Raw genomic sequence first — 57,671 nt, forward strand, 5'->3', positions numbered from 1 at the left:
TAAAATCATATAATATTTTATCTTTAGATTGCTATCCTATTAGAAAGTGTTTATGTCCGATCTTATCAGAAAAGCTACGCCCATTTCATTTAGCTACATGAAATACCTAATAACAATAATCCTTCTTGTAAATATCCACCTGCTATATGGTCAGCAGCCATTTGTTTTAAAAGCGACTGTCCCCACAGCATTTGAAGGAGATAGTGTCTTTTTAAGGGTTTGGGATTGTTATTCACTAAATCAGTTCAGAACACTAAAGTCAGATATTATTAAGAATAAAGCATTCTCATTTTCAGGAATCGTTAAAAAACCTTGTGAACAAGCGATCTTAACTATAAAAAAGGGCGAAATAGAAAAATTTTGGTTGCAGTTTGTAGTCGACTCGGGGGTAAATAATATAGAAATTAATAAGGTAGATACCGATTCCTACGTAAATAAACTAAAAAACGTAGTATTTCATTCCGTATCAAATAACATTGATCAAAAGCTTGATAGTGTAAACGAAGTCTATTCACATAAGAAACCGCTTTCCTTACAAATGCAAAAGGATGAAATTAAAGCCCAGATTGGTGTATTACAGCAATATCCTTCGGAATATTATAGTTTGATTTTTTTACGGATATTATCAGGCAGGGCTGTAAGAGATCAGAACCTTCTTTTAAAAACACTCTATGGTTTTGATGTAAAGCTAAGATCTACAGCATTAGGCATTGAAACTGATTCGATATTATCTAATGAATTAAAATCAAAAATTAGTGCCAAAGCCGGCAATCAAGTCCCTGAATTTGCGGTAAAAACAGACAAGGGAATTATTTTTAATAATCGGTCTCTTTTAGGCAAACCATATATCATAGCTTTTTCCGCTACATGGTGCGGGCCATGTCAGTTATATCAAAAAAAGTTATTGTCGTTATACCACAAATACAGGAGTAAAAATTTAAAGGTGATTTATTTTAACCTCGACGACGATATGGCTAAATGGAAAAAACTGATTATTGATAAAAAGCTTGATTGGATCAATGTTTCGGAACGCACAAAATTTGCCGATAGCAAAATTGCCAAGCAGTTTTATGCATATGCTATTCCCTTATACATCGTAGTTAATAAGGGAGGGAAGGTAGTTTATAATGGTTACGAACTTCATGATGATGATCATAGCAAACTTGAAAAATATTTAGAGAATGTAACCAAGGGGTATTGAAATAAACCAAAAGAGTAAAAGAAGTATTGGTCACCTGCGTTTTATAAAAAACAGCACATAAAAACAAGAAAACCTGCTTGTGGTAAAAGCAGGTTTTTCTTTATGGTATTAGTTTAGTTTTGTTCTCTTTTATATCTCGAATGAGAAATCATCGTCGGCACCGGCGGGTTTAGCCACTTCAGTACCTTCGCTGTATTCGTAGCGTTTTTCAACTACTTCCTGGTTTGCTTTGATATACTCAACGGTTTCTTTTAAACCTTCAGCAAATTTTTCGAAGTCTTCTTTGTACAAAAATATTTTGTGTTTAATAAAAACACCGTCCTCCAAACGTTTTTTGCTTTCAGTTATTGTAACATAATAATCGTTTGAACGGGTTGCTTTCACATCAAAAAAATAAGTCCTCTTCCCGGCTCTCACCTTCTTTGAAAAAACCTCTTCTCGCTCTCTATTGTCAAAATCTCCCATAATGAATATACCTGTAATTAGTTTTGGTTGGCATAAATATAAATCAAAATTTGAAAGTGCAAGTATTTTATTCAATTTTATTGAACATTTTGAAACATTTTCGTCATTTTATTGTGTTTGCACAAAAAAATCAGGCGTCTTGCTCTTCTTCCAGCAATTGTTTTTCGTATAGCTCAAAGTAGGTGCCTTTAAGTTGCATCAGGTAATCGTGATTGCCGTGTTCAATAATTTCGCCATTATCCATAACCAAAATTTTGTCGGCATTTTTTATGGTTGATATACGGTGAGCTATAATGATGCTGGTTTTGTTTTGCATTACCCGCCCCAGGTTGTTTAATATCTCTTCCTCGGTACGGGTATCAACTGCCGACAGGCAATCGTCAAAGATCAATATTTGCGGGTGTTTAAAAATTGCCCGGGCTATGGATACACGCTGCTTTTGTCCGCCGGATAAAGTTACACCGCGCTCTCCTATCAGGGTTTCAAAGCCTTGCTCAAGTTCTACTATATTATTGTATACCGCGGCATCTTTGGCAGCCTGTTCTACAAGGGGCATATTCAGCACATCGGCGCTAAAAGCGATGTTATTGGCAATAGTATCCGAAAACAAGAAAACCTCCTGTGGTACAAAGCCCACCTGCGAGCGATAGCCCTCCAGGTTCAATTGTTTTACCGAAGTACCGTCAATAGCTATCTCGCCGGCCGTGGTATCATACATGCGCATCACCAAATTGGCAATGGTTGATTTCCCGGCCCCGGTACGACCGATAATAGCCACCATTTGCCCCGGCTCCACCGTGAACGATACATCTTTCAAGGCCTCGATGCCCGTATCGGGATAGGTAAATGATACATTGCTAAACGCGATGCCTCCTTCAACCGTACACACCGGCACATCGGGAGATATGATCTCCGGTTTTTCATGTAAAAACTCATTGATGCGTTTTTGCGATGCCGCAGCCCGCTGGATCAGCGAAGTTACCCAGCCCAATGATATCACCGGCATAGAAAGCATGTTCAGATATACAATAAACTCCGCGATATTACCCGATGTGATATTACCCTTCATCACCTCAACCCCACCCACATAAATGGTGATTACGGTACTTAAACCCACCAGCAGCAGCATAGTTGGATAAAACATGGCCTGTACCTTCACCAGGTCCATCGAGTGGGTCTTGTAGTTTTCGCTCTCTGCGGCAAAGTTCTTGCGTACAAAGCCCTCCCGTACGTATGATTTAATAACTCGGATACCCGAAAAATTCTCCTGCACAAAACTCGACAGGGCCGACAGCCGTTCCTGGATCTGCTCGCTACGCTGATTGATCACATTGTTTACATAATATATAACACCCGCCAGTATGGGCAAAGGCAGTACAGAAAGAATAGCCAGCCTTACATTTACGGTAAGCATGGCATATATCACCAGTACAAACAGCACCACCGTATTAATGGTGTACATAATGCCCGGCCCAAGGTACATACGCACCCGGCTCACATCCTCGGTAACGCGGTTCATCAAATCGCCGGTATTGTGGCGACGGTAAAAAGCGAGGGATAGTTTTTGGTAGTGATGATAGATCTCATTCTTGAGGTCATACTCAATATGCCGCGACATCAGAATAATGGTTTGTCGCATAAAAAACAGGAACAAACCACGCAAAAGCGCCAGCACCAGTACCAGCACACCAAAAAGCATCAGACTGCTGCCAAAAATATCATAGATCATGTTTTGCCTGTTAAAGCCGGCAAAAAGCTGGTAAGCGCCAATATTTTCGGTCACCAGGTCAAACGCTACCCGGATCACCTGTGCCGGCAGCACCCCAAAAATATTCGAGATGATCACAAACAGCACACCGGGTATCAGCCGCCAGCGATACTTGTAAAAGAATTTATTAAGGTAAGCAAGGTCTTTCATATTTATGTTGTCCGGATAGCCGGGGAGCCGGGAGATCCGAAAGATATCGTTGCCAGATATCCTTTAATCAAAAGTATTAAAAAGTTGGCAGAGTGCCTGAATTGAAAAGTCGTAATGATGTAACAAAATAGCCGGTCATCAGATCTGGTTAAATTCCCCTGCCTCTCCTGCCTGCACTTTATATTTAGTAGTCTCCCTTAGGAGGAAATAGCCTATGAGTAGACATTTCTAAAAAAGGGTGTCATGCTAGCATGGTGGGCAGGCCTCTGCGCTCCACCCTTCGACGGAGCTCAGGGTGACACCCCCCTTTTTGGATATTATTTGTTTGTTCTGTCTAATCATGGGCTATTACTCTCAAAAACATCCCATTTCCCAATAATAAACCCGCTAATAAACCTGCCATACGATTAACACTTCATATTATTTATAAAATACTGTTAATCAACAAATAAACGCCACCTTATTTATTAGTTATTATTTTATATTTGATAAGTCGATAACCATTTTTAAAGCAAAAATCATGAAAAATTTCCAAAACATCGGTTCAAGGATATTGAGCCGCGCCGAGCTCAAAAACATTCAAGGAGGAGGTAGCGGCGAGTCTGCCGTCTGTGATAATGCGGGGAGGTCCTGTAGTTCTCATTGCTCTGCCGGCTTTTCAAACGGGTATAGTGCATTTGTGTCATGTGTCAGCGCTTATAATCCATGGCCATGCTCGCCATTATCCGAATGGGCATTTGTTTGCGGTAATTATAATTGAGCAAAACCGGGTAACGCTTATTTAGCTTTAAGTGCTCGGTAAGCGTTACTTGCAGTTAATGTAAACATCTCCAATCCCGGCTGTTTGTACCCACCTTATTACATATACTTGTCATAATCATAGGTCTAAAAACCAGCCACTCCACACTTCCCGCTAATAAACTTTGTCAGAATAAAAAAAACCTCTACTTTTGTCGACGCCTTAAAACATTTACTATCGTATACTAATGCCCGTTCAACAACAACCGGAATCCATATTCAATCAGCTCGACGCCTTTGGGCACAAAAAAGTTGTATTCTGCAGCGATCCGGATACGGGTTTAAAAGCCATCATAGCTATTCATGATACTACGCTGGGTCCTGCTTTTGGCAGCACACGCATGTGGAGCTATAAAACCGAGGCTGATGCTTTAAACGATGTACTGCGTCTTTCAAAAAGTATGACCTATAAATGCGCTATCGCCGGCCTTAACATGGGCGGTGGTTACTCCGTAATTATAGGCGATTCGCGTAAGGATAAAACCGAAGCGCTGATGCGTAAGTTTGGCCGCTTTATTAAAAACCTTAACGGCGAGTTTATCACCTCCGAAGATGTTGGCACCAATCCACGCGATATGGAATACATCCGCATGGAAACCCAGCATGTTACCGGCATACCCGAAAGCCTGGGTGGCAGCGGCGATCCATCGCCTGTAGCCGCGCAGGGTGTTTTTCAGGGCATAAAGGCCTGTGTAAAAGAACAATTCGGCAGCGATAGCCTTACCGGCAAATCAGTTATTGTACAGGGCGTTGGCCATGTTGGTGAACACCTGGTACGTTTGCTTCGCGATGAAAATGTAAAAGTTTACGTGAGCGATATCCAGGAAGAGCGTATTGGCCAGATAGCCAAAAGATATGGCGCCGAAGCCGTATCCAACAACAGTATATTTGATATTGATGCCGATATTTACGCGCCATGTGCTTTAGGCGGCACTATTAATACACAAACCATCAATAAACTAAAATGCAGCATCATTGCAGGCTCGGCCAACAACCAATTGCTTGATGAAGCCGAACATGGCGCCCTGCTTTTAGAAAAAGGGATATTGTTTGCGCCCGATTATGTGATCAACGCGGGCGGTATCATTAATTGTTATTCGGAGCTGATGAGTTTTAGTAAAAAACGCACCATGCAGCTTACCGAAAACATTTACGAGGTAACACGCACTATTTTAAAACTTTCTAAATCAGAAAACATTTCAACCGTTAAAGCCGCCAATAAAATAGCAGAGAAACGGATAGCGGACATTAAAAAAGTAAAATCGTCTTATTAAAATTATATTTAACCATCTGCCAGCTGGCAGATCAAATCGTTCTTACACATGTTAAACAGAAGGCACCTCAGGGTAAAGGTATTACAGGCACTATACGCGTATCATCAGTCAGATACTAAAGACGTAAGGCAACACGAAAAAAATATGCTAAATGGCATCGATCAGGTATTTGAAATGTATATCTGGATGCTATCATTAATTTCAGAAGTGGCCAATTACGCGGCTAATGACGCGGAAGAACGCGCCAACAAACATTTACCAACTGCCGAAGACCTGAATGCCAATCGTAAAATATTGAGCAACAGGTTTATCGTTACCCTTAACGACAACCGCGATTACCTGATCGCGTTAAAAAAATATAAAGTAGAATGGCATTTTGAGCCCGAACTGGCCAAAACATTGTTCACCACGCTTAAAAATTCGCCCGAATATGCCGAATACCTGGCCAAAACGGATGACACTATTCAAACAGATAAAGACATTATTAAATTCATCTTCAAAAAAGTGATCCTGAAATCGTCATTAGCCGAACAGGTTTTTGAGGACAAGTTTATTTTTTGGCCGGTTGACCGCGATGTATTGCAGGCCCTGATCGCTAAAACATTCAAGAACTTTGCTTCGGAAAATGCCAAAGAGAATCACCTGGCCGAAATTACAGGCAACTGGATCGAAGACCGTGAATTTGTGGTAAATCTTTTTGATCAAAGCATCCGGTTTGATAAACCTTACCAGGAACTGATAGCTGCCAAAACCCAAAACTGGGAACCCGAGCGTATTGCCATGATGGATACCCTGTTAATGAAAATGGCTATTACCGAATTTATTAACTTCACCTCTATCCCGGTTAAAGTAACTATTAACGAGTACCTGGAGATCTCTAAAGAGTTTAGCACTCCTAAAAGTAATTCATTTATAAACGGTATCTTAGACAAGATTTTAATTGATCTGAAAACAGAGCAAAAAATCAAAAAAATAGGAAGAGGACTAATAGAATAATATTTTAACCGATGAAACGATTATTTTTAAGCTTATTAACCGCAGGCGTATTATTATCAGCCTGTAACCAAACACCCGCCAATGGCGCGGCATCAACCACAGCCGACAGTACAGCAACTAAAACTGCTGCCACAACTACAGCAAATGCTGCTACCGCCCCGGTCATGAAGTTTGAAAAAGAAAGTCATGATTTTGGCAAGATCAAACAAGGCGACAAGGTTAGTTATGATTTTAAATTTACTAATGATGGTAAATCGCCGTTGATTATTACCGACGCGGTTGCCAGCTGCGGCTGTACTACTCCCGAGTGGCCTAAAACCCCGGTTAAACCAGGCGAAAGCGCTTTGATCAAGGTAGTATTTAACAGCGCGGGTAAAACAGGTTTGCAAGACAAACAAATAACCATTACTGCCAACACCGTACCGGCACAAACCATGGTACACCTCATTGGCGAGGTATTAACAAAATAACAATTAATTAAAAAAATGATAGCTACTATTTTATTACAAGCACCAGCAGGTGGTTCCGGAGGTTTTGGTATGTTAATACCAATGGTATTGATCATCGTGGTGTTTTACTTTTTCATGATCCGCCCGCAGGTTAAAAAGCAAAAAGATCAAAAGAAATATGTTGAGGAATTAAAAAAAGGCGACAAGGTGGTAACTACTGCCGGTATACACGGTCGTATCATTGACCTGAACGATACCACTTTTTTAGTTGAAGTTGAGAACGGCAAGATCCGTTTTGACAAATCGGCTGTTTCTTTAGATGCTTCAAAAGCACTAAATACTCCTCCGGTAGCTGTAAAGAGCTAATTAAGGAAGCTGAAAGCGAAAGGCTTAAGGCCTAAAGCTAAAAAAACTTAGCAAAATGACTAAAGGCTGAAAGCTATAAATGATTAATCTCGTTTCTTGCTTTCAGCTTTTGGCTTTCTGCTTTAAGCTCAATAAATATGGCAATAGTAAAATTATCGGCTACAGAACGAAGGCGCTTATCGGCATTTTTCACCTGCCTGGTGCTGGCTGTTTTAGCCTGGTTGTTTACTACGCTCTCTACCCCGCAGCCCTATACCATTCAGGAGGTACTTACCTATAAAAACGCACCCCAAAAACGCGCTTTTCATTCCCTGCAACCCGATACGGTGAATGCTACCGTACAGGGCACCGGCTGGCAAATGCTTTTTTCGAGCATGAATAAAGAAAGCAAGCCCATCACCATTGATCTTTCGACGCTGGAGAACCGCAATTACGTGGTGCTTAACTCACAGCTCAAACAGATCAACCTGAATAAGGATATTACACAGCAGATCATATCTATCGACCCGGATACCCTGTATTTTGATTTCTCGAACCGTTTGGTAAAAAAGGTTCCGGTACAACTGATGCTCGGTATCAGATACCGCAAACAATTTGCCGTGTCGGGTAATATGATCATCAAACCGGCATATATCACCGTGAGTGGCCCTACCGAACGTTTAAAGCAAATAACCTTGTGGAAAACAGATTCGCTGCTGATGAATGACGTGGGCGAAACCGTGAATACCCGGGTAAACCTGCAAGCGGTTAAAGAAGGTAATTTAAATATGTACCCCAAAACCGTACAGGTGATCATCCCGGTTGATGAGTTTACCGAAAAAACGTTGGACCTGCCGGTTAAGCTCATCAACAATCATAATTATGATAATGTAAAGGTGTTTCCGCAACGGGTTAAGGTTACGTTTACCACCTCCCTGAGCAGATACCCGGATATGACCGAGGACCTGTTTGAGGCCACCGCCGATCTTGACCTCTGGCGCGATCATGGTTATACCACACTACCCGTAAAATTGACCCGGGTGCCTCCGTTCTGTAAAATTGTAAAAGTGAGTCCGACTAATATTGATTTTATTATTAAGAAATAAAAGACTATGGGATTTGAAGACTTTTGGATTTGGAGAGCATGGATAATCGATTTAGACGACCCTATTTCAAAAAATCTTATAATCCAAAAATCCTATAATCTCATAATCTCCCAAAAATGCTTAAAATAGGTTTAACAGGTAATATAGGTAGTGGCAAAACTACGGTAGCCAAAGTTTTCGAGCTTTTGGGTATATCCGTTTTTTATGCCGACGACGAGGCAAAAAAAGTGATGGTGACCGATGCCATCTTGATTGATGCCTTAAAACAAACGTTCGGTGCGGCATCCTATTTTGATGATGGCAGCCTGAACCGTAAACACATTGCCGGTATTGTTTTTAATAACGAAGCCGAACTTAAAAAGCTAAACGCGCTGGTACATCCGGCAACTTTCAGGGCTTTTGATACCTGGCTGCAAAATATCCATGAGGCGCCCTATGTGATCAAAGAGGCCGCCCTGTTGTTTGAAAGCGACTCTTATAAAATGTGCGACCGCAGTTTGCTCGTATCCGCCCCTTTAGAAAACCGTATAGCCCGCGTAATACAACGCGACCATATTTCACGTGCTGAAGTGGAAAGCCGCGAAGCCCGCCAGTTTACCGAAGAAAAAAAGAAACAGCTGGCCGATGATGTCATCGTTAACGATGACCATCAGCTGGTCATTCCGCAGGTATTGACCTTACACCAGCAATATTTAACCCTCGCCACGGGTCAAGAATCAGGAATCAAGAGTCAAGAATCAAGAAAATAGCCAAATATTCGAAAACGCAAGGAGTACCTAACCATATCAATAAAAATCAGTGCAATAGCTTTTAGCTTTATGCATTTAGCTTTTAGCTTCAAAAAAATGATACTTGACGATTTTGTACAGATAGATGAAAAGGGCCTGTATTGCAAATACGGTGATTTTTATCTGGACCCTAAACTACCCGCCAAAACAGCGGTGATAACCCATGGCCATGCCGATCATGCCGTAAGCGGTAATCAGGATGTTTATTGTACCCGGGCAACAGCCAGCGTTATGCAGTTGCGCTATGACCGTACGGCGGCTAAGGTTTTTAATATAGTGGGCTTTAATGAACCTTTTACTATTGGCGGGGTAACCATAACGCTGATACCGGCTGGCCATATGCTGGGTTCGGCACAGGTGCTGATGGAATACGAAGGTACCCGCTACCTGTACACCGGCGACTATAAACTACAGCCCGATGATACCTGCGAGCCTATTGAATGGGTAACTACCGATGTACTGATCACCGAAAGCACCTTTGCCGATCCGGAAGTGATACATCCCGACCCCATTGCCGAGATCCAAAAGATCAATTCCATCAAAACCAATATCCTGCTGGGCGCTTATGGTTTGGGTAAAAGTCAGCGGCTCATCAACCTCATCAGCACTTACGCGCCACAGAAAAAGATACTGGTTCATCACCGTATTATGCCCATCAATGCTATCTATCAAAAACTGGGCATTGTATTGGGGCCGCATCGAATTTATGGCCGCAAACTGATGAAGGTGCAGGATGAGTTTGTTTACATCGTTCCGCCTTTTACGTTTGATAGCTATATCAGGGCTACGGGCGTAACCCGGCTTTTTGCCTCGGGCTGGAAAAACCTGCAGGTTAACCAGCGCGATACCCTGTTTATATCAGACCATGTGGATTGGAACGATATCCTGGAAACCATAGCCCGCACCCAACCCAAACAAATATGGACACTTCATGGTGATGGCCGGCATTTAAAAGCGCATTTTAACAACGATATTTTTGTAAAACTGCTTTAAGCAAAGCGTTTATAATTACCAATTTTTTTAGTAAATTTGTATAAACAATAGCCCTAACGCTCTTTTTCAGAGGCGGCTGATTGTTGAGCTAAGCATAAATATGATCAAAAAGAGGGGTAATATTTATATCAAACTATTAACTATCAACCAATTAGCAACTTTTTAAACCATTCAAAACACATCAAAATTGTGTTGAAATTTGTTAAAAATTGTTAAAATTGGTGCTTTTTGAGTGTTTTTGAACTGTTTTCACCTCGTTTTTGAACCGAAAAGTGTTAAAATTTAAGGTTTAAAAAGTTTTATCGCGGTAGCAAATGTTAAAAATGGCATGGCTTGTTAACGGGCTATGCTAAACAGCTTAAATAAATGTTACAGGAAGGGATAGATTATTACATTAATGAGGATGGTAATTTTGTTTTTACAAAAGAGTATCATTTAAAACGGGGCTACTGCTGCAAAAATAAATGCCTGCACTGCCCCTGGGATTATGGTAAAACAGATATTACGGATACTCAAAATGAAATAAATAAAAACGAGCTGTAATGAATAGTCCCCGGCTTACGTATAGACTTAGCTCAAATTAAAAATAATTAAACATATTTACATTCTTATTGATTGTTACCAATTATGCGCATTGACGACGAAATACAAAGTTCAAACTTTGAAGATAACTATCATAAAGCGGTAATTAACATTGCGTATACAGCAGGCTGGTTAACCAACGCTTTCAAATGCAGCTTTGATAAATATAATATCACCCAACAACAATTTAATATTCTGCGGATATTAAGAGGACAGTACCCTAAACCGGCTACCATAAACCTGTTGAAGGAACGTATGGTTGATAAAATGTCGGATGCATCACGCATAGTTGACCGATTGATCCAAAAGGAGCTGGTTTCGCGCTGTACCAACAATAAAGACAGGCGCGCGGTAGATATCCGCATCAGCGAACTGGGTTTACAAACTCTGGAAAAAATGGATAAAGAGTTTAAAACCAAAGATATGCTGAAAGATCATATGACCGAAGAGGAGGCCGCCATACTCAGCGATCTGCTGGATAAGCTGAGAGGGTAAAAAATCATGTGGGATGCTGAACTTGTTTCAGCATCCCACATGCCAGGTTTATGCTTTACCAGGGCTAACCAAACAGGTGGGATCCCGAAATAAATTCGGGATGACTTCAAAAAAATTAAAAATGCCCTCTTATTTTATCAACTATCTCAGCATCATATAGCGATCTTAATTTCTGATGAACCTCTGCTGATAAATGAGGTAATTTAACCGCCTCCACATTGCTGTTAACCTGCGTTACTTTAGATGCCCCGGGTATTACGGTAGTAACCTCCGGATGATCCAAGATCCAGCGAATGGCCCATTGCGGCATTCGGTCGTCAGGCAGCAGGCTTTTTATTTTATCTGATAATTTAACACCTTCGCTAAACTCGATACCAGAGAATGTTTCACCAGTATTAAATGCTTCGCCGTTGGCATTGTAATGACGATGGTCGTTTTGAGCAAATTGGGTTTGTGTGGTAAATTTACCCGATAGTAAACCACTGGCCAATGGTACGCGCGCAATGATAGCTATGCCTTTATCCGCGGCCTTGGCAAACACCTCATCGGCCACATGTTGCCTGAACAGGTTAAAGATGATCTGTAACGAAGCCAAACCTTCTTGCTCCAGGCAGATCAGTGCTTCTTCGGATGTTTCCACACTGGCGCCAAAATGGGTAATGAGGCCCTGCTCCTGCAACTGGCGCAAATGATCAAATACTTTGCCTGAGCGCAGTTCTTCCGTGGGGATGCAATGCAACTGTTCCAGGAATAAGCGGGGAATATCCAGGTGGCGGAGCGAATCTTCTACCTGGCGTTTCATGGCATCATAGGTAAAATTCTGAGGCCAGCCATTCGGAGCATCACCGCGGCGACCCAGCTTGGTTGCCACGTATACTCTATGATCAACAATTTTCAAAAACTTACCGATCACGGTTTCGCTAACGCCCAAGCCATATACATCGGCAGTATCCAAAAAGTTGCCGCCGGCATCGGTATAGGCTTTTAATATATTGATAGCTTCATATTCATTCACATTGCCCCAGTCGGCGCTGCCCAGTTGCCAGGTGCCTAATCCAACTTCGGCAATGGCTGTGCCTTTAAAATCCCTGTAGTTCATAGTGTAGTTTTGCTATGTTGTAAAAGTACAAAGCCGTCCTGATAAACAAAACGGCTTTATAAATAGTATGATCGAAATATTCTTTGACCTATGCTTTAAATGCCGCGCTCTCCTGTTTCAAAATATCCAATACCGATGGTGTAACCCTCCCAAAGAAGGATACTCCTGATGCCCCATTTTTCAAGGCATATTGAATACCGGAGCGTACCTCTTCATCATTATTAAAATCAGAAAGATAAAGACCTGCATACAGCGGAAATTTGCCATCAAGCACGTGGATCCCTTCGGCAACAGCATCACCTATCCAGCTTACGCTTTCTTTATAAAAACCGTGATATATCATAGGGCAAACGCCATCCAGCTTAAAGTTTGTCCAGTCCTGGCGTACATTACGGCGCGCTACTTCGGGCGTTGGGAAAACAGCTGCTGTGATCGGTTTTTTATGCTGATGGGCCACAGCCGATATCGCGTTTACCACCCTGATGATATTACCATACCTGAACAAGCGCCAGGAAAGACTGGCATCTGGGTATTGAATAGCTTTGATATCCTTACCATATTGTTCTTTAAACTTAGCCTGGCAAACTTCGCAATAGCAAAAATCATATTCGGGCAGTTCCTTAGTTTGTTCAATTTTATATTTATCCCACAGGTTTACGGGGAGTATTACATCACAGTAACGCACATAATCCAGGTGGATGCCATCTACATAATCCTTAGTCAATATATCATTAACGGTACTGGTTAAATACTCCTGAACCTCTGGACGCGATGGACAAAGCCAGCGGTAATATTGTACATAAGGTGGTTTATCTGCACAGGAATCACCGTTACGGCTTTTGCTGTACCATTCCGGATGATCGGCTACTTTTTCGGCACGGTTAAAAGTCCAGATCCAGCGATGCGCCTCAATGCCCGCGGCTTTCGCAGCACGGAAGTGTCTTTCACTATCGTTCTCGAAAAATATCCCGGTAATACCGGCTGCTTTGTAAGCCGTGTAATTAGTTTTCAGATCCTCGTCCGTATCCTTTAGGTTAGGATTGATCCAGATCCAGTTTTTCATGACCTTTTTTTTACTTACAGCAACAGGTTTTGCCTGCCCCTTTATAGGTAATTGAGCGGCAACGGTGGCTACTAAACCGGCTTTTAAAAATTCGCGCTTATTCATGGCGTTTGGTGATTGGTGGTTAAGGGTTCAACAAATCCATCCTGGTTAATGGTATAAGTTATTTTATTTTCCTCATCGTTAATTAAAGCCATAAACTGATGTTTAGTAGCTTCGAGCTGTAAGTTATTAAATTTTTTTAAAATGTTATAACCACTTTCCAATCCCAATTCTTTTAATGATTGCGCGTAACCATGATTTTGCCTTTGCCACTGCTTTTGTTTGTAATAAACCAGCCATAAATATCTTTTTTGCAATTCGGCATAAGGCATTTCAAACACTACATCATCGGCCTCATGATCGCTGAACAACAGGTAGCCCCAACGCTCCGGATAATGCATATTGATCAGCCCCTGGGCCGACCATACCCAGTTATGTTCTGGCAGATCACGACCCGAAGCCGCATCTTTTACTTTGATGTATTGGCCATTTTGAATGTTTGTATCATATTCAACCCGCGAAAAATTGATCCTCCATAAAGTTCCATTCTGGGGCACAGTTCTCCGGAAACCGGGGCTAATGGCTTTATATGGAATGGCCATTTCAACAGTCCAGCCCTTGTCTGTATCAGTAGGATCATTGAGTGTACCTCGTATTTTTACAGCAGTACGCAAACCAGGAGCATCCCAACCTGATATGGCAGCCCCGCCGTTACGGTAAGGCTTTGTCAAAAACAGATCGAAAATGGTATTCAGGGCATTTACCTCTATTTCATAATATTGATGCCCGGTATTCAACGGATCGACAAACAATTCAAAATCATTCTCCCGATATACAACCTCATCATGATTTTTGAGTTTGGCCCACACATGTGGATCGTATATGCGGGCGGCGATATATAGGCAGCTATCGTCCCAAAGCATTTTTACATTGGTTTGCAATGGAGGTTTGGGTTTCAGGTTGCCCTCAATATCTACAAAACCCTTCGTCCATTTAGCCTGTTGCCATATTTGTTCGTCAATATCCCCATCAATTACCGGGGCTTTACCGGTATGTTTTACTACATAACTTTCGGGAACGGTAAACAGGTTTTCAAACCCTTTAAAAACATCCTGGGCCTTGAGCTGCCAGGGCGTCAAAATAGCAAAAACAGTAAAAGCCATCATTTTACGACGGCTTTTTAATAAACTGGAGGTAATGATATGTATTTTCATTAACTGCCCAATTCTAATATACGGTCAAACTCCTCGCGTTTTAAGCCCATTACCGACAAGCGGCCCTGCCTAACCAGGCCTACATCTTTTAATTGTTCATCGGCTTTAATGGTTTCCAGGGTTACAGGTTTCTTTAAGGTCTCAACCGGGGACAGATCAACTACTACCCAGTTAGGATCTTGCGTGGTTGGGTCCTGATAGGCTTCTTTCACCACTTTGGCTATTCCTACTACTTCTTTACCATCGTTACTATGATAAAACAACACCAGGTCGCCTTCCTTCATCAATCGTAAATTGTTACGCGCCTGATAATTACGCACACCGTCCCAAAAAGTACGTCCATCCTTGTTAAACTTTTCCCAACTGTATTTTACGGGTTCCGATTTGACTAACCAGTGCTGCATAAATATTTCTGAATTATATGTTTTTATACCTGTAAAGATGTTAAAATCCACCGATAAACTAAAACAGCATTTTGTAAAAAACATGGAGGGACAAGAAATTTGAATGGCATCATACATTCAGTAAATTATTGTTTAAATTTGATACATGACAAAATCTATAGTATTACTATTGTTACTCTCTGTTTCAACAATTTGTTACTCCCAAAGTCTTTATACGGCTTTGCATATGAATGATAGTAAAGAATATAAGTTTGGGAGGCCGAAGCAGATCATTGAGGAAAATACCTTTTATTCATCAAGCCATACGGAGATAGCTAAAAATATAAAAGTATTTGATGCCGCCGGGATGTTATTGACAGAAGAACGGTACACTCCGGATGGGATATTAACCGCTAAACTCACCTATGTCAATGATACGACCAGGCACCTTAAACTCGCCAGGATCTTTGAAAGATGGTTAAAATATGGCCGCGGCAAAGAAATCGCTACTAATCAATACGATGAACACGGCTTTCTGATAGGAACCGTTGATAGTACTGCGCATGGAAAGATCATTGATGTGGTGAAAATAGTTAATAACGGCAAAGGTGATCCTATTGAACTGGTTCTTTTTGATGCCAATAATAACCCATTCGGAAAAGAGACAGCTGAATATAACTATGATAAAAACACAGTGGTTACCTCTGTATTTAAAAATGATGGAACAAAGCTTAGTTCCGACACAGCAAAGATTCGTTTTACTCCTGCTACTATAAGCGAAGAAGATAAAAGCAACTATAATCAATATAATGATGCTATTAGTTATTCCACAAAAAATTTAAATGGTTCGGTAAATCTTTATGAATGCGAATACCGATATGATAAAACCGGTAATTGGATTGAACAAAAAACATATATAATTACGCTAAAATCAAATGGTAAAAAGGAAAGGCAACTTAACAAGCTTTTCAAAAGAGAAATTACTTACAGGTAAAAGCAAGTAACAAAGGAACAAAATTCCAACAAAAAACCCCGCGACAGATGTTGCGGGGTTTTAGCTTTATAATTGGTCTGATCGTTTATTGTTCGGGTATACTGTAGAAAAATCTTTCAAAAACAATTTTACCGTCTTTAACTTCATATACGCAGATCTCCTGCATATTTACTCTACCCATCCCTTTAAAGGTGACATCCGTATCCATGGTGACTGCAAAAAAGTTCGCGCTTACAATTGGATCGGAAACAGTGCCGCCATGGATCTCTTCTACCGATTCAAACCACTGCTTTGATTTCTCTATCACAGCTTCTTTGCCATTTGTAAATTCCTCATAGGCCCCTTTTGGTTCCTGACTTACTATATTATCGGCATACAGTTCATTCATAGCGTCAAAGTTTTTACCCTCACGGCAAAACTGTACTAATGCGTTAGCTACTTCTTGTGTGTTCATAATTGAATGATTTTAATTGGTGGTTCGTTATGTTAAAGTTATTAATAATCTGTTCATTATCCCGAACAGGCATTTTAAATTTAGGTTACCTTTTGCTGAATTTTATGCGACACGTTTCACCTGCAGATACATCCAATTCTAATTGTCAATAATCTGTTACATCCGTCATTATACTGTTGATTAAATTATTATAAAGTATTTTAGCGCAGAACAATCAGGTTTATTCATCATTTTACCTTTATCATGAATCAAAACTATACCGCACGACTAAACTTCCTGTTAACCGTTTTAAGCTTCCTGATGTTAACATTCCAGGCCAATGCACAGGCGCCCGCTGATGACCCGCATTTGGGGATCATTCCGGCGCCGGCTTCCATAACCAAAACCCAGGGTACATTTGTATTCAGTCAGTTAACACAGATCAAAGCCGATAATATCAAAGACAGGAATGTTGCTTTCCTGAAAGATTTCCTGTTGAATAGCCGTCATTTTAATAACAAGCTATCTAAATACAATTCCAAAGTAAAATCGACTAAAGGAACCACCCTCATATTGACCGCTAAAGGAGCTGCCTCGTTGCCTAAAGAAGGTTATAAGCTAACCATCACTCCGCACCGTATTACCATTATCGGTAAGGACGCAGGTATGTTTTATGGTATCCAAACTCTCATGCAATTATTCCCGGTAGAAACTTCGGGTACCGAAAAATTCAGTTGTGTGACCATTGAAGATAGCCCGAGATTTGGTTACCGGGGGATGATGCTGGATGTATCGCGCCATTTTTTTACCGTACCACAGGTTAAAAAGGTTATTGAGCTGATGGCGGCTTATAAGCTGAATAACTTTCACTGGCATTTGGTTGATGGTCAGGGTTGGCGCATCGAGATCAAGAAATATCCTAAATTAACCCAGGTGGGCGCTTACCGGTTGCAAACCTCCTTTGGCACTAACCGCGATTGGCCCGATTCCTTATCTTATGGCGGTTTTTATACTCAGGATGATATTCGCGATGTGGTGAAATTCGCGGCACAACGTTATATCAATGTGATCCCGGAAATTGAAATGCCCGCGCATTCAGAGGCTGCTTTACGGGCCTATCCCGAACTCAAATGTGAGCCACCTGCCGATACCAAGATTCCCGCCAGGGATATCAACAATATCTATTGTCCCACCGAAGAAACTTTTACTTTCCTGGAAAATGTACTGACTGAAGTGATGGAGCTTTTCCCCAGCAAATACATTCACATAGGTGGCGACGAGGCTGGTAAACAGCCTTGGAAAGAGTCGGCTTTTTGCCAGGCGCTGATTAAGGAAAAAGGATTGAAGGACGAACACGAATTACAAAGCTATTTTATACAACGCATTGAAAAATTCCTGAACTCCAAGGGCCGCAGTATTATTGGCTGGGACGAGATACTGGAAGGCGGCCTGGCCCCTAACGCCACCGTGATGAGCTGGACGGGCGAAGCCGGGGGTATTGCAGCCGCGCATCAAAAACATAACGTGATCATGACGCCACAAACTACCGGCAACTACTTTGACCATTACCAGAGCGGATCACCGCAGGAACCGGTTTCCTTTGGTCGTTATGCAGCTTTGGATGAAACCTACAATTACGATCCGGTATCAAAAGAATTAACACCTGACGAGCAAAAATATGTGATAGGCACCCAGGGTAATCTGTGGACAGAGTACGTACCCACTGTGGCAAAATTGCAATACCAGATATTGCCGCGACTGTTTGCTCTTTCGGAAGTAGCCTGGAGCTTGCCTAAAAATAAAGACTATACCAATTTTTCAGAGGTACGCCTGGCCAAACATTTTGCGCGTTTAGAGGCCATCCGTTACAACTATCGTGTGCCTACCGCCTTGCCGGTTATTGACACCATGGTTTTTGGCGATAAGTTTACGTTTGCACCCAAATCTGTAGTGCCTGGTGCCCGGATCTTTATTACCTATAACGGTCGCGACCCGTTGGATACCGATTGGGAATATACTTCACCGGTAACTATTGTAGTGCCACCCAATGAAAAACGCGAGTTTAAAACACGTGTGATCACACCAAGCGGTCGCCGCAGTATAGCTACCCGCATATTGATGTATAACCGCGCGCTGATACCGGCAGTAAATTATACTGCCAATAAACCGGGACTGAGCTATAAACTCATCAAAAGTAAATTCACCGTGCCCGAGCAACTGGATTACGCCAGTGCGCCCGATTCGGCCGTTACCGATCGTTTAAGTGCCGAAACCTTTAAAAAAGATAATCCCAGCTTTGGTATAGTGTACAGCGGTTATATCAACATCCCGGCAGATGGCGCTTACAATTTCAGTACAGCCTCTTACACAGATACCCAGGTATTTATTGATGGCGAAAAAATAACCGAAAGCGAACCGGCGCTTCCACTAGCTAAAGGCTTTCACTCGATCAAGGTAAAATATATTTACACCGCCCCTGTTCCGGTACCCGGATCATACCGGGTAAGGCAAACTCCGTTGCGCGTTTTTATATCGCCACCGGGTTCGGCAGGCAAAAAGGAAATTATGCCGGGTATGCTGTTTAATTAGTCCCAGGCCAATCACAAAGCCCTTATCAATGCCGGTAAGGGCTTTGTTTTTGGCCTATAATTTTATGGCTAAGTACCTTGATTAATTCATTTTATATTATATGTTTGTACATTATAACATATTAAATTACTCCGTTAGATTTTAGCCATCCCCATTATAATGAAAAGACGACAATTCTGTATAAAAAGCTTCTGCCTTATCACTATTCTGTTTTTACTGAGCACCGTGGTTACAGGTGTTTATGGTCAAAAAGCTCAACCTGCTTTTACCTCCATAACCCTGCAGCCTACGGTGGCTTATGTAAAATATCATGGCGAAAACAGGCGTGTGGCGCGGCTGCTTTTCAAGAATGGCAAAAGTTATAACGCCGGAACTTTATCGGTTTCATTTAATAACCATACAGACAATATCGCCATTCCTGCCAGCGCCGTTGGTTTGGATGTTTTTGAGGTACCCTTGCCCGGCCCTGTTATTAAAATAGCTACCCAGGCTACTGTTACTTTAGCATATAACGGGCAAACTTATACGGCCCGCTGTAATATGGAACCAGCCCGCGACAATTGGAGTGTTTATGTGCTGCCCCATTCGCATGTTGATATTGGCTATACCAACACACAGGCCAAGGTGCTTAAACTGCATATGGATAATATTGATGAGTCTATCGACCTGGCCGAAAAAACACAGAATTATCCTGCCGAAGCCCGTTTTAAGTGGACAACCGAAGCGATATGGGTGGTGGATAATTACCTGAAACAAGCCAATGCCGAAAAGAAAGCCCGCTTCTGGAACGCCGTAAAAAAAGGCTGGATAAGCCTGGATGGCGCTTACGGCAATATTAATACCAGCATGACCGATTCTCGTCAACTGATGCAGATGTTTGCCAAATCGCAAAAACTGGCACGTGAACAGGGCATCGAGATCCATACTATGTTCCAGGGGGATGTGCCGGGGGCCTCATGGGGATTGGCGGCGCAAGCCGAGCAAACCGGCATCCATTACTTTTTATCCGGCCCTAACGCGTCTGACCGGATCGGTAACCTAGCCAAATGGCAGGACAAGCCTTTTTACTGGCTATCGCCATCGGATAAACAAAAATTGTTGTTCTGGCAATGCCAGCCCTACTCCATTGGGTATCGGCTTAAAGGCACCAAAATACCTAACTTTTTTACCATTGATGATCCCAAACCTTACTATACCGGTCACCCCGAAGAAAACTTCCTGAACCCATACCTTTTCCAATACCTGGGCGATCTGGAGCAGAACAATTTTCCGTACAATATGACCATACTCACCTGGGCCATGAGCGATAATGCTCCTATCGACCCGGAACTACCCGATGCGGTAAAAGCCTGGAACGAGCATTATACTTCACCCAAACTGATCATCACCTCGGTAAAACAGTTTTTTAACGACCTGGAAAAACAATACAAAAATGAGATTCCATCTTTTACCGGCGATTATACCGAGTACTGGACAGACGGGGTTTCCTCTGCTGCCCGGGAAACGGCTTTGAGCCGTGTTACATCCGACAGGCTGAAGCAAACCGGGGCTCTTTGGGCTATACGTAATAAACCTGCTTACCCGGTTGTTGCTTTTGACGATACCTGGAAAAACCTGCTGTTATACAACGAGCATACCTGGGGAGCCTATAACAGCGTGAACGAGCCCGATAACGAAAAGGTAAAAAGTGAATGGAATGTAAAGCAAGGCTACGTACTGCGTGCCGAAAAACAAGTGGATTCTTTAATGACCGAAGTCCTAAAACCATCTGCAACGCATGCCAATGCCATTGATGTATACAACACCACCAACTGGCCCCGCACCGACGTGGTTTATGTGCCCGCCAGCCTCAGCAAAACCGGCGATCTGGTTAAGGATGCCACAGGTAAAAAGATCCCTTCACAACGCTTAAGCAGCGGCGAACTGGCTTTTGTGGCGGATGCTGTACCAGCCCTGGGTAAAAAAACCTATACCATTTATGCAGGCAAAGCTCTCAGCAATGGACAGGCCAAGGTTAGTGGGAACAGTTTAAGCAATGGCGTTTATTCGGTTGCTATGGATCCCAAAAGCGGCAATATCGTAAAACTGATCAAAGGAATATCTGGTCGTAATTATGTTGCTGTGGATTCAGCCGGGTTAAACCAATATATGTATATGCCGGGCGATTCATTAAAGAAATTGGTAAGCTCTACCAATACCCATATCAGCATCAAAGAAAATGGACCTTTGGTAGTAAGTATGCTCATTACTTCGGATGCTCCCGGAACCCGGGGCATTACCCGCGAAGTAAGACTGGTAAGCGGACTGGATCAGGTGGAAATCATCAATACGATAGATAAAACCGCTATCAGGCGCAAGGAAAGTGTACATTTTGCATTTCCCTTTAATGTACCGGGTGCACAAGTACGCTACAGTATTCCCTGGGGCAGCGCCCGTGCCGAGGCCGATCAGTTGCCTTATGCCAACCACAACTGGTTTACGATGCAGCGCTGGGTTGATGTATCCAACAACGCGTATGGCATTACCTGGTCGAGCCCTGACGCGCCATTATTTGAGATAGGTAACATTACTACTGGCAATCTGCTGGGGGGCTTACATCATGCACCACAATGGCTTTCGTTCACCCCGCAATCACCGGTTTTGTATTCCTGGGTGATGAACAACCTATGGCATACCAATTTCCGCGCCGATCAGGAAGGTAAAGCTACTTTCCACTACTTTATGCAAGCCCATGAAAGTGGTTTTAACAGCTTTAAAGCCAACCAAACCGGCCTGAATAATCATCAGCCCCTGGTCGTATCAGCAGCCACCAGCGCGCCGGAAAAAGGCCTGTTCTTTAAGATCAATGGTGATAACATTTACGTGGAAGCCATCAAACCTACCGACGACGGCTTGGGTGTGATAGCACAATTAGTGAACAGCGGCGACACCGATAGTGAAGTGGGCATCACTCCGAATACAGTATCCGCTATTAAAGTTTGGGAAAGTAATTTGATGGAGGATAAGCTGAAGGAGTTAGGGAATCATTTTACTATCCCTGCTAAGGGAGTACTAAGCGTTAGGGTAGATAAATGATCATTATCTCCAGGTTGTATAAATTGACTGCATTTGATATTAAGCCAGCTATGAATTGAAATTGAGCCGATCATATTTATGGTTTACACTGTAAACCCATTTTTGATGATAAAATATATTTAAATATTTGATTATCAATAAAATACATCAACGTAAACCATAAAAAGTGTAAACCATGTAAACCCACTTTTTGGTTAATTCTGTCAATCTAATCCAAAACTATACATCAATCCGTAACTGAGTATCCGGATCAAATAAAAAAGAGGCTGATCATGATTAATGATACAGCCTCTTTTTTATAGTAAAACCTATAGTTTTATTTATGCTTTGATCCCATGTAAAAAGTAATCTCGCCACCGTTCATGATATCGGCATGGCTTATGAAAAGGCCGTTAAGTACCTTACCATTCAGTTCCATTTTTTGTACGTATACATTTTTAGGGCTTTGGTTTTTAACGTTGATGGTAAACGTTTTGCCATTATCCAGGTTGATCACCGCGCCGTTTACTGCTGGGCTACCGGTTGAATATTGATCAGACCCAGGCGCTACCGGGTAAAAACCCAATGAGCTGAAAATATACCAGGCACTCATCTGACCGGTATCGTCGTTACCACCCAAACCATCCGGTGTTGGTTTATACATGCGGGGTAATATCATCCGGATGCGTTCCTGTGTTTTCCAGGGTTTGTCTGTCCAGTTGTACAGGTAAGCTACGTGGTGCGATGGCTCGTTGCCATGCACATAATTGCCTATAATGCCATCGCGGGTAATGTCTTCGGTTTCTGCAAAATACTTATCAGGCAGGTTCATAGTAAATAACGAATCCAGGTAACCTACAAAGCGTTTGTTACCTCCCATCAGCTTGATCAGTCCTTCCGGATCTTGCGGAGCAAACAGGGTATAGTTCCAGGAATTACCTTCAATAAAGCCTTCGTTAATAGTGCTCAATGGATCAAATTTTTGACGGAAAGTACCATCTGCCAGTTTGGGGCGCATAAAGCCTGCTTTGGCATCATATACGTTCTTGTAGTTTTGTGAGCGTTTGATAAACTCTTCGTAAATATCGTTACGGTTCAACTTTTTAGCCATCTGCGCAATAGCCCAGTCGTCAAAAGCATATTCCAGGGTTGATGATACCGACACACCACTTTTTTCATCCGGGATATACCCCCTATCTATGTATTCACCTATACCTTCATAATCACGATGGCGGGCAGTTGCCACACAAGCATCCAGCGCCTTGTTGGCATCAAATGGAGCATTACCTTTTACAACCGCATCGGCCAGTACCACTACGCTGTGGTAACCACTCATACACCAGTTTTCGTTCCCAGAGTTTGACCATATGGGCAGCATCTTCTCCGGACTCTGATCAAAGTGCACCATCATAGATTGTACCATATCTGCATTGCGCTTAGGATCAATAATATTGAATAAAGGGTGCAAGGCACGGTAAGTATCCCACATAGAGAAGGTGGTATAGTTGGTAAAGCCATCGGCTTTATGCACATTTTGATCAAGGCCTTTGTATTGGCCATCCACATCCATATAAATGGTTGGATTGATCATGGCATGGTACATTGAGGTATAAAAATTCTGCTTAGTCTCTTTGCTGCCTTGTATCACAATCTTGTGCAGTTCCTGCTCCCATTGTTGCTGCCCGTCATTTTTTACTTTCTCAAAATCCCAACCCGGCAGTTCGGTACGCATGTTATTAAGCGCGCCATCCATACTTACCGGCGATATAGCAAATTTGATCTTGATCTTTTCGCCTTCTTCGGTTTTAAAATCAAAGTAGCTTCTGATCTGGCGACCGGCTATTTCGGGGAAGTTTTTAGTTTGATTGAATTTGCCCCAGAAACCTCCGTAAACCTCACGCTTGTCATATTTTTTGTAACCATGCTGAAAGAACGGTTTTGAAAAGCTCATGGCAAAATATAGTGAGCGGGTACGCGCCCAACCATTGGTTTGTCGGTAGCCAACCACAGTAGAGTCATTCAATACCTTGAGGTAAGTCCACACGTTTTTATCCGGATAATTATAGATCCCCGCCATCAGGTCAAGAATGATGTGCGATTGATCTGATTTTGGAAAAGTGTATTGATGAAAGCCCACGCGGGTAGTAGTGGTCATTTCGGCGATGATGTTGCTGGCATCCAGCTTCACCTTATAATAGTTGGCCTCGGTAACCTCATTTTGGTGCGAAAAAGCAGAACGATAGCCGCTACCTGGTTTGTCTGCAGTGCCCGGGTTCAATTTTAAGGCGCCTACGGTAGGCATGATCAAAAAATCGCCCAGATCTGAGTGTCCTGTACCGCTAAAATGGGTATGACTAAAGCCTACGATGGTTTTATCATCATATTGATAACCCGCGCAGTATTTATATACATCGGGATTATAGTGACCGTTGAGTTCATAGCTGGCGGTATCTGTTTCGGGACTTAGCTGCACCATACCAAAAGGAACGGTAGCTCCCGGATAAGTGTGCCCCATACGTTGCGTACCGATGATGGGATTAACGTATTGTACCAGTTTTTCTGCCGGATGCGTTTGTGCACCTGCCATAAAAGCGGTGCCCAACAAAAAAGCAGTGAATAAATGTTTCATATTATATAATTAGTTTTTCTCTGACAGAGAAAATGGAAAATCCTTGTCTTGCGTACCCCGATTTTTGTTTGGCGTCGCTCCCATACCTACATTGATCACCGCGCCCTGCATCAGCGCTTTATGACTAAGCCAGTTTGGAGTATATGTTTTACCATTAACATTAAACGTTTGTACGTAGCGGTTTTGCGCGTTGTTGGCAGGGGCGTTAATCACTACCTGCTTACCGTTCTCTAATGTAAGGGTTAGTTTTTTAAACAATGGTGCGCCCAGCACATATTGGTCACTGGCAGGGCAAACCGGGTAAAAACCCATGGCTGAGAACACATACCAGGCCGATGTTTGACCATTATCTTCATCACCGCAATAACCATCGGGTGTAGCCTTGTACATACGGTTCATGGTTTCGCGTGTCCAATACTGGGTTTTCCAGGGTTCGCCGGCATAGTTATACAAATATATCATGTGCTGTATAGGCTGATTACCATGCGCGTACTGTCCCATATTAGCTATCTGCATTTCACGGATCTCGTGTATCACCCCACCGTAATAACTATCATCAAACACAGGCGGTATGGTAAATACAGAATCCAGCTTGGTTACGAATTTTTGTTTACCCCCCATCAAATTAATGAGTCCCTGAATATCATGAAAAACACTCCAGCTGTAATGCCAGCTGTTACCTTCGGTAAAGGCATCGCCCCATTTAAAAGGATTAAAGGGTGTTTCAAAAGAGCCGTCTTTATTTTTGCCACGCATTAAGCCGGTAGCAGGGTCAAACAGGTTACGGTAGTTTTGACTACGCTTTTTGTAGATACCTATTTCAGATTCCGGCTTACCCAAAGCTTTACCCAATTGGTAAATAGCAAAATCATCGTAAGCATATTCAAGCGTACGGGCTGCGTTCTCGTTAACTTTCACATCATAGGGCACATAACCCAATTCGTTGTAATATTTCACGCCGTAACGGCCAGTAGCAGATATCGGGCCTTCGTTGTTAGCGCCATGTACCAGTGCATCATAAAGGGTATTGATATCATAGCCCCGCAAGCCTTTCAAATAAGCTTCGGCGACAACTGATGCCGAGTTATTACCCACCATAATATCTGCATAACCCGGACTCGACCACTCTGGCAGCCAACCTCCTTCTTTATAGTCGTTGATCAGACCTTCCTGCATTTCTTTGTTGATAGATGGATAAACCAGGTTCAGGAAAGGATAAAGGGCCCTAAAGGTATCCCAAAAGCCCGTACCGCCAAATAAATAACCGGGCATTACCTTGCCATTGTACGGGCTATAGTGTACTATCTTATTCTGCGCATCCAACTCATACAGCTTGTTTGGGAAAAACAACATCCGGTACATACAGCTATAAAAAGTGCGGGTTTGGTCAATGCTGCCGCCTTCTACATTAATCCGGCTCAGGGTTTTATTCCATACCGCTTTGGCTTTTTGGCAGGTAGCGTCAAAGTTATCGTTTGCCAGTTCGCGTTTCAGGTTCAGATCCGCCTGTTCAAAGCTTACAAATGAGGAAGCTACTTTCAGGTGTACCTTTTCGCCTTTGGTAGTCTTAAAGCCGATAACCGCACCTGAATGAGCGCTGGTAATCTCCAAAGAATCATGGGCCAAAGTTTTATCATGCCATGCTTTTGCCAGTGTAAAAGGTTTATCTACATAAATAACAAAGTAGTTTTTAAAGTTGGTCATTTTTCCGCGTGCGTAACGGGTACTATAACCTATGATCTTTTGCTCCTTCGGCAGTATTTTGATGTATGAGGCGCGATTAAAAGCGTCAACAACGATGAATGAACTATCAGATTTTGGGAAAGTAAACCTAAACTGAGCGGCCCGTTCTGTTGGGGTTATCTCGGTAGTCACATCAGCATCTGCGAGGTAAACACTATAGTAATAAGGTTTGGCCGTTTCTGATTTATGCGAGAACCAACTTGCACGATCATCCTGGTCAAAACGCAGTTTGCCAGTAACCGGCATAATTACAAATTGCCCATAGTCATTCATCCAGGGACTTGGCTGATGGGTTTGTTTAAAACCCCGTATTTTATCGGCAGCATAAGTATACTGCCAGCCATCACCCATTTTACCGGTTTGCGGTGTCCAGGTATTCATGCCCCAGGGCAATGCTATAGCCGGGTAAGTGTTTCCGTTTGACAGATCGGGCTTAGAATCGGTGCCCATCAGCGGGTTGATATAATCAACCGGACTGTTGATCTTACCAGTTTGCTGTGCATACGTACTCACGCAAAGCGAAACCAAAATGGCGCTAAAAAGTGCTTTCATTAGTTATAATTTAATTGTGATGAAACTGCAGGTTTCAGGTTAATGTAATGTTACAATCTTTATTATCTTCTCTCATTATAAACGCCAACCTCAGCAATGGATACCTGGCGATCAGCTGCATCAACAGATACGCGAATTTTACTACCCCATACCCTGTCAAAGCGAAATATCTTTACCCGGTTTTTGCTCTCGCCAGAAAACAGAGGTTTCCAGGTACCATTATCACAATATTCCAGACGTAGTTTGGTGATGTTTGTTTTCTCTTCGGTAATAGCTATTGTATTAAATCCCTGATCACACTTAAAAGTAACCTCATACCACGGATTTTTCACGGTTGGGTTTGATATCCATGAACTATGGAAATCATCATCATTAGCAAAGTCCATAATATTGGAATCATCACTCCAACTCGAGTTCGAGAATTGGTTTTTAGCCAGATTTGAGGATATAATTGGCGCTTCGAGTTTAGGCAACTTAGCTACTGGGCCATCGTTCTTCCACATCTCCCCTATTTTTTTGAGGGCTGCAAGAGCATTATCATCAATAAGGCCATCACGGTTGGGGGCTACATTCAGGATAAAATTACAATCCACATTATTGAATGGAATAATGTTATCATTAACCAGTTTAACAGGGTCTTTCACGGCATCAGTAGGATCAGACAAATTCCAGAACCAGTGTTTTTGCAACGGATAGCAGGAAAGCGCCGGCATGTTGTTGTTCTCTTTTGAAATGTGTTGACCGGCTCCTTGCTCATAAGTTTTAATATCCGTATAGAACATACCTTCGGCAGGGTATTTAGCGCCGTTAAGATCCATAACCAGGCAATTGGGCTGTAAGGATTTTACCAAACGGTATATCTCTTCAAAAGGTACATCATCATAAGATATTCTTGACCATGGTGCGTCCCAACCATCAATGATCAAAGCACCGATATCACCGTATTTGGTCATCAATTCGGTGATCTGGGCCTTGATCATATCAATATGCTTAGCGGTTATACCATTAGGCCGTAAGCTGTGATGCGTATCCATGATAGAATAGTATAAAAATACTTTCAATCCATTGGCCCTGAATGCATCCGCGTACTCTTTAACCACATCCCTTTTCAGCGGACTATTCATTACGTTATAATCGGTAGTTTTTGTATCCCAGATGCAAAATCCGCTGTGATGCTTAGTGGTAATACAACCGTAACTCATGTGAGCAGATTTTGCTGCTTTAGCCCACTGATCGCAATTGAGCTTTGTTGGATTAAAAATGGCAGGCGATGCCTCAGGATCGGCCCAGTCCTGATTAAGATAAGTTGGAATGTTAAAATGGATGAACATACCGAAACGCAAATCAACAAACTCCTGTTGCAGCTGCGCCAATGTTTTTACAGGTTTGTTGCTTTGTGCATACGCTCCCATACCCAGGCTACACAACAGTGCCAGGCAAATTGCTTTTATACTATTACTTAATTTCATATAATGCTGTGAATTGGTTATTCTCCAATAACCGGATTAGCCGCGTAGGCTGTCCAAAGTTCATTTAGTGTTTTGCCGGTTTCTTTCTTCCAGCTATCATCAGTAAAGGTATGATTGCGCAACTGGGCATCCAAATCTTTTACCAGGCCCGATTTAATGTTTTTCTCTATCCACACCAGGAAACGGGCAGTAATGCGGTAACTATTTTCATAGCTTTGCGTTGCTTTAAAAGCAGGTAATGCCCATTTGGCGCCTTCATTATCAACTCCAAACTTATAGCGGGCATAATCGGCTATACCTTCCGTTAACCATCCGGGGCCATTGTTATTGCTACCATAGTCCTGAACAATATGCATTACCTCGTGCGTTACTACATCAATATCATGCGGATGCTTTGTCATATATTTCGCACTAAAAACAACCCGGCCATTATCGGTGGCGGCAACACCATTGTAAGCGGTATCAATAACAAAAGTTACACTTTTTAAGGTTTTTTTATTGTAGGTCTTTGCCAGTTTAGGATAAACAGCGTAAAAAGTTTCAATCAATTTATTTTTAAGCTCGGGGCTAAAACTAGCATCTTGATTTTCAAAGGTTAGTTTATATCCTTTTTTGTTAAATACTTCAGTTTGTTGCGCGTTGCTTTTACTTGAAAGCCCTAAAATGATCAGGAGGTTTAGAAGTAGTATTCTTTTCATGGATGTTTTTTGGTTATTATAATGTTGAGACAATAGAGATACTTTTCAAAAGTAAAACGTTTTACCAATATATACAGTATTATTTTAATTTTTTTGACTGTAACAATTATGATTTTAATAAGCGTCCACCGCTTCTCCGATGGACGCTTTAAATACTTAACTATTACTAATCAAAAGAACGGTGAAGCATTCTGATGACCTTCAATTAAACAATTAGGAATTCGTATAAACTTTTCTCCAACACTTAGCTAAGATGCCAGGCACTGATTGCATTAATTGTTTATTGACAAGTAGTATTATATAAATAGGGGTATTAAAATTTCAATATATAGTTGTTCAGGTAACGATTACCTTAATTTATTTGTAACCACCTCTATCAAATCTTTAGCCGGTATATTTTTGCCGGTGATCGTACCATTGGGTGAAACAAAAAAATTGGAAGGTATGCTGTCTACTTTTAAAACATTTACAGCCCTGCCACTCCACATTTGTTGATCAATCAGCTGAATCCAGTTATAATTATTTTTTTTTATTATACTTTCCCATAGCTCTTTTTGATCATCAATAGCGACGCTCACGATCTCAATTTTTTCCGGGGGCACTTTCTGCCTAAGTCTTTTAACCGCATCATTAAAAACAAAACATTCCGAACAATAGGTTGACCAAAAATTGATCAAATAATACCTGCCCTTTAAAGAAGCAGTGGAAAACCCATTTCCGGAAGTATCAGTTAAAGTTAGCTCCGGCAGCTGATCATTTACCTTGAACTGATTTTCATAAATGCTCAAAAAATTCAGCACCTCCTTTTTGAGCACCTGAACAGGCTGATAATTAGGAAACCGCTTGGAAGCCCGAAGAATGAATTTTTTAAGTTTTGTATGATCATTTCCAAAATCGAGACTATTATAAGCTGACATGAATAAAACAGGATCGTTCACGGTATCAGCATAATTCATTTGCTGTTTAGCCTGGTTAGTAAGTTTATTTTTTAAATAATCCGGTAGCTCATTACTATTATTTCCCCGATCTGTTGTTTTCTCTTTTTCCCACTCTTGTCTTATATCAGCCGCGATTTGTAATTGCTGTTCTTCATGCTCCTGTAACCTGGCTGTAACCGGTGATCCAGAAACTGCATATTTATTATTGAACCAACTGGCAGTAATCGTAAGCTTTTTTACATCATTAACAAAAAGGATACGCATATTACTATTAGTAAATCGCATCCTGTACAGCCTTTCTTCATTTGTTGGCACATGCAGAATCAAGCTGTGATGATTATCCGTTACCGTAGCCGAATCGATAATAACCTGCTTCTCGCTATTAAAAGCTATTTTTTCTATATAAACCTTTTCGTTCAAACCTGCTTTAAGATTCAATATAACTTTAGTTACTGTGCTTGTACGAACACAAGCCGTACACAGCATTAAACAAACCGAAACAAAAAGCAGAGTGTATTTCATATATCATTATAAATTAAGGAGTTATCTGAATTACCAGATAACTCCTTAAATTTCAATCAATTTAATTTCTTACCCATTTTTCATAAATCTGACGGGTAAAATTGTTTGGAGCACTACCGTTATAACCGTAGTGCATATAAAACGTTTTGGTGGTTGCATCATAGGTATTATTGTAGGTAGCCGATGTCCATGGACTTGTTCCAGGCGCGTTTGGCGCGGCGCTTGAATAATCAGCGGCACCCGGGCTATCAGCAGTCATAAATCCAGATGCCGGCGCTGCAGGTGTTGCTCCGACTGCTACCCAGTTTTTAAGTGTAGATCCATCCACATCAAACTGGAAGTAATAATTGCTTCCGTACAAATCGCCTAAACCCGCGCTACAAGTATTTAAGCCCAAAGTTGAAAGATGCTTGGTATCTTTAAGGGCACGTGGAGCGCTTGGGTGAAACAGGTATCCAGTGGTACTGTAATCTGCATCATAAGCGTTCTTAATACCTACTAACAAATTGAGGGTACCAAAATTGCCACTTATTACCACTCCCGAAGCATCGATGATTTTTAACGGCAAAGCATATTTAGCTGTAGGATCGATCAGTGCTGTATTAAATTTAATATGATACTCCACCTTACGCTGGCCTTTAGGAATAGTTATTTTTGTTGATAAACTATAATCCTGGGCCGGAAGTAAATCATAGCTTGTTCCATTTGTGCGGTTATATTTACCTAAAACCGCGGTATCAACAGCTAATGTAACTGCCAGATCGGTTGAATTGGCATTTGGAGCAGCATAGTTTACATAGATAAAATAATCTGAAGGCGTTGCCTGGATAGCAAAACTAATTGCCATTGAATTGCCTCCTCCATTACCTGCTAAACTGGCCACCGGTAATTCAACAATAGGAATATCCTTTGTGAAATCTGGTTGTGGAATGGTGTCTTTGCAGGATGATAATATCGCTGCAAACAAAAGTGGGATTAAACACTTTAATATATCTTTCTTTTTCATCTTCATTCGTTTAAATTTTTCAATTCTTAGCAATTGGCACATCTTTAACATCCCAGAAAACCTTTGACGTAAACTGACTGATAGTACCTTCGGCCCCTACATTGTCAGGATTGTAATTATACTCGCTTTGTGGGTATGGCATTCTTACAGGTATCCTTCTGGTGGTAGCTGCCGGGTTATTTGAAACTGGAATATCAGCTGGCAAACCAAGGCGTCTGTAATCGCACCAGGCTTCTATGTCATTAAATCCATTTAATGACGACCATTTTTGCTTAATGATCAGGATAAGTTTTTTATCATAACTGGTACCTTCTGCACTTACATCTGATCCATTATTGACTGCATCATCCCAGTTGGCAACTGGTTGTGTACTATAATAGGTAGCAGCTTCGGCCGATGTCAGATCAAGAGCGAGAAATGACTGAGTGATAGCGGCTTGATAAAATGCCCTGGCATCTCCGCTTATTAAACCACGCTGAGCAGCCTCGGCCTGTAAAAACAAGCTTTCAAAATCAGTCATGAGCGGTTGCGCTTTACTCGCATCATCCGGAAAGCTAACCAAACCCGGGCCAATAGCCGATATCTGGTCTGGTTTTTCGGCAGTGGTGGCCGTTGGCCCAAATGGGTGTCCAACATATGTTGTTCCGGCACCTTCGTTAATGGTTGTATAAAATCTTGTTAACCGGGGATCGTTATTATTTTGGTAAAAATCTAATGAATACTTAGCCGCTAAATACTCCTGGTGACCAAACTGTAAAGTTTTAGATGCAGCTGCGGTATAGCCAAACGATGCATAAAACGGATTCTGTTTGCCATCACTATTAAGATAGCCAGGCTGAATATTAGCGGTTTCGCCGGCACCCAGGTAACCTAATCCGTTAGCGGTGATCTTGGCTATCTGTGTCTTGATATAATCTGTCCTGCCTGGTATTTCGGATTGGCGCAACAGCAATCGTAATTTAAGTGTATTAGCCAGCTTTCCCCATTTAGTAAGATCGCCTTTATACATAATATCATATACAATATCACTATTGGCTACTTTACCCGCGTTTGCCTTAAATATAGTAGCTGCAGAATCTAACTGGTTAGCCAGATCTTCATAAATAGCTATATCCTTGTCATATTTAGGACGGATAAATTTTGTTGATTGCAAAGCTTGTGAATACGGGATATTACCATAAAAATCAACCAGATACTGAAAGTCATAGGCTTTCATGGTTTTTGCAAAAGCAACAAAATAAGGTTTTGCAAGCGTTTGACCCTGCTGTTCCAGATAATAATAATCCTCCAGGTTATTATATAAGTTGGGCCAGGTGGCTGTGGCTCCGCCATAGTTCGAAGTAATGTTATAACTACGTTCTTCCAGGAAACCCGAATAGGCACCGCTAAAATTCCAATAACCAATCCACGGAGATGCAAAACGGTAAAACTCAAATGACCCTGTTGTATTTCTGGCGGTAGTATTTAACGCATTGGTTAATACCAAACCAGGATAGGCATTTGTGGAACTATTTGGGTTATTGTTGATATCAAAATACCCTTTTTTGCAAGCACTTAATGCAAGAGCAACAAGTGCCACTGTAAATATTCTTTTCATCTTTTCTGTGTTAAATTATATTCCGATGCTTGCGGTAAAACCATAGATACGCGTTGGCGGAGTTTGGTTCAGGTTGTTATAACCTTGCGGGTTATCGGTACCTATATTAATTTCCGGATCGGTATAAATATTTGATTTAGGTCTGAACATGAATAAGTTTCTGCCAACTAAAGCAATACTTGCTTTTTTTATAAACTTGATCCTTTTCAGGAAAGCTTCAGGTACTTCGTAAGCTAGTGAAAGCTCTCTTATTTTTAAATAATCGGCGCTTACCACATAATTTGACATTACGTTATCACGAATACCATCGGCCCAGAAACCGCCTCCCCCTGTATTAGTAGTAATATTGGTGTTTTTTTGATATACACCCGGCGAAGTTTCAATTACTGAGTTAGGATATACAAAACGCTCCCTTCCACCTTCGGCAGATGTATAGCTAATACCCGAGAAATCAAGTGTACTTGCAAATCCATTATACACCACAGCTCCACCCCGGTATTCAGCAGTTCCGGAAAGGGTAAAGTGCTTGAATGAAAAGCTGGTGGTAGCACCTAAAATATTCTTGGGATTGGTTTGTCCAAAATCAACCAGGGTATTGTTCACCGTAGGTAAACCTGTTGTGGCATTTACAATAACATGCCCCTCCTTATCTCTGTTGTAATCAGACCCGATCAATTGAGGGTACGATTTCCCAACTACTATATAGTTGCTACTGCCAATACTTAACTGATTAAGCCCCTGGTATAAAGAGGTAGCTTTATTTTGATTATGTGAGAAGTTGATACTGATATTCCAGGTAAATCCATTATGCAGCGATAACACCGGTGAAGCAGCAAGCGTTATCTCGTAACCTTTATTAACACCACTACCGGTATTAATTACGGCTGCGCCAAAACCTGTAGCATTTGAAATATTTATACCTGTAGTAATTTCTTGATTTTTAGTTACTTCATGATAAACGGAAGTCTCTAAACTTATCCGGTTGTTAAAGAAACCTAAATCAAGTCCAATTTCTTTTGATACGGTTTGCTCTGGTTTCAAATTAGGGTCATAAACCACATCCCCTACTGTAAAACCTGCAGTACTACCATAGGGGAACCCGCCTCCTGTGCCAAAAGTTGACTGGAGTGCATACGCACCAACCTGTACTGTATAAACCTTTGATATACCGGCTCTTAGTTTACCTGATGATAATATAGGATTATCTTTAAGGGCCGGGATTGCATCCGTAAAAATAAAAGAAGCATCTACCGCCGGATAAAAGAAGGCCCGGTTATTTTTTGCTAATCTTGAATCTATATCCCTACGACCTGAAGCATGTAAAAATAAATAGTCTTTATAACCAACAGTTAAATCGCCGAAAACACCAAACTGACGATCATGGGAAACGTTTTCAGACGCACCTGGCACACCCGATACGTTACTCACATTAAACAGATCTGGTATTACAAGCGAACTCGCGCCAACGCTAATGTTTTGTTGAGATTTATCTGTTATTTGAGCACCGGCTATAAATTTCAGGTTAAAATCCTCACTCAGCTTCTTATCAAAAGTTGCCAGGAAATCGCCATTATACCGACTATTAAACTGATCGTAATCACTTTCAGAAGCCTGAATATTATTGGTAGCTATTGATTTTCCGCTTGCCTTAGCAAAATCAGAATAGTTAAAAGCCGCCTGTGTGTATTTACCCACTATAGTAGAAGTACTAATACCGCCACGCACTAAGAAACTTAACCAGTCGGTAGCTTTATAACCAATAGATAAATTACCCAGTAAGGCATCTTTACGTTCTGTTTGACGTTGATCCTGCAAACCAAAGTATGGACTCTGATAATAATCGTTATAATAATTATTAGGATTGCCATATAACGAATTAAGATCGCTATACTGTGTTAAAGGGATCTCGGAAGGCGTGTTAATTACGTTGTTATAAACCTGATTGTATGATTTATCATAATTCCTTTGGGTATAATCAATAGAATAATTAGCCGTAAAATTCCGGAAGTTACGGGTACCATTAATACGAAAAGCCGTTCTGTTGGCCTTATCACCAGGTGTTGTGCCTTTACTGTCAAGGCGCTGGGCATTTATAAAAACTGACCCTTTTTCATCACCGCTGGAGTAAGTAAGATCATTCTGCTCGTCAAGACCAGTATCAAAAAAATCTTTCTTTTCATTTGCCCTGTCCGAATAAACAACCTTTTGTATGCTACCATCAGGTAAAGTACGTCCAAGCGGTCTTATACTTCCATCATACCTGTCACCGTAGTTTTGGTTTTCAAACGGTGTAAATTGAGGAAAACCAAACGCATCCTGATCTGTACCTCCGCCAAACTGATTTTGCAGCTTAGGGAAATAAGATAACCTGTTAAGCATGGTAGTATTGGTATAGGTAATTGTTCCTCCTCCTTCAGATTGCCCTTTTTTTGTAGTTACAATGATCACACCATTTGATGCTTCAGAACCGTAAAGCGCGGCTGCATTAGCCCCCTTTAACACGTTCACGCTTTCAACATCATTGGGATTGATAGAATTCAAATAACTTAATGAGGTTGTTACGCCGTCCACAACCAGTAAGGCCTGATTATTACCAACAAATGAGCGGTTACCGCGTAATACTACACGTATCTGATCACCGGCATCTATCTGATTATTAGCCTGGTTAATTTGCAAACCTGCAACTTTGCCTGATAAGCCTGCCGCAAGGTTTGTAGGTTTACTCCTGGTAAGATCTTTGCTGCTTACTGATTGAGTTGCATAACCCAATTCTTTGGCTTTACGTTTAATACCCAAAGCCGTTGTAATAGTTACCTCTTGTAGCTGCCGGCTGTCTGACTCTAAGGATACAATTACAGATCCGTTTGCTGCTATAGGAGCCTCTTTTTTAATGTACCCAATAAAGCTGAAAGATAATATACTGTTTTTATTAGGCACCATGATGGTAAAATCGCCATTACCACTGGTCATGGTACCTGTAGTTGTACCTTTAACAACCACACTAACACCAGGTAACGGAGAATTATCTGCCTTGTCGGTTACCTTACCTGTTATCTTAAGCATTTGCGCGCTTGCACTTGTTGCCGCAAACATCAAAAGCCATAAACACCTTTGTAAAAATTTATTCATTATTATAAAGTTTTAATTCCATTTAATTATTGTTTGGTTAATTATGTAAGAAAAGTGATCAAATCATGTACTTCCTCCTTTCTGATTCAATGGTTAAAAAATAAGTAAAACGTTTTATCAATTTGGCAAAAAGCATCCCATGCCAACAAGATTGTGGCTTAATAACTCATTACCATGATTTTTTTAAAGTAGACTATCTCAAATAAGCCTAATTTTTAATTGAGATACTGAAACAGTTTTTCTAATGAACTATCTGATAAAAGATCAACATCATTAGTATCCATATAACTCTTTGCACGTGTATTATTTCCTAAAGCATTCAAAACACTTTTTTTATTTGTACCCAGTTTGGATAACTCATTATTAGCGAATGAGTAATATTCAGTTTTAACAACAAATTTTTTGATTGTTTTTTTCGTATACCAATCCTCATTAGAAGATATGCTTACCTCAATTTTCTTAACCAGGCTTATTTTGCCTTGATATACAATTTCAAAAAACTGTCCCTGGGAACTTTTTACTTGGGGAGATTTTATCCTGATAAATGTATTGGGATACTCAGGTGTTTCTACAAAACGGAAACGTGTAACAGAATCGCTGATATTATATATCTGTTGATCGATTGAGCATTCTATTGTTTGATTATATATATTATAGCGAAGTTGTACCGTGTTTACAGACCGGCCTCCCGGAGTTACCAGTTCACTTTTTTGAAAATCGGGTAGTAAATATGGTGAGCCTGAGATACCGGTATTCTTGTTTAATTCAAGGGGCCTCCCTAACCCGAAAGTTATTGGAGCCTGCTGCCCGTAGCTTGAAAATAGCCCAAAAGAAGCAAATAACAAACTTAAGTAAAGTCGTTTCATTTCAAACAATAAGTAGTTAATAGTTAATCAGTGCGTTTTGCTTAGCAACCGGATAAAAGCATTATCAGGTAATTAAATAAAACGTTTTATCAAATCTAAAAAAATAAAACGTTTTACCAAATAATTTTTCAAATTATTTTTAAATAATCACAAAACAATTCGTCTTAAATAAGAAAATCATCAATAATCTATTTAATTAATTGATGATTTAACAATAAAATAAAATTTAAGAATAAAAAATGCAATAATTAAACAATTATTGACAATTAAATATTTATATTTTCATCTTTTTCTGAAATTTACTATTTAATACAACCATATAGCTCTATTTTTATAGATTAAGGTGACATTTGAAGAAAATTATTATAAAACCTTGCCTAAATAAGCAAAACTTAATTAATTACCCTCAATACTAGTGGCAATTTTTATAGGTGTCGACCCTCGTTCAATAAGTTTAGACGGTATCTGGTGCTTAACTTTCGAATTATTCCCCTTGTTCCCTCCTATCTGTGCCAGTAAAAGATCAATAGCCGATTTTGCTATCTCATAGGTAGGTTGTTGTATAGTTGTAATTCCTGGAGGGTACAAGCTAAATATTTCATTATCATCAAAACTGATCATAGCTAAGTCTTTGGGAATATTCAACTCAAGCTGCCTGATGCTTTCCAACCCCATCGTACCTAAATAGTTTGTAGTAAAAAATACAGCATCCATCTGCTTCTGCTGTTTTATAAAGGCTTTTATAGCGTTTATGGCTTTATCCTTATCGGTGTCAAAGGGTAATTTAAATATTAACCTTTTGTCTTCCTTTATGTCGTTAATTTTTAAAGCATCCTTGTATCCCCGGGTGCGATCCTGTAATTGAATCAGGTCCAGATCAGCAGTTATCAAACCTATCTTTTTATATCCGGACTTTAAAAGATGGTCAACCGCATTAAAAGCGCTGCCATGATTATCAACCAATACATGGGGGATATCCAAACCAGGGAAATAACCATCTATTAATACTACAGGTTTTTCATTAGCTACCAGGTTTTGAATATCTTTCTCAAGCCCTTTCATAGGTGTGACGATATAGCCGTCAACCAATTGCTGAGAAAGCATTCTGATCACATCCTTTCCTTTCTGGATATTATTGTTAGTGCTGCAATAAATAATTCTGTATCCCTCTTTTTCTGCTTCTTCTTCTATCACTTTGGCCATCGCTCCAAAAAACGGGCCTCCGATAGTTTCAACTATCAAGCCTATAACTTTTGAAACACCGGTACGAAGCCCTACTGCCATCCGGTTTGGCTCATATCCATTTTTGGCAGCTACATCCAATATTTTTTTGGTTATCTCTTTACTAATACGGCCCTTGCCGTTTAAAACAAATGACACCGTTGTAATGGATGTATTGGTAAGCTTTGCGATATCTTTTATGGATATTTTTTTATTTATCATTATGCGTGAGTCTCTTGTGATTTCCAGGTTTATTGTATTAATAGCAACAAATTAGGCAAATACCTTATTTATCAAAAATATAAATTTATAACAATGCTGCTACACTTAGTGTTTTATTACAGCGATTTAAATGGCATTACCATAAACGTTCTTTTTCTATAAATAATATAATGGTTACTGGGGGTTAGTAAAACCTTTTAGTAATATAAATATAATTACTAAATATGCTTAAATTACCATTTTAAATTAACATCCCTTTACTATTAAACATTGATATACAAAAACCGATATGAGCATTACGCCCAAACTAACCCGCTTTGATCTTTCCATGATCGTTATCAGCCTGGTAATAGGGATGGGTATTTTTGCAACACCTGGTGAAGTAGCAATTAGTTCAAGTAATCCGTTCCTGTATTTTGGCGCCTGGTTTTTTGGAGGAGCTGTTAGCTTATGCGGTGCCCTTACTTTTGCCGAAATAGGGGCACGCTATCCAACTACCGGTGGCTTTTATAAGGTTTTTTCGTACTGCTTTCATCCAGCATTCGCTTTTATGATCAACTGGATATTGGTGATCAGCAATGCGGCTTCGGTGGCTGCTGTGGCACTTATAGGCGCGGAGTATATTAACCCGGTAATTATGCCCGCAAGCCTGCAAAACGATTTGGGTATTAAGATCATGACCATTACATCAGTTCTTATTTTGTATATCATTAACTTTTTGGGAATCAAAATGAGTGCGCGAACCCAAAATGTATTGACCATATTTAAAATAAGCATGATCCTTATTCTTTGTACGGCGGTTTTTAAAAGTCATATAACACCCGGTGATTATAAAGTTATTGTACCACCTGACGATAATAAATATAATTTGAGCGCATTTGGGATAAGTCTGGTTGCCGTGTTCTTCACCTATGGTGGTTATCAACAAACTATCAATTTTGGCGGGGACATCATTAATGCCAAGACCAACATCCCCAAAGCAATTTTTACGGGGATGATAACAGTTATATTTCTATACCTGCTAATTAACTTTGCTTATTATTCGGTACTGGGTATCAAAGGCTTGCAACATAAAACCGCACTGGCTGCTACCCTGGCGGGGGCTATTTTTGGCGCGGTTGGCTATAAGATCATTTCATTGCTGATGTTTGTTTCGGTACTCGCGTTTATCAATGTTAATATTATGGCCAATCCAAGAGTTTATTATGCCATGGCCGAAGATGGGATCTTGCCCCGTCGCTTTAAGCGTGTTAATCAAAAAACCCAGGTACAGGAATTTGGCTTGAGCTTTTTTGTAACGGCAGTGCTCCTTATACTATTTTTTATAAGCTCGTTTCAAAAGATACTTAGCTATGTTATGTTTTTTGATACCATCGGACTTTCCACCGCGGCAGTTACCATTTTTATTTTAAGAAAAAAAACTAAACATCTTGACGGAACAGGTATTTATACGATGAAATGGTACCCTGCTATCCCTATTATTTTTATTGTTGCTTATTGGTTTGTTACCATAAGCATCTTTATTGAAAACCCTTTGGCCGCGTTGATATGCCTTGGCGCATTTGTTACCGGTCTTGTTATATACTTTATTACTAAAAATAGCCAGAACACCATTATAATACCTTAACTATGGAGCTTTCATTTATATTAAATGAATTGGGAGAAGAAAGAGAAAATTACTTCAACGCGGTTTCGCCTCCCATCATACAATCAAGCAATTTCACTTTTAATACGGTAACAGACCTGAGACAGGCCATGGCCGATGAATTTGACACTAATTTATATTCCAGAGGGCAAAACCCAACATTGAGTATATTAAGAAAAAAACTGGCTGCCCTTGACGGAGCAGACGATGCCTTGGTATTTAGCAGTGGTATTGGAGCCATAAGCGTTCCCTTACTCTCGCTGCTGCAATCCGGGGACCATATTGTTGCCGTAGAGAATCCGTATAGCTGGACCATAAAGCTTTTCAAGGAGTTTTTACCCAAATTTGGCATAAACACCACTTTTGTTGATGGCACCGTTTATGACAATTTTGAAGCCGCGGTTACTACCCAAACCCGTTTGATATTTTTAGAAAGCCCTAATACTTTTAGTTATGAGTTACAGGACATCAAAAGGATCGCCAGGTTTGCCAGATCACGTGGAATTGTAACCATGATCGATAATAGTTACTGCAGCCCTATATATCAGCAACCTATCAATATGGGTATCGACCTGGTAGCTCAATCAGCCACTAAGTATATCGGCGGCCATTCAGACGTTGTAGCGGGTGTGCTTACCGGTAGCAAAGAACTGATCAGGCAGATATTTGATCATGAATTCATGAACCTGGGTCCTGCCATTTCACCACATTCTGCATGGTTACTGCTAAGAGGATTAAGAACTTTACCTTTGCGTTTACAACGCAGCTTTGAAAGTACCGGAGTTATCACCAAATGGCTGCAAGATCATGAGCACATACAACAAGTGATATGGCCTTTCAGCGCGGGTTTTAAACAAACACAATTGGCGCATGAACAAATGCAAGGCTGCGGCGGGTTATTCAGCTTCACATTAAAAAATTCTTCGTTTAAAAAAATAGAAGCATTTTGTAATAATCTGCAGCACATATTACTGGCTGTTTCCTGGGGTGGGCACGAAAGTTTGATACTACCGTCGATCGCATCCATTTCGGAGCAGGAGTACACAGCAACAGATGAGCGACTTCAATTGGTCAGAATGTATGTTGGCTTAGAAGATACTGCGTATTTGATTCAGGATCTTCAGCAAGCATTGGCTAAAATTTAATTAAACAGGTATCAGCATCTCCAAATCATATCAACTCGCCAGGTCATGCCGTAAAAAAGCCTCCCATGTCACCCGTCCATAGCTATTGGTTGGCCAGATATTATTTTCAGAACGATAACGATCATATTCTTCGCTCTGAAGCGGTCGTACATTTAGTTCATCTGTCCGGCTTAGCACATGGAGATATGTTTTTACCATTTCCTCAAATTTAAGTAGTTCAGGCCCCCCTACTCCACGAACCAAGCCTACAGGTTCTCTCTGAGCTAAATCAACCAGCAAGGTTGCTGCCTCCTTTACTTCGATAGATTGAAAATGCATACCATCGGGAATGGCCAGTGTACCATTTTTTTTATCAAATGTTTTTAAAATAGAGAGTACATAGTTATGAAACTGGGTAGTGCGTAAAACAGAAAACGGAATACCGCTGGCCGCTATCATTTGTTCAACCCTTATTTTGGTTTGATAATAAGCATAATTGCTTTTATCAACATTAATAATAGAGATATAAATAAAATGCAGGGTCTTATCTTTATTTACTGCATCAAGTAAATTTTGTGTCCCCTTAATGTCAACGCTCTGTGTGTCTTTCGGATTGCTTGCACAATGAATGATGATATCGGCATTTTCAGTTGCCTCCTGCAAGCCCCTGTTTGATGCCAGATCGCCTTTTATAAGCTGTACACCAGCAGGCACGGTAGCATTTTTCTTTGAGCTTAATACAGTAACTCCATAATTAATGGATAGTAACTGATCTACAACTTCTTTTCCCAGCAGGCCTGTACCCCCTGTCACTAATACGTTCTTCATCCGTTAAGCTTTTGTGATAAATAATTGATAAGGTATAGGTTCGATGAATTATTTTAATTTTTGTTTGATTGATCTAAAACAGGTCGTGGATCAAATATTACCCTAAAGGAACTTATTTTATCGCCTTTGACCTGGTACCACCCACAACCGAATATGGTAACGCTCCCCATATCAATATCATAAAACAAACACACATCATCTCCTTCAGCAATGGTCTTTTTCAGATCGTATTTAAATTTCATCTTCTCCATATCGTTCATATATGCCTCCGCCCCATCACGCGAACCCAGTACACCTTTAAAGGTCATATCTGTTGTTAAATATTTGCGGGCAGTGGCAAAATCCTCTTTATTCATCGCATCTATGAAAGCCAGTACCACTTCTTTAGCATTCCTGGTTAGTTCTACTGTATCTTTTTTCATATTATTATTCAGACAAATCATTATTATATAATAATAAATAAAACACCCTTAATGTTTCATAAAAAACAAAAAGGGCATTGTTAATGCCTAAACACTAACAATACCCTGTATTAACTTGTTATGAAGAAGTTGCCTTATATTAAGGATGTCCATTATGGTTATAAACAGTGTCGCACCACTGCCAGTGATCTTTACCTCCGAAATACTCAAATCTGTTTATCATAAACAACATATTAGTAGCAATAAAGAGTACAATAACCAAAATAGCGGCCACCTTTGTAATGATGGTTAAAGCGGGCTTTTTTGAAAACCCACCAAAAACATAACCGATGATAAATACCATACAGGTAATAAACAATATCCGTATGATGATGATTCCAAATCCCATGATCGTAAATTTAATGGTGAACGCTTATTTGTATTTACTTAAAAGTTCCTGATCTTCGGCTTTACCCCAATGAGGATTTACACTGGTATCTGTATTTTCAAGCATTTTAAGACTTTGCGAGGCCAGTTGTTTGGCCAGATCCTTATCGCCACCCCACATTTTTGGGGTATTATATTTAAACCAAGCCGCCAGGTAAATAGTCCTGGGATTATTGGGGTTTAACTGTTTGGCCTGGTTCAGGTACTGCTGGGCAAGCGGACCGTATTTAGGTCCATAGGTCATCATGTTAATGAACACCTTGCTCTGGTTAATCATACTAAGCACGGTATACACCTCTGCCAGTTCCGTTTTTTGATTAACCTTATTCAGCAATGATTCTGCCCTTTTAGCCTGTGTTTCGCCCCGGTTACTGTACGCTTCTATAGATTCGCCATCATCCTGCAACAGGAAACCTATCCTTGCGTTACAATAAGCCGCGTAATAGTTGGGCAGCCAGTCTTTGGGCTGTGAGCCCGCTATCTTTACAAAGTCCTGCTCAATTGCGGCATACTCTTTAACCGTTTTGGCCTTATCTAATTTGGTAACGGCGCTTTGTAAATTGGTTTGCTGGGCCGATACTGATAAACAGAACAGCCATATGGCCAAACCCGAAATGATTAACTTTTTCATGTTGATTGATTTTATATGGTTTTAATTATTGTTATTATCGAGAATATCGCTGGTGCGGTTAATACCGAAGCTCATAAAGAACCCAGCGTAATAATACCGGCGTGCAGGTAAGGTTAAAGGCATTTTGATATCGCCGTTAGCACTGTAGTTATAACCAAATAGCTGGTTGGAGCCCAGTAAATTATTAACACCCACGCTAAAACCTGAAAACGGTTTCTGTTTCCAGCTTTTGAACAAGGACATCAGATGAGCCACCTGCAGGTTCAGCACACTATAGTTTTTAGTGGTGCCCTGGTCATAGATTCTGGATACGTTAATGACATTATCGTACCTGATGTTATAATAAGGTCTGCCGGTAGCAAAGGCATAGGAAATATTTACATAGGTATTAATGTCCTGAAAGTTCTTTTTTATGGCGATAGTGGCGGTGTGTGGTGTAGCAAAAGTTGGCCGTATCTCGTCCGGATAATCTAAAAAATCACGTTTGGTATTCAGGTAGGTATAGGAGATCCAGTAATCGAGGTTTTTGAAGGTTTTTTTATCTCTGAAAAACAGTTCAATACCCCGGGCGTACCCTTTGCCATTATTACTGATAACCGGCTCCGTTTTGATCAGATCCTTATACTGTTTGTAATAAGCCTCGATCCTGAAAAAACGGTTATGCGCCTTTTTGGTATAGTTCAATACATAGTGGGTGGCACTTGAAAAATTAAGATCAGTGGTTTGATACAGAAAATCATTCTGTGGTTCCTGGTAAAAAATACCATAGGCAAAGTTAAATTGTCCCCCATCGTTTAAGCGATAAGCCAGACTTGCCCTTGGTGCGATAACCCATTTGTTTAATAATGAGGAGTGTTCTGTACGCACACCTATTTTAGCAGCTAAATCATTAGCCAGGTAAATATCGCCCTCGAAAAAATCTGCTGTTAAATTATCCGTAAGGGCGATGGTGCTATCGTTTGACATACCATGATCATGCGAATAAAAGTGCTCTGCACCAAACCGGATTGCCTGGTTATGCGGGAACATACGGGTAAATACTATCCTCGCCTGCGCAAAATCATTGTTGATGATACGATGGTTGTTTTTTTCGTTAAAAGGGTAATTAGGCAGGTTAATGGTTTGTCCATCATCACCGGTTAGGGTTTGTATGGTGTTCACCCGGCTATAACTATAAGCCAGACCTGCGTCAAGCTTCCAATCATCATTCAGATAATCGCGATAGCTCAAATTGTTATAGCTGTTCATACCTTTTACCTGATAAGCGGAGCGTAAAACGGTGCTGTCAATATCAGGATTGCGCATCCCCACATTGCTGGTATTCCAGTTAGTATAAAACTTCAGCATACCGGTTTTGCCGGTTTTTATCCTAAAATTGGCATCTCCTTCCAGGTACTCCGGTCCGCTGAAATAATTGATGCGTTGGGGTATAATAGCGTTATACCAGGTCTGGTTGCTATATCTTAAAGTGACACCATAACTGCTCTTCTTATTTTTAGCCAGTTCCTGTATCCCTGCACCCATGTTGGCAGTAAAAACAGAGAAATAGGCCGAAGATTTAGCGGGCAGGTCGACACTTTCCAGGATCAGGGCACTGCTCATGGCCTGACCGTATAATGCCGAATATCCCCCGGTACTGAACAGGATGCCATTAAACAATATGGGGTTTACCCGGGCGTACTGTTGTAAACCAGGCACCGCAGGATAATTAGGTTTTTTAACCAGTGTACCGTCAATAAATTGTTTGGTTTCATCGCCGGTACCGCCACGTACAAACAAGCCATCTGCCTCGCCTATTTGTTGCGAACCGGGCAATGACCTAAGCGCCAGGGCAACATCGGCATTACTACCGGCAACGGTAAACGCATCAATAGCGGTGAGCGATGCACCCTTTGCTTTGTCGCTTGCTTCAAATGAACCGGCGCTGATAATGACCTCATGGAGCGATTGGGTATCTGATTGTAAAAGAACAATATCCAGGTAGATGGATGAATCGGCAAGGGTGACTTCTTTTTTGAATGATTTATAGCCAACTGAGGTTACCACCAACAATTGCTTCCCTTTTGCATTAGTGGGTAAATTGAAGATGCCGGCGGTGTCGGTTTTAGTTCCCCCAGCTGTTGCTTTTAGTGATATGCTGGCAAAAGGAATAGCCTCGCCGTTAGTATTTTTTACCGTTCCTGAAATACGATGTTGCGAAAAAGCAAATCGCGGCGCCAGTAAAAACAGGAAGGCAACTACTATATATTTAATGATATGAGTTTTCATGACCCTTAGTTTTGAACCTATTGATGATCAAAACTATAGTGCCTTGTGTTATCTTTTTTGGAGAGTAGACGAGCGGGGAAAGTGTAGCGACGAAAGCCAGGATTCTGGATAAATTAATGCTCCGGCCTGTTTAGTATCCTGGTAATATTTTCTTTATAGGATTCGCTCACAGGCACCTCTTTCGAGCCTATATAAACAAAATCGCGTTTTACTGTGGTGATTTTATTAGCCGCTACCAGGAATGATTTATGGGTACGTATGAATGCCGGCGGCGGGAGCTTTTCTTCAATAGCCTTGATGGTCATGCGGGTAAGCACCGGCTTAGTTGATGATGACAGATGAATCTTGATATAATCTTTCAACCCTTCAATGTAATCAATATCGGCTACTACAATTTTCACCAGGGTATATTCCACATTAACAAAAAAGTCCTCCGGAACGTCAGTAGCAATCGCCTTGCTGCTTTGTTGCAATTTAAACAGATCATTTGCCCGATTGCAGGCTTTCAGGAAACGTTCGAAACTAAAAGGCTTCAGCACATAATCAACTACATTGAGGTCAAAGCCTTCCAGCGCGTATTTTTCGTATGCGGTAACCAGGATCACCAGTGGTGGATTGTTGAGCGTTTGGAGGAATTGCAATCCGTTTAAGCGCGGCATTTGTATATCCAGGAATATGAGGTCAATTTGCTCTGTTTGTAGTATCTCGATAGCTTCCAGCGGATTTTTACAGGTTTTAACCAGTTGCAAAAAAGGTATCTGACCGATGTTGTCTTCCAGCAGTTCCCGAACCAATTGTTCATCATCAACAATAATACAGCGCATCATACTAACTTCAAAGTTAAGGTAATATGAAAAAGATCGTCGCTATTATTGATAGCTAAGGTATAATTATCTTTATACAACAAATTTAACCGCGATCGCACGTTGGCCAAACCTATACCCGAGTTTTCATCTTTGGAGGTTACGGGCTCATCTTCAAATTTATTGCGTACCTCAAATATCATCAGGCCACGATATACGGACAGTTCAATATCTATCTGTGGTTGTTCGTTATAGCCAACACCGTGTTTAAAAGCATTCTCCACAAAGGGTATCAGCAGCATAGGTTCAATGGTATACAGATCATCTTCTTTATCCAGTTCAATCCGGCTGTTTACCTGTACATCGTTCCCGAAACGGAGCTTTTGCAACTCGATATAGCTGCTCAGATATTCTATTTCTTTTTGGAGCGCTACCTTTTTACCCTGGGCATCATACAGCATATAACGCATCAGATCCGACAGCATAATGAGCGATTGCTCCAGCTTGTCTGACTTTTTACGGGCCAGCGATACCAGGTTAGTCAACACATTAAATAAAAAATGCGGACTGATCTGCGATCGAAGAAACTTGAGTTCGGTTAGCAGTTGCGTGGCCTGTTTTTCCTTTTGCTCCCGTTCGGTACGGATGCTATCAACAATTCTGCAATAGATAAGGCTGATGATAAAAACAACGATAGAGGGTGGGAAAACAAATTTATAAATGGATGGGTCCTTTGGCAACTCCGAGAACCATCCCACCATGATGTGGTGTTTTAACCAAAACGACCCAAAGATGAGCAGTACAGAGCTGATAATGTATAATAACCAAAAGCGCCTGTTGTAAAACCAGGGGTATAAGTATAAAGCATTGATATAAAAAATAGCCAGGTGAATAATCCCCGCTTCTGTAAAGAACAGGCCCGGTATCGAGCCAATTGCATACCCACTAGCTGCTGTAGAAACAAAATAGGGTAGCAACAGTATGGCGCTCCAGATAAGTACATGGAGCGTAATAGTAATATACCGTACTTTAATAGCTACTTTCATTTGATTGAATAAACACCACGACGTGCTTATTGATGCATAAATTTAATAAAGGGATCATTAGTTAGCGCATTTACAGTGCTTTTAGTTTTTCCCAGGCGACTTCTGCCTATCCAGTATTCGGCTGCAATGAGGTGTAGCACAAAGCCTATCCAAAACCCGATACCAAAAAACTCTTTGGGCGTTAAGCCGGTAAAACGACTGGTGGCGAAAAATATCCCGTTAATTATCCGGATGGTAGTTATAGCCATTCCAATAGCATAAGCCCTGATGGCCCACTCCCGGTGTTGCAAAAGTTTATGCTGTCGCACCTGCTGAAAGGTCTTGAACAAAGCATACAGAAAGAACAGTGAAAACAATACCGTCGCCGCGACCTGGTTTGCACCGCCTATAGCCGGTACGGCAAAACTCATGACCAACGCGGTTATACCTTTCACTATGCCACCTATCAAAAATAATCGCCCGCTCAACCGGTGCCAGCGGGGGTAACGGGTTCGTACGCTTTGGATGAATTGAAATGGCCCGGTAAGCACAAAAATAAGACCGGGGATAATATGAACAAGGATCAATAAAGGATAATGTGCAAAAATATCATCCATTTGCGTAAAGTTGTTATTAACTGCGGGCGGCTGATAGCCATTGATCAGCACATGTATTAAGGTCAGCATGCGGCGTACTACGATAACAACTCCGATGAATGATAGAAAAGCAATAATACCATATAATAAACGGGGACTTGACGCTGGCTTTTTCATACGCGGATAACTAACATGAGGTAAAGCTACCCGCATAAATGTTTACCCCAGAGCAGAATAGACTAAACAGGAAACTGTGTAGACAAACCGGTAAAGTGTGTAGATGATACTTATGGCTATTTCTTTGGGATAACAGCTGTAGCTTCTATTTCGATCAAAATATCGTCCCTGAATAGTTTATTGACCTGCACTAACGTACTGGCAGGCGGATGAGTGGTATTCACAAATTTATCCCTAATGTTACGCAGAGCCTGTACCTGCGAAACATCAGTCATATAATAATTAAGCTTTACTACATCATTCATAGAACCTCCCGCGGCTTCAACTATATTTTTGATATTGGTGAATACCTGCTGAATTTGAGCCGTGATATCATCCTTACCTACCAGCTGTCCATCTTTATCCAAAGCAACTTGTCCGGATAGGATGAGCATAGTGCTTTTACCCAGATCAACGGTAACAGCCTGCGAATATCCTTTTGGCGTACTTACCGATGAGGGATTTATAAATGCGATATCACTTGTTTGTGCAAAACCTGCCGAGGAAATAAATAGCAGGAAGAGATAAAGATGTTTTTTCATTTGAGATGTTTTACAATTACCAATCCTTTTTGGTAACCGGGTTTGGCAAATCGGTTGGCATCCTATTATTCAGGATGCCAACCAATGATGATTATTTCAGGCTTATTTATCCAATCCACCCCTACGGGTAGCCTTAACCTGCACAGGCCATTTGATGCCTTCCGTTTTTGTATTGGTGGTTTTAGCCGGATCTTCGCTGGCCATATAGGCCATAATTGCGGCCAGGATAGCGTTATTCTTCAGGTCATCAAACACCACTTTATCATAGGTATCACGATTGGTATGCCAGGTATAGGAACCGTATGACCAGTTCAATGAGCTTAACGAAAAGCCAGGCGCACCAACAGCCACAAACGAGGCAAAATCAGATCCACCACCACCAGGCTGTCCCGGGAAGTTTGTTTTGATACGATTTTTAATAGTATCCGGCACGGCTTCCAGCCAACGGCTTAAATAATCCTTAGCATCGGCAAAACCCTGTCCAGATAAGTTTACAACCCTGCCGGTACCATTGTCCTGGTTAAACAGGGCTTGTAAATTTTGTACAATTTCGGGATGATCCTCCACAAATGCGCGTGAACCGTTCAGGCCTTCTTCTTCGCTGCCCCAATGCCCAACCAATATGGTACGTTTGGGGTGAGGATAATATTTTTTCAATAACCGCATCGCCTCCATCATGGTAAGCGTTCCGGTACCATTATCTGTTGCACCAGTACCGCCATCCCAGGAATCAAAATGGGCGGATAACATTACATATTCATTAGGCTTTTCGCTGCCTTTTATTTCGGCAATGGTATTAAAGGTAGGCACTACACCCAGTTCTTTTGATTCGGTATGCATACTGATCACCGGTTTACCACCCGATTCACTTAGCCTGTACAACATCCCATAATCTTCCAGGGCGATATCAACCGTAGGGACTATTTTAGTATAAGCGCCAAAGATCTTATCAACCCCAAAACCAGCCGACCAGTTATTGGTCAATATACCCACAGCGCCCGCTTTTTCAAGTGCTACCGGAAGCGTACGGGTAGTATATCCAGTTTTGCTGATGCGTTTGCGCCAGACATCCGTCATAGCTGTACGCTCAGCTTTCATCTTTTCAAATGATTCTTTAAGGGCAAACTCCTGCCAGTTATAATCGGGCCGGCCGGTTGGCTGGCACATGGATATCATCACAAATTTACCTTTTACATTAGGCAGCCATTGCTGAAAAGCTACAGAATCGGCCAGATCGGGAATGATGATCACCTCGGCACTTACCGTCTTTTTACCCATACCCGGACTCCATGCCAATTGCGTACCCTCCAATGATTTTACGCGTGGCGATACCATATCAATGTGCGATATACCCCGTTCCCATCCGCGCCATTCGCCCCATTTTTCGTTATGGGCATCTATGTTCCAGGTTTTGTATTTGGCTACAGCCCAGTCATTGGCCTGTTTCATTTGGGGTGTGCCCACCAAACGGGGACCGACGCCATCAAAAAGCTCATGAGCCAGTTTTTCAAGCTGCGAATTATTGGTTTCTTCCTGCATCATGCCGTCAATGACCGCCTTACTGGATTGTGCCTGGCTGATACCGCTGCAAAGCAGGGCGCTTACCATCAATGGGATGGCTTTGCGCCAACAATTAGTGAGTAGATTAAGATCAGTGGTTTTCATGAACCTAATTTATAAAAATTGAACGGCCCTTTATAATTTTGTTCTATAAAGTGGGTTTACATGGTTTACACTTTTTATGGTTAACATTTATATATATAATTGACAATCAAATAATTAAGTATATTTTATCATCAAAAGTGGGTTTACACTGTAAACCATAAAATAAAGCATTTGGTGTCATTAACTTAATAGGAGTTCAATGTAAATTCGGCAAACCCATCGCTTGTATAATTGACTCACCCGGTCATTGCTTCGCCCGACCACCCTCTCTGCCGCAAGCGGTAAAGAGGGTCAGAGAAAGCTTTTTACCCTCTTTACGGCGTAGCCGTGGAGAGGGTCGCCCAGCGAAGCGTAAGTGGGGTGAGTCGGTCGCCGACATACCGGCTTTTGCCAAACTTGTCATTTTTCTTATTTAATTATGCACTTTTTTGATCCCAAATTAACTTCTGAGCAAACAATTTGTGGCATATCATACTTTTTAGTCCGGATGACTTATATTTGTTCATTCCAAACATCAAAATTTACCATGAAATTATTTGTCGGCGGCTTTCCTCTTGATATAGCAGAAATTGAATTAGTCAAAATATTCAATTCCTATGGCACTGTTAATACTATCAAGATAGTGCGGGATAAAAAGACCCGTAAGTGCAAAGGATACGCTTTTCTGGAGATGACCGACCAGGCAGGCGCCGACCGCGCTATTGAAGGACTTGACGGCACCCCAATGGGCGACCGCGTACTCAGTGTAAAACCGGCAGCTGATAAACCTGCCCCTAAACCTCCAATACCGCAACGCAGCTTTCGCCCGCAACAAGGAGGCTATGCCAGTACCAGGCCGGAAAAAGATTTTGTGGCTAAAAAGCGCCCAAGGATATAGGCGTAATTATCCATTAAAAGACTTTGTTCAAAAAGGCTGTCATGCTGAGCTCCATCAAAGCATGGTGGGTGGGCCTATGCGCGTGCCCTTCGACAAGCTCAGGGTGACAGGCCTCTATCTCTTTATTTTTTCGGCAGTACCAAAGCGTTCCAGTACTTTATTAATGGTAACACTGTCGCGCAATACGCTTAATCGCATCCTGGTCATGGCATAATCTGATATCTGCCAGCCAAGGGGTAATACTGGCCAGATTCGGGTGTTCGGAACCCTTTCGGCAGTGGGGCGGAACAGGTAAAACCCGTAATGCTTTATCCGGGAGATGGAGTAATTCCAGTCTTCTGATTTCTTCATGTATCCCACCCGGCTATTCAATATACCCACCGGAGGTGCCAGTGGCTCAAATAAATTACCGGGTTTACCTGTGGCCTCTGTCTGTTGTACCGAATTGGGCAGAGACAGGAATTGCGGCTGAATATGGTTAAATATAGTATCCTCCTTGATCAGCTTACTACGCACCCGTTCAAAAACCGTCAGCACTCCCAGCGAGGTTTCTGCGCCCGAATTATCCCAGGTACCCCCATCCGTAAAATGATGTTTACCATTGAGCTTAGCTGTGGGACTTACATACGGGAACCGGGCGCTTAAAAAAGCTGCGGTACTCAGGCGCAGATCGCCCGGATCTTCAATTTCCTGTTCTAAAAATACGGTTGAAGGAAAATCAAGGCTATCCAGTAAAACCGGGGCCGATATCCCTTTTTTACCGCTATCCACATCAAATGTATTGGCAAATAGCAGGGGTACTTCATAATGGCCCCCTTTCCACATCCTGCCTAAAGTGACTTTCATATCCAGGTGATGGGCCTGTGTGTGCCTTTCCCAATCTTCCTCCATCAATCTTGCCCTATCGGCCCAGGGAGCTACTCCTAATGACGAAGCCAGCATATCCCTACCCAGCAAGGCAACTATATTTGAGGTGAGGTAATCATTACGATAGATGGCCAATGAGTTAACCGGGTAAAAAACGGTATCCCTAACCGGATCTTGTCGATGCTGATACCGGGCATTGCAAAGCAGTGATAACCCGATAGTGCCGCCCGATGCCCCGGAATAAGAAAATACATAATGCTGAAAGTCATGGGTATTGATCCCATTATAGCGTTCTTTTACCAGGCTATCCAGCGTTCCCACAACCATGGTTGTCCAAACCGTGGCGCGCAGTCCCCCGCCATAAGCGTTTACAAAAAACACCGGGTAAGGTGTACCCGGGTTTCGGGCAACAAAAGCCTTGATTTCCTGCTTGCGGCTTCTGAGCCAGTTTTCGGTATACCGGTCTAAAGAATCAAGCGACTTATGATAATCCTTTTGCTTCTGAACATAGGCTTCATGATAGGTAGTGATGGTACTTATCGACCGGTACAGGGTAAACATCAGCAAAAAGGTGATCAAACTAAAGCCTGTTTTCTTGCCCGCGAATAACAAAAAGGAAAAGAATAACAGATAACCCGCCGCCGCGCACAGTACCACCGGCATGGTATAATAGCGGTTATTGCTGGTCAATTCATTTAAAAATGGCGGGAAATTACATAAGATAAAGAACAGCATAGCTATCGTGCCGCCAAAGGTTATCCAGGGTGCTGCGTGCCATTTACGGATCCCCGGTATACCTGTACGCAAAGCCGTGGTGATCACAAACATGGCCGATAGAAAGAACAGGTCAAGCGATAAATAAGCCAAAAAATGTGGCTCCCGGTTACGCTTGCCATCAATACTACCCCAGATAATCATGGGCAGTATCAAAGCGACCATACTTACCCAAAAACGCCATGGAACTACTTTACCCTCCGATTTGAACAACTTATCTAACCATTTATACCGCAGTACAATCTTATAAAAGATAAGCGAAGCCAGCAGTAGTACCAGCGGAGGCACATCTTTCAACAGGTAATCGATCTGGTAGGCGTTCATGGTTTGCAGGATGCCTGTAGCGGGTATCAGGAAAGCGGCAGCGCCGAACAGCCTCGCTGTTTCCACCTTTAAGGATGGCCTGGAACCTGCAGGCAAACGACTGGTGTCAAAATCAACAGGGCCTATAAAAAAACGTTTATAGCTTATTTTGATGGAGTTATCAATAACCTTGGGTAAATGCCAGCACATCAGCGCCAGCAAACTTATGGCCAGCAGGAAATAAAAACTGGCCCATCGCGAGGTATTGATCGACAGCAGCATATCCTGGATCTGCGCACTGATAAAAAGTCCCAGGAAAAAAACTAACAGCATGATCAGTACAATACGGAAGCGCCAGGAATAGGTGATCAGGCGCCCTATCCAGGCTGTTGTATACTCGAGCCAGAAGCGGGGTTTACCCAATTTAAAGCCCTCATACAGTAGTTTGCCAAATACAAACGCCAGCAGCAGGTATTTGATACATGCCGGCAAGCCAATAAGCATGGCATCGGGCAGCGGCAGCTTCAGTTTAAAATGCATCAGTGCCCGGTTGGTCATGATGTTTTCAAACACATCCAAAAGTGCCGCCAGGATCACCAATGCACTTAATGTGATTACGGTACGCTGCGGGATCACCCTACGGCGCGGGTTAGCTTTTTGGCTCCCTATCCGGAAGATGAGGATGAGCAGGATACCTACATATACCCCGATGAAGCTATAGTCGGCATTGTTCCGAAAAATCGCCGTTTCGATACCGGTTATGGTTTCGGGATAGGTAGTTTCGCGGGTATAGATCTGATTTTTCTTAAAGCCGGCATGCCATTCTTTTAAGATGGAATCCCTGCGGGCATTGCTGGTATTAATTTCCCAGTTGATGATACCCGAAGGCGCGTACTTGGTGATGATGAGGTAATTATCCTTGAGCGTCATGCTGCCGATAACCAATAAAGCCATCAGCAGCAATGAAAAAACAGACGAAAAATGACGGTTGACCCAATTCTGTAAACGCCGGAACATATAAATGTGAATAATTTAAAGTTACAGAAAAAAGTATGATCGCAGGATTGTTTGGGTGTATTTTAAATTGTCTCGCTGCATCCACTCACCACGCCTTTTCCCCACGCCTTCTCCCCACGCGTCATTGCGAGGAGGAACGACGTGGCAATCCCCTACTTACAGAGCGGCTCTGCTAATTGGGGATTGCCACACTACGTTCGCAATGACGCGTGGGGAGAAAGCAGTATCAAACCTTGGCATACAACTCCTCTATTCTCTCCAGCGGAACGCCTTTGGTTTCGAACACATAACGGCTCACAAACAGGATCATACTGATATTGATGATACCATAAACTCCAAACGTATACACCGGCCCCAGCTGCGAAAGCATCACCGGGAACGTCAATGAAACGATAGAATTAGCCACCCAATTGCCAAACACCGCTATAGATGTTGCTGTACCGCGAACCCTGTTCGGGAATATTTCGGCCACATATACCCACAGCACCACGCCCCAGGTACAGGCAAAGCCGCCTATGTAAACAAATATGGTGGCCAGTACAAAGTAGTTTTGCAGCAGATTAAAGTGAAACAGGGCAGCCAGTACAAACATGCAAAGCCCCATGATCACCGAGCCGATGAGCAGCAGCTTTTTACGACCCAGCCTGTCGATCAGCGGGAAAGCCAGGATGGTAAATATCAGGTTTACCACGCCGGTGAGCATGGTTTGGAATAGAACGCTGCCGCCCACATGCACCTTTTCAAATATCAGCGGGGCATAATAAAACACAATATTGATCCCCGTAAGCTGGGCTATGGAGGCAAATACCAACCCGATGATCACTACTTTCCGGTAACGCTGGGTAAATACTTCACTCAAAGCCGGACTATCCTCCGACGCGATATCTTTGGTAACCAGGTCGACCTGTTCTATACTTTCTTTTTTTGAATAAATATGATCAAACACCCTTTGGGCATCTTTTATTTTGTTTTTAGCGATGAGCCAACGCGGACTTTCAGGTACCAGCAACAACAGGATAAAGAAAATAACGGAGGGTACAACCGCTGCGGCCAGCATATAACGCCAGATATTGCCATCATTTAAAAAGCCGAAAGGCGCTTTGGCTATCACATAATTGGATATGAACGAGAGCAAAATACCGGTTACAATGGCCAGCTGCTGCAACATGCCCAACCTGCCCCTGAATTTTGGCGGCGCCACTTCTGATATATAAATAGGTGCCAGGGTTGATGCCATACCAATAGCCACGCCACCTATAAAGCGGTACACTACCAGTTGAACAAAGCTACCCGCAATACCACTCCCCAGGGCGGCTATCACATATAATATCGAGGTTACGATCATCAGATTTTTACGCCCGAACTTATCGGCCAGGCCACCGGCAAACAGGGCGCCGGGAATACAGCCTATAGAGGCAGCGGCTACTACCAGGCCTATTTCAGCATCATTCAAATGAAAAACGGGTTTAAGGTATTGTAAGGAGCCGGCTATTACGGCGGTATCAAAGCCAAACAATAGTCCGCCTAAGGCAGCCACAATGGAAATTAAAACGGTATAACTTTTCATAAAGCAGATTGGTTAACGGTAAAGTCCCCAGCCGGGATAATTGGTTTATAAACTCGATTTAGCAGTGCAAAATTCGCCGCTTTACAAATATATCATTCCCCGGGATATTTAAGTACGTCATTTTAGCCATCTGCTTTTTGTCAGCAAATTGTTATTTAACCGGATGGAGTACAATATAAATATACCGATTGGTATATTTGCCTCATGAATAAGAATTTTTCATATCCGCAATCTAGCCGCACAGCTAAATCATAAAAAAAATTTATCATAAAATATACCGATTGGTATAATATATATCATGAACCCCATCAAACGACAAATCCTCCTGATCACTGTGATAGCCGCCGCTATTATGGAACTGATTGATACCTCCATTGTGAATGTTGCCCTCAACTATATGAGCGGCAACCTGGGTGCCACGCTCGAAGATATCTCCTGGGTGATCACCTCTTACGCCATTGCCAATGTGATCATCATCCCCATGACCAGCTTCCTGGTGAACAACCTGGGGCGCAGGAATTACTATATCGGCTCCATTATCCTGTTCACCTTTTGTTCTTTTATGTGCGGTAACGCTACCAATATATGGGAGCTGGTGAGTTTTAGGTTTTTGCAGGGTTTGGGCGGCGGTGCCTTACTTTCGGTTTCGGCAACCGTGGTTTATGAACTTTTCCCGAAGGAGAAACAAGCTACCGCGAGCGCCCTGTTTGGTATTGGTGTGTTCATCGGGCCAACTATAGGTCCTACCTTGGGTGGTTATATCACCGAAAACTTCTCCTGGCCATGGATCTTTTATATCAACATCCCTATTGGTATAGCTGCAGCCATTTCCTGTTATTTCCTGCTGCATGAGCCTGCTATCAAACAAAAGATCAAACAGGTTGACTGGCTCGGTATCATTTTACTGATCGTGGGCATAGGCTCCTTACAGGTAGTGCTGGAGCGCGGCCAGACTGATGATTGGTTTGCGGCAGGCTATATTGTTTTTTTAACCGTTACGGCTGCCCTATCCCTTACCGCTTTTATTATCTGGGAGCTGTATACCGAAAACCCCGTGGTGAACCTCCGTATCCTCCGGTTCAGATCATTAAGTATCGCGGCGGTGCTCACTTTTATTACGGGCATGGGTATGTACACTTCCATTTATTTGACACCGGTGGTAGCACAGCGTCTGCTTAATTTTACCCCTACCCAATCCGGGC

At 41.7% G+C, this 57,671-nt stretch carries 46 protein-coding genes (1 of these 46 cut by a window edge); 17 read left to right on the forward strand and 29 right to left on the reverse strand.

Annotated elements, in window-relative coordinates:
- Nucleotides 1–97 precede the first annotated feature (97 nt).
- On the forward strand, nucleotides 98–1,201 hold the full coding sequence (locus tag AC57BQ_RS15230; RefSeq protein ID WP_496407102.1) for a TlpA family protein disulfide reductase: 1,104 nt from the start codon (nucleotides 98–100) through the stop codon (nucleotides 1,199–1,201).
- 129 nt (nucleotides 1,202–1,330) lie between these two features.
- On the opposite strand, the gene AC57BQ_RS15235 is transcribed toward AC57BQ_RS15230, so the two are convergent.
- Entirely contained in the window at nucleotides 1,331–1,666 is a 336-nt protein-coding gene (locus tag AC57BQ_RS15235) for a DUF3276 family protein (protein WP_090466924.1), read from the reverse strand.
- A 130-nt stretch (nucleotides 1,667–1,796) separates the two neighbouring features.
- Nucleotides 1,797–3,584 (reverse strand): ABC transporter ATP-binding protein, encoded by a 1,788-nt coding sequence (locus AC57BQ_RS15240; protein ID WP_496407103.1) that lies wholly within the window; start codon nucleotides 3,582–3,584, stop codon nucleotides 1,797–1,799.
- A 986-nt stretch (nucleotides 3,585–4,570) separates the two neighbouring features.
- Here AC57BQ_RS15240 and AC57BQ_RS15245 point away from each other — a divergent pair.
- From AC57BQ_RS15245 to AC57BQ_RS15285, 9 genes are all read left to right on the forward strand, one after another.
- On the forward strand, nucleotides 4,571–5,656 hold the full coding sequence (locus AC57BQ_RS15245) for a Glu/Leu/Phe/Val family dehydrogenase (protein ID WP_090466928.1): 1,086 nt from the start codon (nucleotides 4,571–4,573) through the stop codon (nucleotides 5,654–5,656).
- 48 nt (nucleotides 5,657–5,704) lie between these two features.
- Nucleotides 5,705–6,652, forward strand: coding sequence for a transcription antitermination protein NusB (locus tag AC57BQ_RS15250; RefSeq protein WP_496407104.1), 948 nt, complete (start codon nucleotides 5,705–5,707; stop codon nucleotides 6,650–6,652).
- A gap of 11 nt (nucleotides 6,653–6,663) precedes the next feature.
- Entirely contained in the window at nucleotides 6,664–7,122 is a 459-nt protein-coding gene (locus AC57BQ_RS15255; RefSeq protein WP_090466931.1) for a DUF1573 domain-containing protein, read from the forward strand.
- Between the two features lie 15 nt (nucleotides 7,123–7,137).
- Nucleotides 7,138–7,467 carry a preprotein translocase subunit YajC gene (gene yajC, locus AC57BQ_RS15260; protein ID WP_090466932.1) on the forward strand — a complete coding sequence of 110 codons (330 nt, stop codon included), beginning with the start codon at nucleotides 7,138–7,140 and terminating at the stop codon, nucleotides 7,465–7,467.
- Between the two features lie 137 nt (nucleotides 7,468–7,604).
- A complete protein-coding gene (locus AC57BQ_RS15265; RefSeq protein ID WP_496407105.1) occupies nucleotides 7,605–8,552 on the forward strand; it encodes a CdaR family protein in 948 nt (315 codons plus the stop codon).
- 116 nt (nucleotides 8,553–8,668) lie between these two features.
- Nucleotides 8,669–9,301 carry a dephospho-CoA kinase gene (gene coaE, locus AC57BQ_RS15270; protein ID WP_496407106.1) on the forward strand — a complete coding sequence of 211 codons (633 nt, stop codon included), beginning with the start codon at nucleotides 8,669–8,671 and terminating at the stop codon, nucleotides 9,299–9,301.
- Nucleotides 9,302–9,397: 96 nt separating this feature from the next.
- Nucleotides 9,398–10,333, forward strand: a complete 936-nt coding sequence (locus AC57BQ_RS15275) for an MBL fold metallo-hydrolase (RefSeq protein WP_496407107.1) — start codon at nucleotides 9,398–9,400, stop codon at nucleotides 10,331–10,333.
- Between the two features lie 366 nt (nucleotides 10,334–10,699).
- A complete protein-coding gene (locus AC57BQ_RS15280; RefSeq protein ID WP_496407108.1) occupies nucleotides 10,700–10,876 on the forward strand; it encodes a C1orf53 family protein in 177 nt (58 codons plus the stop codon).
- Between the two features lie 84 nt (nucleotides 10,877–10,960).
- On the forward strand, nucleotides 10,961–11,410 hold the full coding sequence (locus tag AC57BQ_RS15285) for a MarR family winged helix-turn-helix transcriptional regulator (protein ID WP_496407109.1): 450 nt from the start codon (nucleotides 10,961–10,963) through the stop codon (nucleotides 11,408–11,410).
- Between the two features lie 115 nt (nucleotides 11,411–11,525).
- On the opposite strand, the gene AC57BQ_RS15290 is transcribed toward AC57BQ_RS15285, so the two are convergent.
- The 4 genes from AC57BQ_RS15290 to AC57BQ_RS15305 all read right to left on the reverse strand — a co-directional run bounded on the left by AC57BQ_RS15290 (nucleotide 11,526) and on the right by AC57BQ_RS15305 (nucleotide 15,232).
- Complete coding sequence (locus AC57BQ_RS15290) at nucleotides 11,526–12,509, reverse strand: aldo/keto reductase (RefSeq protein WP_496407110.1); 984 nt, start codon at nucleotides 12,507–12,509, stop codon at nucleotides 11,526–11,528.
- An 88-nt stretch (nucleotides 12,510–12,597) separates the two neighbouring features.
- On the reverse strand, nucleotides 12,598–13,677 hold the full coding sequence (locus tag AC57BQ_RS15295; RefSeq protein ID WP_496407111.1) for a family 10 glycosylhydrolase: 1,080 nt from the start codon (nucleotides 13,675–13,677) through the stop codon (nucleotides 12,598–12,600).
- Nucleotides 13,674–14,828, reverse strand: a complete 1,155-nt coding sequence (locus tag AC57BQ_RS15300) for a carbohydrate-binding family 9-like protein (protein WP_496407112.1) — start codon at nucleotides 14,826–14,828, stop codon at nucleotides 13,674–13,676. The genes AC57BQ_RS15295 and AC57BQ_RS15300 overlap by 4 nt, the downstream gene beginning before the upstream one ends.
- On the reverse strand, nucleotides 14,828–15,232 hold the full coding sequence (locus AC57BQ_RS15305; RefSeq protein WP_090467680.1) for an EVE domain-containing protein: 405 nt from the start codon (nucleotides 15,230–15,232) through the stop codon (nucleotides 14,828–14,830). The genes AC57BQ_RS15300 and AC57BQ_RS15305 overlap by 1 nt, the downstream gene beginning before the upstream one ends.
- Before the next feature lie 226 nt (nucleotides 15,233–15,458).
- Here AC57BQ_RS15305 and AC57BQ_RS15310 point away from each other — a divergent pair, with 226 nt between their 5' ends.
- Complete coding sequence (locus AC57BQ_RS15310) at nucleotides 15,459–16,205, forward strand: hypothetical protein (RefSeq protein ID WP_496407113.1); 747 nt, start codon at nucleotides 15,459–15,461, stop codon at nucleotides 16,203–16,205.
- Between the two features lie 85 nt (nucleotides 16,206–16,290).
- On the opposite strand, the gene AC57BQ_RS15315 is transcribed toward AC57BQ_RS15310, so the two are convergent.
- The gene (locus tag AC57BQ_RS15315; RefSeq protein WP_090466953.1) at nucleotides 16,291–16,659 is read right to left on the reverse strand and encodes a nuclear transport factor 2 family protein; all 369 of its coding nucleotides are present in this window, start codon (nucleotides 16,657–16,659) and stop codon (nucleotides 16,291–16,293) included.
- Between the two features lie 243 nt (nucleotides 16,660–16,902).
- Here AC57BQ_RS15315 and AC57BQ_RS15320 point away from each other — a divergent pair, with 243 nt between their 5' ends.
- Both AC57BQ_RS15320 and AC57BQ_RS15325 read left to right on the forward strand, forming a co-directional pair.
- Complete coding sequence (locus AC57BQ_RS15320; RefSeq protein WP_496407114.1) at nucleotides 16,903–19,227, forward strand: family 20 glycosylhydrolase; 2,325 nt, start codon at nucleotides 16,903–16,905, stop codon at nucleotides 19,225–19,227.
- 159 nt (nucleotides 19,228–19,386) lie between these two features.
- Nucleotides 19,387–22,302 (forward strand): glycoside hydrolase family 38 N-terminal domain-containing protein, encoded by a 2,916-nt coding sequence (locus AC57BQ_RS15325; RefSeq protein WP_496407115.1) that lies wholly within the window; start codon nucleotides 19,387–19,389, stop codon nucleotides 22,300–22,302.
- Nucleotides 22,303–22,618: 316 nt separating this feature from the next.
- Here AC57BQ_RS15325 and AC57BQ_RS15330 read toward each other — a convergent pair whose 3' ends face one another.
- The 10 genes from AC57BQ_RS15330 to AC57BQ_RS15375 all read right to left on the reverse strand — a co-directional run bounded on the left by AC57BQ_RS15330 (nucleotide 22,619) and on the right by AC57BQ_RS15375 (nucleotide 38,873).
- Nucleotides 22,619–24,910, reverse strand: a complete 2,292-nt coding sequence (locus AC57BQ_RS15330) for a GH92 family glycosyl hydrolase (protein WP_496407116.1) — start codon at nucleotides 24,908–24,910, stop codon at nucleotides 22,619–22,621.
- 9 nt (nucleotides 24,911–24,919) lie between these two features.
- Entirely contained in the window at nucleotides 24,920–27,205 is a 2,286-nt protein-coding gene (locus AC57BQ_RS15335) for a GH92 family glycosyl hydrolase (RefSeq protein WP_496407117.1), read from the reverse strand.
- A gap of 62 nt (nucleotides 27,206–27,267) precedes the next feature.
- Nucleotides 27,268–28,674, reverse strand: coding sequence for an alpha-L-fucosidase (locus AC57BQ_RS15340; RefSeq protein WP_496407118.1), 1,407 nt, complete (start codon nucleotides 28,672–28,674; stop codon nucleotides 27,268–27,270).
- A gap of 17 nt (nucleotides 28,675–28,691) precedes the next feature.
- Complete coding sequence (locus AC57BQ_RS15345; RefSeq protein ID WP_496407119.1) at nucleotides 28,692–29,372, reverse strand: basic secretory protein-like protein; 681 nt, start codon at nucleotides 29,370–29,372, stop codon at nucleotides 28,692–28,694.
- A 347-nt stretch (nucleotides 29,373–29,719) separates the two neighbouring features.
- Nucleotides 29,720–30,832, reverse strand: coding sequence for a redoxin domain-containing protein (locus tag AC57BQ_RS15350; RefSeq protein WP_496407120.1), 1,113 nt, complete (start codon nucleotides 30,830–30,832; stop codon nucleotides 29,720–29,722).
- Between the two features lie 61 nt (nucleotides 30,833–30,893).
- Complete coding sequence (locus tag AC57BQ_RS15355; RefSeq protein ID WP_496407121.1) at nucleotides 30,894–31,838, reverse strand: DUF1735 domain-containing protein; 945 nt, start codon at nucleotides 31,836–31,838, stop codon at nucleotides 30,894–30,896.
- A 19-nt stretch (nucleotides 31,839–31,857) separates the two neighbouring features.
- Complete coding sequence (locus tag AC57BQ_RS15360; RefSeq protein WP_496407122.1) at nucleotides 31,858–33,435, reverse strand: SusD/RagB family nutrient-binding outer membrane lipoprotein; 1,578 nt, start codon at nucleotides 33,433–33,435, stop codon at nucleotides 31,858–31,860.
- A 15-nt stretch (nucleotides 33,436–33,450) separates the two neighbouring features.
- A complete protein-coding gene (locus AC57BQ_RS15365) occupies nucleotides 33,451–36,564 on the reverse strand; it encodes a SusC/RagA family TonB-linked outer membrane protein (protein WP_496407123.1) in 3,114 nt (1,037 codons plus the stop codon).
- A gap of 215 nt (nucleotides 36,565–36,779) precedes the next feature.
- The gene (locus AC57BQ_RS15370) at nucleotides 36,780–37,439 is read right to left on the reverse strand and encodes a hypothetical protein (RefSeq protein ID WP_496407124.1); all 660 of its coding nucleotides are present in this window, start codon (nucleotides 37,437–37,439) and stop codon (nucleotides 36,780–36,782) included.
- A 387-nt stretch (nucleotides 37,440–37,826) separates the two neighbouring features.
- Nucleotides 37,827–38,873: a LacI family DNA-binding transcriptional regulator gene (locus AC57BQ_RS15375; protein WP_496407125.1), complete on the reverse strand. Its 1,047-nt coding sequence runs from the start codon at nucleotides 38,871–38,873 to the stop codon at nucleotides 37,827–37,829.
- 289 nt (nucleotides 38,874–39,162) lie between these two features.
- Here AC57BQ_RS15375 and AC57BQ_RS15380 point away from each other — a divergent pair, with 289 nt between their 5' ends.
- Together AC57BQ_RS15380 and AC57BQ_RS15385 are read left to right on the forward strand one after the other, a co-directional pair.
- A complete protein-coding gene (locus tag AC57BQ_RS15380) occupies nucleotides 39,163–40,500 on the forward strand; it encodes an APC family permease (RefSeq protein WP_496407126.1) in 1,338 nt (445 codons plus the stop codon).
- 2 nt (nucleotides 40,501–40,502) lie between these two features.
- Nucleotides 40,503–41,663 carry a trans-sulfuration enzyme family protein gene (locus AC57BQ_RS15385; RefSeq protein WP_496407127.1) on the forward strand — a complete coding sequence of 387 codons (1,161 nt, stop codon included), beginning with the start codon at nucleotides 40,503–40,505 and terminating at the stop codon, nucleotides 41,661–41,663.
- Nucleotides 41,664–41,693: 30 nt separating this feature from the next.
- Here AC57BQ_RS15385 and AC57BQ_RS15390 read toward each other — a convergent pair whose 3' ends face one another.
- The 10 genes from AC57BQ_RS15390 to AC57BQ_RS15435 form a co-directional block, all read right to left on the reverse strand.
- Nucleotides 41,694–42,470, reverse strand: a complete 777-nt coding sequence (locus tag AC57BQ_RS15390) for an SDR family oxidoreductase (RefSeq protein WP_496407128.1) — start codon at nucleotides 42,468–42,470, stop codon at nucleotides 41,694–41,696.
- Between the two features lie 53 nt (nucleotides 42,471–42,523).
- The gene (locus tag AC57BQ_RS15395; RefSeq protein ID WP_496407129.1) at nucleotides 42,524–42,892 is read right to left on the reverse strand and encodes a nuclear transport factor 2 family protein; all 369 of its coding nucleotides are present in this window, start codon (nucleotides 42,890–42,892) and stop codon (nucleotides 42,524–42,526) included.
- 139 nt (nucleotides 42,893–43,031) lie between these two features.
- Nucleotides 43,032–43,280: a hypothetical protein gene (locus AC57BQ_RS15400; protein ID WP_496407130.1), complete on the reverse strand. Its 249-nt coding sequence runs from the start codon at nucleotides 43,278–43,280 to the stop codon at nucleotides 43,032–43,034.
- A gap of 24 nt (nucleotides 43,281–43,304) precedes the next feature.
- Nucleotides 43,305–43,949: a hypothetical protein gene (locus AC57BQ_RS15405; RefSeq protein WP_496407131.1), complete on the reverse strand. Its 645-nt coding sequence runs from the start codon at nucleotides 43,947–43,949 to the stop codon at nucleotides 43,305–43,307.
- A gap of 21 nt (nucleotides 43,950–43,970) precedes the next feature.
- On the reverse strand, nucleotides 43,971–46,217 hold the full coding sequence (locus AC57BQ_RS15410; RefSeq protein ID WP_496407132.1) for a TonB-dependent receptor: 2,247 nt from the start codon (nucleotides 46,215–46,217) through the stop codon (nucleotides 43,971–43,973).
- A gap of 113 nt (nucleotides 46,218–46,330) precedes the next feature.
- Entirely contained in the window at nucleotides 46,331–47,044 is a 714-nt protein-coding gene (locus tag AC57BQ_RS15415) for a LytR/AlgR family response regulator transcription factor (RefSeq protein ID WP_496407133.1), read from the reverse strand.
- Nucleotides 47,041–48,066 carry a sensor histidine kinase gene (locus AC57BQ_RS15420; RefSeq protein WP_496407134.1) on the reverse strand — a complete coding sequence of 342 codons (1,026 nt, stop codon included), beginning with the start codon at nucleotides 48,064–48,066 and terminating at the stop codon, nucleotides 47,041–47,043. Before AC57BQ_RS15420 ends, AC57BQ_RS15415 begins: the two co-directional genes overlap by 4 nt.
- Nucleotides 48,067–48,092: 26 nt before the next feature.
- Nucleotides 48,093–48,818, reverse strand: coding sequence for a DUF2306 domain-containing protein (locus AC57BQ_RS15425; protein WP_496407135.1), 726 nt, complete (start codon nucleotides 48,816–48,818; stop codon nucleotides 48,093–48,095).
- Between the two features lie 116 nt (nucleotides 48,819–48,934).
- On the reverse strand, nucleotides 48,935–49,399 hold the full coding sequence (locus AC57BQ_RS15430) for a RidA family protein (RefSeq protein WP_496407136.1): 465 nt from the start codon (nucleotides 49,397–49,399) through the stop codon (nucleotides 48,935–48,937).
- Between the two features lie 102 nt (nucleotides 49,400–49,501).
- Nucleotides 49,502–51,064: a M20/M25/M40 family metallo-hydrolase gene (locus AC57BQ_RS15435; protein WP_496407137.1), complete on the reverse strand. Its 1,563-nt coding sequence runs from the start codon at nucleotides 51,062–51,064 to the stop codon at nucleotides 49,502–49,504.
- 526 nt (nucleotides 51,065–51,590) lie between these two features.
- Between AC57BQ_RS15435 and AC57BQ_RS15440 the strand changes: the two genes are divergently transcribed.
- Entirely contained in the window at nucleotides 51,591–51,941 is a 351-nt protein-coding gene (locus tag AC57BQ_RS15440; protein WP_496407138.1) for an RNA recognition motif domain-containing protein, read from the forward strand.
- A gap of 114 nt (nucleotides 51,942–52,055) precedes the next feature.
- Here AC57BQ_RS15440 and AC57BQ_RS15445 read toward each other — a convergent pair whose 3' ends face one another.
- A complete protein-coding gene (locus AC57BQ_RS15445; RefSeq protein WP_496407139.1) occupies nucleotides 52,056–54,902 on the reverse strand; it encodes a hypothetical protein in 2,847 nt (948 codons plus the stop codon).
- A 226-nt stretch (nucleotides 54,903–55,128) separates the two neighbouring features.
- Nucleotides 55,129–56,469 carry a sugar porter family MFS transporter gene (locus tag AC57BQ_RS15450; protein ID WP_496407140.1) on the reverse strand — a complete coding sequence of 447 codons (1,341 nt, stop codon included), beginning with the start codon at nucleotides 56,467–56,469 and terminating at the stop codon, nucleotides 55,129–55,131.
- A gap of 298 nt (nucleotides 56,470–56,767) precedes the next feature.
- Here AC57BQ_RS15450 and AC57BQ_RS15455 point away from each other — a divergent pair, with 298 nt between their 5' ends.
- On the forward strand, nucleotides 56,768–57,671 hold the 5' portion of the coding sequence (locus tag AC57BQ_RS15455) for a DHA2 family efflux MFS transporter permease subunit (RefSeq protein WP_496407141.1). Its footprint extends 647 nt past the window's final position; 904 of the gene's 1,551 nt are visible here — the first part of the coding sequence; its start codon is at nucleotides 56,768–56,770; its stop codon lies off the right edge, out of view.

The sequence above is a fragment of the Mucilaginibacter sp. BGA-UO-ETr-C110 genome, from assembly GCF_059567985.1.

Coding starts and splice junctions, on each gene's coding strand:
- AC57BQ_RS15440 (WP_496407138.1), top strand. CDS start 51,591: ATGAAATTATTTGTCGGCGGCTTTCCTCTTGATATAGCAGAAATTGAA.
- AC57BQ_RS15250 (WP_496407104.1), top strand. CDS start 5,705: ATGTTAAACAGAAGGCACCTCAGGGTAAAGGTATTACAGGCACTATAC.
- AC57BQ_RS15365 (WP_496407123.1), bottom strand. CDS start 36,564: ATGAATAAATTTTTACAAAGGTGTTTATGGCTTTTGATGTTTGCGGCA.
- AC57BQ_RS15450 (WP_496407140.1), bottom strand. CDS start 56,469: ATGAAAAGTTATACCGTTTTAATTTCCATTGTGGCTGCCTTAGGCGGA.
- AC57BQ_RS15380 (WP_496407126.1), top strand. CDS start 39,163: ATGAGCATTACGCCCAAACTAACCCGCTTTGATCTTTCCATGATCGTT.
- AC57BQ_RS15275 (WP_496407107.1), top strand. CDS start 9,398: ATGATACTTGACGATTTTGTACAGATAGATGAAAAGGGCCTGTATTGC.
- AC57BQ_RS15345 (WP_496407119.1), bottom strand. CDS start 29,372: ATGAAAAGAATACTACTTCTAAACCTCCTGATCATTTTAGGGCTTTCA.
- AC57BQ_RS15265 (WP_496407105.1), top strand. CDS start 7,605: ATGGCAATAGTAAAATTATCGGCTACAGAACGAAGGCGCTTATCGGCA.
- AC57BQ_RS15240 (WP_496407103.1), bottom strand. CDS start 3,584: ATGAAAGACCTTGCTTACCTTAATAAATTCTTTTACAAGTATCGCTGG.
- AC57BQ_RS15445 (WP_496407139.1), bottom strand. CDS start 54,902: ATGTTCCGGCGTTTACAGAATTGGGTCAACCGTCATTTTTCGTCTGTT.
- AC57BQ_RS15425 (WP_496407135.1), bottom strand. CDS start 48,818: ATGAAAAAGCCAGCGTCAAGTCCCCGTTTATTATATGGTATTATTGCT.
- AC57BQ_RS15280 (WP_496407108.1), top strand. CDS start 10,700: ATGTTACAGGAAGGGATAGATTATTACATTAATGAGGATGGTAATTTT.
- yajC (WP_090466932.1), top strand. CDS start 7,138: ATGATAGCTACTATTTTATTACAAGCACCAGCAGGTGGTTCCGGAGGT.
- AC57BQ_RS15310 (WP_496407113.1), top strand. CDS start 15,459: ATGAATGATAGTAAAGAATATAAGTTTGGGAGGCCGAAGCAGATCATT.
- AC57BQ_RS15430 (WP_496407136.1), bottom strand. CDS start 49,399: ATGAAAAAACATCTTTATCTCTTCCTGCTATTTATTTCCTCGGCAGGT.
- AC57BQ_RS15295 (WP_496407111.1), bottom strand. CDS start 13,677: ATGAATAAGCGCGAATTTTTAAAAGCCGGTTTAGTAGCCACCGTTGCC.
- AC57BQ_RS15290 (WP_496407110.1), bottom strand. CDS start 12,509: ATGAACTACAGGGATTTTAAAGGCACAGCCATTGCCGAAGTTGGATTA.
- AC57BQ_RS15435 (WP_496407137.1), bottom strand. CDS start 51,064: ATGAAAACCACTGATCTTAATCTACTCACTAATTGTTGGCGCAAAGCC.
- AC57BQ_RS15235 (WP_090466924.1), bottom strand. CDS start 1,666: ATGGGAGATTTTGACAATAGAGAGCGAGAAGAGGTTTTTTCAAAGAAG.
- AC57BQ_RS15390 (WP_496407128.1), bottom strand. CDS start 42,470: ATGAAGAACGTATTAGTGACAGGGGGTACAGGCCTGCTGGGAAAAGAA.
- AC57BQ_RS15395 (WP_496407129.1), bottom strand. CDS start 42,892: ATGAAAAAAGATACAGTAGAACTAACCAGGAATGCTAAAGAAGTGGTA.
- AC57BQ_RS15355 (WP_496407121.1), bottom strand. CDS start 31,838: ATGAAAAAGAAAGATATATTAAAGTGTTTAATCCCACTTTTGTTTGCA.
- AC57BQ_RS15405 (WP_496407131.1), bottom strand. CDS start 43,949: ATGAAAAAGTTAATCATTTCGGGTTTGGCCATATGGCTGTTCTGTTTA.
- AC57BQ_RS15350 (WP_496407120.1), bottom strand. CDS start 30,832: ATGAAATACACTCTGCTTTTTGTTTCGGTTTGTTTAATGCTGTGTACG.
- AC57BQ_RS15400 (WP_496407130.1), bottom strand. CDS start 43,280: ATGGGATTTGGAATCATCATCATACGGATATTGTTTATTACCTGTATG.
- AC57BQ_RS15335 (WP_496407117.1), bottom strand. CDS start 27,205: ATGAAAGCACTTTTTAGCGCCATTTTGGTTTCGCTTTGCGTGAGTACG.
- AC57BQ_RS15415 (WP_496407133.1), bottom strand. CDS start 47,044: ATGATGCGCTGTATTATTGTTGATGATGAACAATTGGTTCGGGAACTG.
- AC57BQ_RS15385 (WP_496407127.1), top strand. CDS start 40,503: ATGGAGCTTTCATTTATATTAAATGAATTGGGAGAAGAAAGAGAAAAT.
- AC57BQ_RS15410 (WP_496407132.1), bottom strand. CDS start 46,217: ATGAAAACTCATATCATTAAATATATAGTAGTTGCCTTCCTGTTTTTA.
- AC57BQ_RS15255 (WP_090466931.1), top strand. CDS start 6,664: ATGAAACGATTATTTTTAAGCTTATTAACCGCAGGCGTATTATTATCA.
- AC57BQ_RS15285 (WP_496407109.1), top strand. CDS start 10,961: ATGCGCATTGACGACGAAATACAAAGTTCAAACTTTGAAGATAACTAT.
- AC57BQ_RS15300 (WP_496407112.1), bottom strand. CDS start 14,828: ATGAAAATACATATCATTACCTCCAGTTTATTAAAAAGCCGTCGTAAA.
- AC57BQ_RS15320 (WP_496407114.1), top strand. CDS start 16,903: ATGAATCAAAACTATACCGCACGACTAAACTTCCTGTTAACCGTTTTA.
- AC57BQ_RS15340 (WP_496407118.1), bottom strand. CDS start 28,674: ATGAAATTAAGTAATAGTATAAAAGCAATTTGCCTGGCACTGTTGTGT.
- AC57BQ_RS15330 (WP_496407116.1), bottom strand. CDS start 24,910: ATGAAACATTTATTCACTGCTTTTTTGTTGGGCACCGCTTTTATGGCA.
- AC57BQ_RS15315 (WP_090466953.1), bottom strand. CDS start 16,659: ATGAACACACAAGAAGTAGCTAACGCATTAGTACAGTTTTGCCGTGAG.
- AC57BQ_RS15245 (WP_090466928.1), top strand. CDS start 4,571: ATGCCCGTTCAACAACAACCGGAATCCATATTCAATCAGCTCGACGCC.
- AC57BQ_RS15375 (WP_496407125.1), bottom strand. CDS start 38,873: ATGATAAATAAAAAAATATCCATAAAAGATATCGCAAAGCTTACCAAT.
- coaE (WP_496407106.1), top strand. CDS start 8,669: ATGCTTAAAATAGGTTTAACAGGTAATATAGGTAGTGGCAAAACTACG.
- AC57BQ_RS15420 (WP_496407134.1), bottom strand. CDS start 48,066: ATGAAAGTAGCTATTAAAGTACGGTATATTACTATTACGCTCCATGTA.
- AC57BQ_RS15325 (WP_496407115.1), top strand. CDS start 19,387: ATGAAAAGACGACAATTCTGTATAAAAAGCTTCTGCCTTATCACTATT.
- AC57BQ_RS15360 (WP_496407122.1), bottom strand. CDS start 33,435: ATGAAAAGAATATTTACAGTGGCACTTGTTGCTCTTGCATTAAGTGCT.
- AC57BQ_RS15305 (WP_090467680.1), bottom strand. CDS start 15,232: ATGCAGCACTGGTTAGTCAAATCGGAACCCGTAAAATACAGTTGGGAA.
- AC57BQ_RS15230 (WP_496407102.1), top strand. CDS start 98: ATGAAATACCTAATAACAATAATCCTTCTTGTAAATATCCACCTGCTA.